We start from the raw sequence: 42,941 nt of genomic DNA, 5'->3' as shown, positions 1-42,941 counted from the left end.
CACCCCGCTATCTCTACCTCCCACATATCCTGAACCTCCCGACCCCACCCAAACCCCCCCCCCCCCCCCCCCCCCCCCCCCCCCCCCACGGCAGGTCCCTGCCGGGAGGGTGCGCAGGGACTGTCAGGTGGGCTGCCAAACGGCGGTGTGCTGGGGCAGCCGCCCGCGCGGGCGGTGGCAGGGTGGTCGGTCAGGTGGTGGAGCGTGTCGTGCGTAGCGTCGGCGAGTGGCGCATCAGGGCGGGGTACAGGAGTCCGGCGACGACGATTCCGGCCGGGAGGGCGAGGTCGATGCCGTCGAGGGCGGTGGCGATCGGGCCGGTGTAGGGGGTGTTGACGGACAGGGCGGCGGCGGTGACGCCCGCGGCGAGGGCGAGGCCGCCCGGCCGGTTGACGCCGGCGGTGTACGAGAAGGGGCTCGCGGGGCTCTCGTCGATGAGCGCGCGGCCGTCGTAGCGGTTGCGGCGCAGCAGGATGTCGGCGGCGTACACGGCCATGGCGGGACCGACCAGGACGACGGTCAGCTGAAGGACGTCGGAGACGGTGTCGAGGAAGTCGGAGACCAGCAGCGCGTAGAGCGTGGGGGACACGGCCACGGCTCCGTCGGCCAGGACGCTGACGGTGCGGCGGACGCGGAGGCCGACGGCCTGGAGGGCGGCGAAGCCGGCGCTGTAGGCGGGCGTGCCGACCGCCACCCACGCCATCGGCGACGCCGCCGTACGCCCATGTGCTCGACTCGGTGGAGCAGGCGCGGGCGGCCTGCGACCGGCCGGTGCGGTACCAGGTGGAGCACATCGCGACGGTGCCCGACGACACCGTGCGGCGGTTCGCCGCACGGTGTCGTCGCCTCCATGCAGCCCACCCACTGCTGCGAGTTCACCCGCGCCGACCACACCGACAACCGGTCGCGGCGGCTCGGCGAGGAGCACGCGGCCGGGCCGCCTGGCCGTCGGACGCCGCGCCGACCTCACCGTGCTCGCCGACTACCCGCTCGACGTCCCCGACACCGAGCTCGACGAACTTCCCGTCCTGCTCACGGTGGTGGACGGCCGGCGCACGCACCGCGCACCGGAACTGTGACACGGGCGGCCCCACTACCGCATCGCGGGCGTCCTCTCCATCCCCTCAGAGGATGATCAATCCCCTCGGTCCGCGCACTGTTGTCAGACCGAGGTAGGAACTCTCCGCCGCACAGTCAACGCACAGCGGCTCTTTTCCCTCTTGCACGGCGAAACCCCCACCATCAGAAGGGAAACACGCCGTGCGCTCACGTACGCGCATACGCCCCGCGGCAGTTCGGCATGCCATCCTCGCCGTCACGGCGGCGGGATCGGTGCTCGCGACACCGCTATCCCCCGCCTACGCCGCGCCGTCCCCGTCGCCCGACCTGCGCGCCGATGTGAACCGCGACGGGCGGGTCGACGTCACCGGCGGCAGCGACAAGGCCGGCGAGGACGGCTGGTCCGTCGGACGCGGAGCGGTCCATCTGCCCAACCTCGACGACGACACCAAGCGCTGCCCGACCACCGGCCCCGACGGCAGACCGCTGTCCGACGCCAAGCTGGCCGCCTGCAACGACGCCTCGGACACCAAGGTGAACGGCACGGCCGACGCCGCCGACCTCGCGCGGGTCCGTTCCGTCCCGATGCCCGGCCTCGCGGCGGACGCCAAGGGCAGTGTGAAGGTGACGACGGGCGCCAAGCACACCCACGTCTTCCTCAAGCGCTCCGGCAAGTGGGTGCGGGTCACGTCCGGCACCCGGCTGACCGCCGCCGAACTGCGCGCCGGGGTGGAGTTCGGCGTCGAGGCCACCGATGTGATCCGGGACAGCGCTAAGTGGGACGGCCGGGCGGTGATCCGGCTGTCGGTGACCTCCGACGGGCGGACCACCTCCGACTCCGTCACCCTGCGCGTCGCTCCCCTCCTCACCCACCACCACCTGCAGAAGACCCAGCAGGTGATGGTCACCAAGGTGAGCGGCGCGGGCGAATACGGCCGCCTCCAGCGGAAGTTCGTCAAGGACCTGGAGAAGGAGGTCAAGGCCGCCGGTATCACCAAGCCGCTGGTGACCTTCGAGAAGTACGGGGACCCCTGGGCGCAGGACTTCGTCGAGCCCGCCTACGTCGCCATGACGGGGCCCGGCGGCAAACGTCACGTGATGCGGGTGATGCTGCGCTCGGCCCAGCTGGACCGCGAGGCGGGCCGGGAGCTGTTCGAGAAGGTGCGCGGCCGGGACGTCGGTGTCGTCCAGGTCGCCGACCAGGGCGAACCGGACGACTGGTCGCTGAACTCCATGGGGAACCTGGAGACCATCCCGCCGTACACCCACAACGGCCGTTCCTTCCCGGCCGGACGGATCATCCAGGGCTGGCGCAAGGACAGCGGACAGCGGCCGTCGCCCGCGATGCGCAAGCTCCTCAAGTCGCAGGGCCTGCAGGACCCGTTGCTGCTGGACACCTCGTGGCTGGGGGTCGGGCACGTCGACGAGTTCGTGCAGTTCCTGCCCGCCCCCGGCACCGCGCGCGGCTGGCGGATCGGGGTCGCCGACCCCGAGGCGGGCCTGCGGCTGCTGCGGGACGCCCAGCGGGACGGCCACGGCACGACGAAGATGTTCTCCGTCCCGGGCCTCGGGAACGACATGCCGGCCCCGAAGGAGACCATCGACCAGGTCCTGGCCTCCCGGCACTTCGTCGCCGACAACACGATGGCGGCCGAGCGCATCGCGGCCAACCTGGAGATCCTGAAGCGGGAGACGGGTGTCACCGACGCGGAGATCGTCCGCGTACCGGCCCTGTACACCCGCGAGGCCGAGACGCGGGCGGCCGACGGTGACGAGGTCCCCATGCCGCGGCTGACGCGTCTGGGCGGCGGGTCCTCCCTCGCCGAGACCTTCAAGGACCACGGCCAGCAGAAGTGGCTCGCGCAGGACGGGAACCGGTCCACCGGGAAGGCTCGGGCGACGGTCATGACCAGCGCGTACGTCCCCGGCGCGGTCAACGGCGTCCTCCTCGGCCGCGACCGCTACCTGGCCCCGCGCCAGTGGGGGCCGGTCATCGGCGGCAAGGACATCTTCACGGAGGCGGTCAACACCGCCTACCGGCAGGTCGGGCTGAAGGTGTCGTACATCGACGACTGGTACACGTACCACCTCGGCATGGGCGAGGTGCACTGCGGCACCAACACCCTGCGCGACGCCTCGGCGTCCTGGTGGGCGGCCCCCAGGCAGTAGCCCGCACCAACTCGCGGCACGCACCCGGAGCGTCCATGATGCCACTCGGAGTGACTTCCGACCGGACCGGACGAGAGCGGGGCGTGAGCGATGGCGACGAGGCGGGGTCTGGTGGCTGCCGCGCTGGGCATCGCGGTGGCCGCCGGAGCCTGCGCGGAGCCCGCCGCACAGGGGCGGGCGGACACCGGGCCCGGGGGACGGACGGCGGTGGTGCGGACGGACAAGGGAGCGGTGCGCGGCACGGTGGCCGCCGGTCACCGTGTCTTCCAGGGCATCCCCTACGCCGCACCGCCGACCGGTGAGCACCGCTGGGCCGCGCCCCGTCCCGTACGCCCCTGGCAGGGCGTACGGGACGCCACGCGGCCCGGTCCGCTGTGTCCGCAGGTGCCCGCCCAGTACGGCGGCGTCACCAGCCTGGAGGAGGACTGTCTGGTCCTCAACGTCACCGCTCCGGGCGGGTCCGCCCGGGGCCGCAGGGCGCCGGTGTTCGTGTGGATCCACGGCGACGGCACCATCGGCGGCGGCGCCCTGTTCGACGCCCGCCGTCTCGCCGACCGGGGCCTGATGGTCGTCACCGTCAACTACCGGCTCGGTGTCTTCGGCGGGTTCGCCCATCCGGGGCTGCCGGGTTCGGGGACGTTCGGGCTCCAGGACCAGCAGGCGGCACTGCGGTGGGTGGCCCGCAACGCCGCGGCCTTCGGCGGCGACCCCGGCAACGTCACCGTGGCCGGCTCCTCCTTCGGCGCGACGGCGATCGTCGGACACCTCACCTCGCCGTCCGCCCGGGGTCTGTTCCATCGCGCGGTGCTCTCCAGCGGCGAGGGCATGATGGACATGCCCGCCGGGATGATGGGCCCGCAGGTACCGGCCTACCCCTGGTACACCTGGCGTACCCAGCGCGAGCTGCGGGACTCCGGACGGGAGATCGCGGCCGAGCTGGGCTGCGCGGACCCCGATCACGAGCGCGCCCTGCGCTGTCTGCGCGCGCTGCCGGTGCAGCGGATCCTGGAGGTGCCGCACATCATGAACATCTTCCAGGCGTTCGCCTTCGGCGAGGGCGTCCTGCCCGAGCTGCCGGAGAAGGCCCTGGAGGAGGGGCGCTTCCACCGGGTGCCGGTGCTGTCCGGCGCGACCCGCGACGAGCACCGGCTGTTCGTCGGGCTGACGTGGGACGCGGTGAACGGCAAACTGACCGAGCGGCAGTACGAGGAGCTGGTGGTGACCGCGTTCGGGAAGGACCGCGAGGCCGCCGTGCTCGCCGAGTACCCGGCGGACGCCTTCCCCTCCCCCGCGCTGGCCTGGGCCGCCGTGGTGACCGACCGCATGTGGGCGCGGGGCACGCACGCCCAGAACACGGCCCTCGGGCGGCATGTGCCGACGTACGCCTACGAGTTCGCCGACCCGGACGCGCCCATGTATCTGCCCGTGCCGGTCAAGGAGTTCGACTTCGGCGCGTACCACGCCTCCGACACACCGTACGTGTTCGAGGAGAAGGCGGTCCGCGACCTCTTCACCCCGGCGCAGGCGCAGCTCGCCGACGCCATCACCGACTACTGGGCCGCGTTCGCCGCGACCGGGCGGCCCGCTCGGCGCGGCCTCGCGCCCTGGCCGGCGTTCGTGCCCGGCTCGCCGGCGCCGCACACCCAGTCGCTGGCCCCCGACGCCCTCACGTCCGTCGACTACGCGGCCGCCCACCACCTCGGCTTCTGGCGCCGGCTGCCCTGAGCCTCGGGGCTGCCGACATGGCTCAGGCCAAGGACTTCCCGGACTCGACGACGACCCCGTAGAGGTCGCCGATCGTCGCGAGCGCCCCCTGATGGATCTGCGCGGCGGGCAGTTCGGTGCCCGCCGCCGGCAGGGGGCGCGTCGCGCAGGCGTCGGCGACCACCGTGGGCCGGTTGCCCCGCAGGAACGCGCCCTGCGCCGTGAACAGCACGCACATGTGCGTCATGAAGCCCATGACGATGACGTCCTTGTGGCCCGCGGCGTCGACGAGTTCCCCCAGCTCGGTGCCGACGAACGCGTCCGGCACCTTCTTGACGACGACGGACTCGCCCTCGGCCGGCGCCACGCTCGGGTGGATCCGACCGATCTCGGCGCGGATGTCGTACGGGGTGCCCTCACCGCCGTCGTTGATGACGTGGATGACCTTCGCACCCGCCTCCCGGGCTCTGCCCAGCAGCTCGGCGGCGGAGTCGAGCGCCGCCTGCCAGCCCTCCAGTTCCATCACGCCGCGGACGTAGGTGTTCTGGTAGTCGACCAGGATCAGCGTCGCGTCGGCGAGCGAGGCGGGCGTCTCGTCGAAGCCCATGAGTTCACGCAGAGTGGTCGTGGCCATGGAAATGCCTCCAGGAGGTTGGAATTGCCAAGTGTGCTGCTCGGCTTGGTGATCGAGGCCCTTCGGGGCCACGCACCGAAGCTACGGTCCCGCTCCGCGTGTCGGCAATGTCATCTAACATGCAGATCCGGACATCACCGTTGCCGACCGGGCGGAGACCCCTTGAGCACCGTCGAACGACTCGTCGTCATCCTCCTCTTCGAAGGGGTCGACCTTCTCGACGTGACCGGACCACCCGAGGTGTTCTCCCTGGTGCGACGCGAGTTGGCGGGGCCGACGGGCTACCGGGTCGTCCTCGCCGCCGAGACCCGGGACCCGGTCACCACCGCCGCCGGTGTGCGCGTCGTCCCCGACGCCACCTTCGAGGAGGTGGCCGGCGAGACCATCGACACCCTCCTGGTGCCCGGCTCGGTCGAGACCGACAGCCGGGGCCGCGTCCAGGCGCTCACCGACCCGACGGTGGTCGGCTGGGTGAAGACGCTCGCCGAGCGGACACGCAGGGTCACATCCGTCTGCGTCGGGGCCCATGTCCTCGCCGCCGCCGGTCTCCTCGACGGCAAGCGCGCCACCACCCACTGGTCGACCGCGCGGCAGCTCGCCGCCGATCACCCGGCGGTCCACGTCGACGCCGACCCGATTTTCATCCGCGACGGCGACGTGTGGACCGGCGCGGGTATCAGTGCCTGCCTCGACCTGTCCCTCGCCCTCGTCGCCGACGACTTCGGGGAGGCGATGGCGCTGCGCGTCGCCCGGCAGCTCGTGATGTACCTGAAGCGGCCGAGCGGCCAGAGCCAGTTCAGCGTGCCTCTCGAACCCGTCTCCCCGACGCGCCGCATCGAAGACCTCCGCCACCACATCCTGCGCCACATCGCCGAACCGCTCACCGTCGCGGACCTCGCCGAGTACGCCCGTCTCAGCGAGCGGCAACTCACCCGCGTCTTCAAGGCCGAACTCGGCATGACCCCGAGCGCCTACGTCGAATCCGCCCGCGTCGAACTGGCCCGCAACCAGCTCGAATCCACCGACGCCACGCTGGAACGGATCGTGTCCACCTGCGGTTTCGGCACGACGGACACCTTGATCCGGGCGTTCCGCCGACGCCTGAACACCACTCCGACGGAATACCGCCGCCGCTTCCGCGCGACGACCGGCTGAGACGGCGAGGCCGCGCCGGGACCACCGACCCTGAAGTTGACCTTCGAGTTGGTTGAGAGTCGATGATGGCCGGGTGCCGAATTCCGCATTGATGCCGATCGGGGTCTTCGCCCGACGCAGTGGCCTGACCTCGAGTGCGTTGCGGTTCTACGCCGACGCGGGGCTGTTGCCCCCTGCCGAGGTGGATCCCGCATCCGGGTACCGCTACTACGACACGGGCCAGGTGGCGCGAGCCGTCCTGCTGCGCCGGCTGCGGGAGATGGCCATGCCCCTCAGCGCCGTCGAGGCGGTCCTCGGCTCCGGGCCGGAGCAGGCGTCACGGCTGATCGACGAGCATGTCGAGAAGGTGCTGGCGGACGCCGCGGCGGCGCGGCGTACGGCCGTCGCCGTCAAGGGGTCACTCGCGGGCGGGCCGAGCGTGCCGATCGCCGCGCTGAAGGGACCTGTGCTGGCCGACGCCGTCGAGCAGGTCCTCACCTCCACGGCGCACGAGGCGGGCATGCCGGTCCTCGGTGGTCTGCGCATCGAGGTCACCCCCGAGGCGATCACGCTGACCGCGACGGACCGCTACCGCCTGTCGACGCGCACCCTGGTGCCCGCCGAACCGTCGGCGGCGGAGTGGTCCGGCACGGTCTGCGGGGACGATCTGCGGGCCGCGGTCGCCGAGGTGCGCCGCAGTGCGAGGGTGCATGTCGACGCGACCCCGCACGGACTGCGGCTGCGCGCCGCGGGCCGTGCGGACCGGCACTGCCGGCTGCTGACGGAGGAGTTTCCCGACGTTCGGCTGATGCTCGCCTCGCTCGACGACGTCACCACCCGGGTGGCGGTCGCGAAGGACCCGCTCCTGCGGGCTCTGGAAGAACATCCCGGTGAACGGATCGCGCTGCGCGTGACCGGCCACGGCCTGACGCTGCTCGCGGCGGGTGGCGCCGACTCCGGGATCCGGATCCCGGCGAGAGTGACAGGGCGGGACCTTCGGATCTCCTTCGACCTGACCACCCTCTACCCCGCCGTCAGCACCGCCATCGGCCCCGATCTGCTGATCGACATGAGGGCACCCGACCAGCCCGTCACGATCCGCTCCGCCGACCGCGGAGACCTCACCACCCTGGCCATGCCCGTCAGGACCGCATGACCACTTGAGCAGCTGTCTGCCACGACGACAAGGATCCGTCCCATGACCACCTCTCCCGCCGCCGCCCCGGACCCCACCATGGAGGCCATCGCCCGAGCCGTCACCGAGGGCCGTGCCGGCCGTACCGAGGCCGCCCGCCGCGAGCTCCTGGCGCTGTGGTCCTCCATCGGTGTCACCGGCGACCCGCTGCACCGCTGCACCTGCGCGCACTACCTGGCGGATCTCTACGAAGACCCGGCCCAGGCCCTGGCCTGGAACGTCCGCGCGCTGGACGCCGCCGACGCCGTGACCGAGCAGCGCGCCCAGGAACACCACGCCGACCTGCACATCGCCGGTTTCTATCCGTCCCTGCATCTCAACCTCGCCGACGACTACCGCCGCCTCGGGTCGTTCGAGGCCGCGGCCGACCACATCGACGCGGCCGGGGAGCACGCCCCGTCCCTCTCTCAGGACTCGTACGGGGACGTGCTCCGCGTCGCGATCCGCGAGGTGGCGGAGGCCATCAGCCGGCGGGACACGGCTCCGCGGGCCTCCGCACCCGGCGCCACCGGGTGACGCTGTGCCGGCGCGCGGCCGGGGGCGTCAGAACGTCAGCTTCCAGCTGTCGATGTAGCCCGTGTCCTGGGCGGCCACGTCCTGGACCCGCAGGCGCCAGCCGCCGTTGGCCGACTCGGCCGAGGCGTCGACGGTGTAGGTGGCGATGACGTTGTCGGCGGAGTCGGAACTGCTGGAGTTCTTCAGCCGGTAGGCGGTGCCGTCCGGGGCGAGCAGGTCGACGACCAGGTCGCCGCGCCAGGTGTGCTTGATGTCCACGCCGACCCGGAGGGTGGCGGGCGCGTTTCCGGTGCGGCCCGTGACGGAGACGGTGGAGGTCACCGCGGTGCCGTTGTCGGGGATGGCGACGTCGGCGGTGTTCTCGTACGTCGTGCCCGGCGGCAGCGGGTCCGCCGTGCCCAGGGTCCAGATGGCGTGGGCGAGGGCGTCGCTGTTGCGGTCCAGGGCGGTGTCGTTGATGTTCGACGTCGTGTCGCAGGAGGAGTGGTAGCAGCGGTCGAATGCCTGCCCCGCGGTGCCGCCCCACTTGGCGGCCTGCGCCGACGTCTTGGTGCGGCTCGCTCCGGTGAAGAGTCCGCCGACGGGTATGCCGGCGTTCTTGAAGGAGGCGTGGTCGGAGCGGCCGTCACCTTCGGTCTCTATCTCCGTGGGGACGCCGATGCCCGCGTACCAGTCCTTGAAGACCTTCTCGATCGCCGGGTCGTCGTCGTAGACGAAGTAGCCGGGGTTCGGCGAGCCGACCATGTCGAGGTTGATGTAGCCCGCGATGCGTGAACGATCGGCGGCGGGAAGGTTGTTGACGTAGTACTTGGAGCCGACCAGGCCCAGTTCCTCCGCGCCCCACCAGGCGAACCGCAGGTGTTTCGTGGGCTGGAGCCCGGCGCGGGAGACGGCGAGCGCGGTTTCGAGCACGGCGGCGGACCCGGAGCCGTTGTCGTTGATGCCGGCGCCGGAGGAGACGGAGTCGAGGTGCGCGCCGGCCATGACGACCTGGTTCGGGTCGCCGCCGGGCCAGTCGGCGATGAGGTTGTAGCCCGTGGCGCCGGAGTACGTGAACTGCTGCACGGTGGTGGTGAATCCGGCCGCGTCCAGCTTGGCGCGTACGTAGTCGAGTGAGGCCTTGTAACCGGTGCGGCCGTGCGCCCGGTTGCCGCCGTTGGCGCTCGCGATCGACTGGAACTGGGTGAGGTGCGCCTTGACGTTGGCGAGGGGGATGTCGGGTGCCGCCAGGGCCTGGGATCCGGCGGGAGCCGAGGTGGCGGGGGTGGCGGAGGCGGCTGGGACGGCGGCGAGCAGACCGGCGGCCAGGGCCAGGCTCGCCACGGTCGCGGTGCGTCTGGAGAAGCGTCTGGGCAGGGTGGACTGGGGAGTTGTCATGTGGGGGGTCCGCACTTTCTCGTCGAGGGTGGGGTACCGGACGGTGCCTGAAGCGGTGGTGCCAGAGCTGTGCGGGTGCTGTGTGTGCTGCCCGATGTTCAGCGAGATGTCGATGTCCCGTCAAGATGCTTGCCGGACATGGATGTTCGCTGAGCGGACATGCCGGGAGCGGGACACCGGGCCGGCCCATGAGAAACGAGTGCGGGCGCGGGCAGAGAAAACGCCCCTGGGCCCAGGGGCGTTCAGGTTACGGCGGCCGACGCCTGCTCCCCCCTCCCCCGGCGCCTTTTCCCCCCGACGCCTATTCCTCCCCGACGCGGACGACGGCCAGCGTGATGTTGTCCGGGCCGCCCGCCTCGATGGCCGCCTTCCACAGCTCGAACGCCGCCCGTCCGTCGTCGTGCTCCCGCAGCACGCCCTCGATGACGTCGTTCGTGAGCGGGTCGGTCACGCCGTCGGTGCAGATGAGGTAGCGGTCGCCGGGCGCCAGGGGCACGGGCGTGACATGGGCGTGGACGGCCCGGTAGACGGGGGTGCCGCCCAGGCACTGGGTGACGATGGAGGTGGTGCGCTGCCCCGGCTCCAGCGGCGGGCTGTCGTCGACGCTGAGCTGGCGCAGCCCGTCCCGGGAGGCCGCGAAGACCCGGCTGTCGCCCACGTTGAACGCGAGCAGCGAGTCGGCCCGTACGACGGCGCCCGCGACCGTCGTCCCCATGGTGGCCAGCTCGCCTCCCTCGTCGCCGCCGGCGGCCTCGTAGACGGCTCGGTTGCAGGCGTCGAGGGTGTCCCGGACGGCATCCTCGCTGGTCAGAGCCGGGCCGTTCGCGGCGATCCCGCGGACGACGAGGGAGCTGGCCACGTCGCCGCCGGGGTGCCCGCCGAGGCCGTCGGCGACGGCGACGACGAGCGGGCCGCCGAGCGGGAAGACCAGGGTCTGCGGGCTCTCGGTCACGGTGGCGCACAGGGTCCAGGGCCCGACGACGAGGCTGTCCTCGTTCCGGGTCCGGAGCAGCCCGGGGTGGCTGAGCGCACTCACAGCGACGTACTGCATGGGGCGCACCGCCTTCCGTACCGGCCGCGTCGGCGGGGCCGGGTCTGCCTACCAGTCTAGGAAGGCCGGCGATCGGCCGGTGGCGATCACGGCGCCGGGCCACGGCATGATCGCGGGGCGGCCGGCCGGACCCGGGGCGTCAGGACGCTCACCCGAAGGTACGGAAGACTGGAGTCGTGGGCGTGACGCACCGCCCGGCCGGCACGGTGCCGGCAGGCACGACTCGGGAGGGAACAGCAACATGATCATCTTTGGCACCAAGGGGTACCTGTACCAGCTCGCGATACTGACGCTGGTCTGCGGCCGCTGCGGCAATCCGGCCGCGCACACCCTCAGGAAGCGCGTCACCAAGTTCACCCTGTTCTTCGTGCCGCTGTTCCCGTTCTCGACCAAGTACATGACACAGTGCACCTTCTGCGGCGCGGAGCAGCAGATCACGAAGGAGCAGGCGGAACAGCTGGAGGCGCAGGCCGCCGGCGGCCAGACCTACGGGCAGCCCCAGCAGCAGCCGTACCGGCACTGAGACCGGTGCCGGGCGCCGTGCCGCCGGGCGGCATGATGAGGGGCGTGACGAACAGCGCGACGACGCATCCCGCCCGCATACCGGGCTACGACGGCGGCCCCTTCATCCACCGCCCCGGACTTCTGGACGAGTGCCTGTTCTGGCTGGGGCACCTGTACAGCTGCGCCGCCGAGGCGGAGGCCGAGGAGCTGCTGCTCGGCGCGGACGAGGAGGCGGCGGCGGACCTTCAGCGGCGGCTGATGAACGGGGAGGACGGGGAGGACTGGCCCGTCTTCACCGTGCCGCTGCACGGCGGCCACCGGCTGTACGTGGTGTACCGCGCCTTCCCGGACGACTCGGGCATCGACTACCTCCTGCACCACCCGGACTGGGACCGCGCCGAACTGCTCGCGCGGGACGAGGGCCACTTCATGGGCCCCGCGCTGTCCTGGCCGGAGCTGTGCGCGGCGACGGACAACGGGCTGCCGGGCGGCAGCACGTCCGACCCGCACGCCCGGCTGCTGCTGTTGCTGCCCGCGTTCGGGGACGCGGCGGTGCCCGACGACGCGGTGGACCGCCTGGCCGCCGCCCTCCGCGCGCGTACGACGGTGGACGCTCCCGAGCCGCTCGCCGCCGCACTGCTGGACGCCCAGGGTCCGGCCGGTGCCGTGCGGTGGTCCGTCGCCGAGGGCGTCGGGCGGGTCAGCGACGGCGACTACTCCTACCGCAACCCGGCCAACCACTTCGCGCTCCCACCCGCCCGCCTGGCCAGGATCAGCGGCGCGCTGGACGGGGGCGGCGCGTGATCCGCGGCACGCGAGGAGTGAGCGGTGAGCAGGGCCGGAGGGGGACCGGTCATGACGGATCGTCAGGTCTGTTGCGGATTGGCCGGATCGGGTCGCTCGGAGACTGATCCATCCGCCCTCGCCGGGGAGGGTGCGCCACTACGATGGCGGCATGTCCGTTCCTGTCGGTTCGTCCCCATGCCACGGATCCGTGGCCCTCAGCAACGCCGCGGACGCGCTGTCCGCGCTGTCCAACGGCCGTCGGCTGAGCATTCTGAACGCGGTCGTCGAACTGAACGCGGCATCCGGGCCCGCACGCCTGGCGGATCTCGGGCAGAAGGTGGGCCTCGACCTCAGGACCCTGTCCAAGGAGGTCGTCCGCCTCACCGGGGCCGGGCTGGTCCGGCGCGAGGAGGGGCTGCTGACGGCGGAGCTGGAGGCACTGGGCCGGCTCGCCGAATCCGTCGCCGAGCACACCGTCCTGAACCGCGTCATCCCGCCGGACTCTCCCCTGCGCCGCTATCTGACGCACGGCAGGATCGCCTCGCTGCCGAAGCGCCCCGAGGACCTGGAGGCGATCGCCCTCGCCCTGGCCGCTCTGCTGCCGGAGGACCGCTCGCTCACCGAGAGCGAGGTCAACGAGCTGCTGGGGCAGGCGGGTGACGACGTGGCGGCGCTGCGGCGGCTGCTCGCGGACTTCGCCCTGGTCGACCGTTCGGGGTCGGCGGAGTACCGCCGTCGGCCGTTGCCGAGCCCCGTGGCCGCGCGGTGACGGGCGGGGACCCCGACCTCCCGGTCGTCGACTTCGACGACGTCGCCGGCTTCGCCCGGGCCTGGCGGCGGCGCCCGTGTGTGGTGCGCGGGCTGGACGGACTCGGGTCGGTGGACGTGTACGGCATCTACGCCCGCATCGGCGCCGCCGTCCGCGCGGGCACGCACCGCCGTACGGACGACGTCAAACTGTTCACCGCTCCCCCGGTGCCGGACGGCATGGGCCCCTACCTGCCCGACGCGGAGGAGGACTTCGCCGGTCATGCCGCACGGGTCTCCCGCGCGCTCGGTACGGACTGGAGCTTCGTCGTCAACTCCGCGCAGTCCGTCTCCCCGGAGCTGTACCGGTACGCGCGCGAGGTGTTCGTACGGCTGCGGGACACGGACGACGGGCTTCCGGCGGGTGTGTCGGACTGCTTCGTCGTCGCCGGCTCCTACGCCACGGGGCCGACCCAGATCCACAAGGACACCGCGGACGTCTTCATGTTCGTGGCCGAGGGCGTCAAGACGATGCTGCTGTGGCCGTACGAGTCCCTGCTGGAACACGTTCCGGCGGACGCGGATCCGGCGCACGACTACGTGGCCCTCAAGGTCGGGCCGGACGCCGTCGGCGTACCGCCCCGCAGGCTCACCGGCGGGCCGGGGGACGTGCTCTACTGGCCGGCGTCGTACTGGCACTGCGCGGAGTCGGACGGGCGGCCGTCCCTGAGTCTGCACCTGGCCACCCACAACTTCCGCGACGTGACTCCCGTGTGGGCGGGCGCGTTCGCGCGGGCGGGAGTCGGGGCGGGTCCGCCGCGGTGGGAACGGTCGGAGCGGGCGCTGGGCGCGGACGGTCCGGTGTTCGGGCGCGAGGCCGCGGACGCGGCCACCTCGGCCGTGCAGGAGTGGGCACTGGCCCGCCACAGCACCGCCAACTTCGAGATCCTGCCGCCCCTCGCGCGCGACAAGCCGCCGGCGTGGGGCACGGGCGACGCGGTGGCCGTGCAGCGCGCCCCGGTGTCGTGGGCGCGGGACGCCGGTGACCCGAGCCGGGTGATCGTGGCGGCCAACGGCCGCTCGTTCCGCGTGCCGTACCGGGAGACGACGGTGGCGCTGCTGACGGCACTGGCCTCCCTTCAGGCCGGAGCGGTGCTTCCCCTGGCGCCGTGGCGGACCGCGGCCGGACTCGACCCGGAGGCGGCGGCGGTTCTGGACGCCGTCCATCTCGCCGGTGCCGTGGACGTCAGCTGACGCGGCTCGCGCGGGCGGGGAGCACGAGAGTCACGGCCAGGGGCTCGGCGGCGACCGCCCGCGCCACGGCGGCCACTTCGGCGTCGGACACCACCCGGAGAGCGGCGAGCAGCGACCCGACGAACCGCGCCGGCAGTCCGGCGCACTGCGCCTCCGCCTGGGTCGCCAGCACGCGCGGTGCCGGGCCGAGTCGGCGCAGCAGACGGGTGCGTACGATGCGCCGGGCCGCGTCGGCCGCCTCACCGGGCACGGCCGCCGGGTCGGCGTGAACGGCGCGGACGAGGGCCATCACCCGGTCGACGGCGCTGACATCGGGCGCCGCCAGCATGACGAACTCCCCGTGCTCCAGGTCGAGCAGGCAGTCCCAGAGGTAGGTCAAGCCGTGCCGGAAGCGCAGGGTGTCGTCGAGGAGCGAGCCGTACGGGCCGCACAGAGCCTGGTTGGCGAGGAGCACCGCGGCGAGCTCCCGGACGGTGCCCACCGGTGGCACGGCCCGGCGGATCTGGAGGTGGGCCGTCTCGGCGCGGTGCGAGGTGATCTCCAGCCGTGCGGGCGGGGGCGCGCCGCGCGGCAGTCGGACCGGCAGGTTCGGGTCCGGAGGCGGCAACGGGGCGGGAAGGTGCGCGGCGGGGTGGGCGGCGGTGAGGATCACGCGTGGGGCGGGGGCCTGGACGGTCAGTCTGCGGGCATCCTCGGTCAGCCGCGCGATGAGGGCGTCCGCGCCGAGCCGGGCCGGGGTGGAGGTGGCCTGCGCGGGGTCGCGGAGTGCGGCGGTGGCCAGGGCCGCGAGGTCGTACGAGGTGCGGGTGCGGATGGCGACAGCCCGTTCAAGGGCCCGGTCGGTGCCCTCGTCGCGAACGGTCGCGGCCGGGGGCCGGCGCAGGGCCTCCGCGGCGTCCCAGAGCCGTGACGGGTCCGGGTCCACAGGGGTGACCTCCACGCCGACGACCCGCCCGTGGTCCATGACCGGGCGGGGCTCTCCGAGAGGCGCACAGCGCTCCCAGACGCGGGGCAGCGCCAACGCGTCGTCGACGATCCGGGCAGCGGCCGGGCGGTCGGGTAGCGCGCCGAGGAGGCGTATCTGCAGGCGCGGGGGCGCGTCGGCGGTGACGTAGCAGCGCAGGCTGCGGATGGGATCGGCGCGGTCGGCGCCGCATACCGTGCCGTCGGTGGCGGGACGGCTCATCGGCCGGACCGCTCGGCGATCTCGGCGCGCGGGCCCGTGGTGAGCAGGTCGGCGAACCGGCGCAGCGTGGCGGCGTCGGCCGCGTCCACGGCGGCGAGTACGTCGTCGGGGCCGCACGGGTGGCCGGAGCTGCCGTGCAGAAGGTCCAGCGCGTCCAGAGCGGCGAGGTCGGCGGGGTCGGGGCGGTCCTGCCGTATCGCCGCCCGGACAGGGGCGAGATCGGCGGTCGCGACGCGCGGGAGGGGCGAGAGGACGTCGTGCAGCGGGATGTCCCGTCCGTCGGTGGCCGCCGCCATGGCGTACAGGTGGCCGCCGCGGACCGGTGCCACCGCCCGTGGCGCGAGGGCCCGCCCGGACAGCCAGCGTGTGCCGGGCGGCGGTGGCCGCCGTTCGAGCAGCCCGGCGGCCAGCCAGGACGCCGCGGCGACCTCGGCGGTGCGGGGCAGCACCCAGGCGAGGGCGCGGGCGTCGGCGGCGGTGTCGCTGTCGCCGTCGGTGGCGATCCGGCCCAGGGCGGGGCGGAGGGGCGCGGGGTCCGGTTCGCCCGTCTCGCCCACAGAGGGACGTACAGGCGCGGAGTCCGGCACGCCGATCCCGCCCACGGCCGCCCGGCGCACGGACGCGGAGTCCGGACCGGCGATCCCACCCGCAGCCGGGCTCACAGCCGCAGGGGCTCGTTCCGCGGCGCGGCCCGGCGCGCCGCACATGCGGGCCAGGTCGTCGGCCGTCGGTGTGGCCGTGGGACCGGCCAGGGTCACCGCGTAGGCGCGGCCCTGCGTGAAGTGGCCGAGTTCGGTGGCGAGGTCGGGCAGGTCGCGGGTGTCCGCCCGGACCGGGACGGGGTCGAAGCCGGGGTCGCCGCGGAGCAGGGCGGCCAGGTGGCGGCGCGGGAAGCCCGGCAGTGGGTGTTCGCGCAGGCCGCGGTGTTCCAGGCGGATCAGGTCGAGGGCGGCGCGGATCGGGGCGGGCGGGGGCGGTGCCGTGACGCGGGCCAGCCGGGCGGCGACGGCCCGGACGACGGTCGCCGTCTCCTGCGGGGGGCAGGCGTGGTGGAGGAGGACCGCGTGCTCGGTGGTCTCTCCCCACTCCAGGGTCAGCCCGCGGGGCTCGTGGGCGAACCAGACGTGCTCGAAGAGGTGGGCGAGGCCGGGGCGGTGCGGCGGGTCGTCGAGGTATCCGCGGTCGAAGGCCACGCAGACCACGCTGGACGGGCTGTCCGGGACGATCCGTACGGCGGTGCGCGGGGAGCCGTCCCGTACGGCGCTCAGCACGCCGTGTCCACCGGGTCCGGATCGGGGTCGGGGTCGGCGGGCGCCGGTGGCGCGGTGCGGTGCCGGGCCGCCATCAGGGCCAGCCCGGTGACCGCCGCGACCACCGTGACCAGTCCGGAGACGACGAAGGTGGCCTGGGCATGGGCGGCGGCGAACAGGCCGCCGAGGCCGTAGCCGACCAGGAAGAAGGTGTTCACGACCGATCCGGCCGCGGCGTGGGCCCGGCCTCGCAGGGCTTCCGGGGTGCGCGTCTGGACGGAGGTCCGCATGGCGATGTTCTGGTAGGCGTTGGCTGCTCCGGCGCACACGGCCATCACAACGGACACGCCGACCAGCGTGAACGCCCCGAACAGCACGATCGCGAGGCCCATGGCCGCCGCGCCGGCCAGCACCGCCCGCTCCGGGGCGGCCCATTCCCGGCGGGCGGCAAGAGCCGCGCCGAGCAGGGCGCCCGCGCCCCAGGCGGTGGTGAGCACGCCGAGGACGGTGCCGCCGGAGTCGAGGGGGCCGGTCACGAAGAACACCATGGCGACGTTGACCATGGAGCTGGCCGAGACGGTGAGGACGACCACCGGCAGGACGGCCCGCAGCTCGGCCTGCCGGGAGAGGAACCGCACGCCGTCCGTGGCGCCCCGCCACCAGGGTCCGCCGTCGCCGTCCACCGGCCGGTGCACCCGGGCCAGTGCGACCGCGACCGCCGCCACGGCGAAGGAGACGGCGTCGGCGAGCAGCGCGGTCCGGATGCCCCACACCGCGACGAGGACACCGCCGAGGACCGGCCCGACGAGGGTGGAGGCGGCGCGGCCCGCCTCCAGCAGACCGTTGGCACGGGCCGGGAACGCCTCCCCGGCGAGGACGGGCATCAGCACGATCGCGGCGGGGGTGGCGACCGCCGCGCACACCCCGACCACGGTGGTGCCGGTGAGCAGGACGGGAGTCGTCGGCCAGGCGCTCATCACGACCAGGACGGCGGCCTGGACGAGCGAGACCAGGACGAGGACCCGCCCCGCGTCCCGGCGGTCCAGCAACTGGCCCGCCAGCGGCGCCAGCAGCACCGCCGGCGCGAGTTGCAGTGTGAGCAGGGCGGCGACGAGCAGCGACCGGCCGTCGCCGGCGAGTTCGACCAGGACGGCGATGGCCGCGATCTCGTCGCCCATGGCGGAGACGAACACCGCGAGCAGGAAGACCGCGGCGGCCGCGGGGTGGTGGCGGCGGGTGCCGCCGAGGGTGGGTGTGTGGGTCATCTTCTCCGGCCCGTGAGGACGTAGTCGGCGTCGTCGCCGAACGCGTGCAGGTGGGTGAACCCGGCCTCCGCGAACATCTGCGCGAGGTCCGCCATCGGTCGCAGACGGCGCAGCTGGGTGCCTTCCTCCGCCATGCGGACCCGGCCGTCCCGGTCGACGACGTGGACCGTCCGCTCGACCCTGAGCAGACGTCCGTCGTCCTCGGTGCGGCGCCGCTCCTCGACGCGGGCGGTGCGGCCGTCGCCGACCGGGACGTCCGGGCGGCGCACCCAGCCGGTGCGGGTGCGCAGCACGTCCGGATCGCCAGCGGAGCCGCTGAGCGCGAGGGTGCCGCCGGGCACGAGCGCGGCCGCGTAGCTGCGCAGCGACGCGCGGGCCAGGTCGTCGTCGGTGACGAAGCTGAACGCGTTGAGCGGGCAGAACAGCGCCGCGTAGCCGCCGAGCGCGGGGTCCAGCGGGGCGAAGCTGCCCTGGTGGACGACCGGGTCGAGGCCGAGCCGGGCGGCCTCGGTCCGGCACACCGCGGTCATCTCCGCCGAGAGTTCCAGGCCGTGCACACGGTGACCGGCGGCCAGCAGGCGCAGCAGCAGACGTCCGGTGCCGCTGCCCAGTTCCAGGGCGGTGCCCCCGGCGCGGGCAACGATGCCGGTGAACACCTCGTCCTCGCCGAACCGTTGGTCGCTGATGGCGGCGGCGTACACGGTCCCTATGAGACCGCTGTAGAAGCCGCTGCCGGGGTCGAAGTCGATCTCGGTCGATGTCATACGGCCTTCCTGGTGCCGTCGTTCGGGTGTCGCCGGGGCCGGTCAGTAGCGCAGGGCGTTGTCGGGCAGCCGGGCGGGGCCGTCGGGGTCCGGGTGCCAGTGGGCGTAGCGGCGGTGTACGGCGTCGAGGTGACCGCGGTAGAGGTCGAGCATCTGCCGCAGCACGACGAAGAGATGGTCGACCCGGGCCGGGGTCAGCCCGCGTTCCTCGGAGAGCAGGAGGGCCGGGAGTCCGCCGTGGTCGCCCTCGACGTCCTCGGCGTCGTGGGCGCGGAAGGCGTCGAGCACCCGCCCGGGGACGCCGTGCCGGTCCTGGAGCAGGTCGAGGACGTCGACGCCGGGGCGGGCGCCGTCGCCGCCGTGCGCGGGGACCTCCGGCAGCACGAGCGCCGCCGCGAACTCGGCGACCCCCTGCCAGGCGAACGCGCCGTAGGAGTGGCTGTACGCCATCGTCTCGGCGGCCTCGCGGGCGTGGCGCAGCGCCTCGGTGTCGAGTCCGGCGGCCGGGAAGCCGCCGACGAGGAGCTCGCCGTGCCCGGACTCCGAGGCGCGGAAGTCCTCCAGGGCCTCCCGCTGGACGGCGGTCATCGGGTGCCGGAACACCGGTTCGGTGGACCAGGACGCGGCGCGGACGACGAAGTACGTCTCGGCCAGGAAGCCCAGGGCCAGCCCGCGATGGGGTTCGCCGGCCAGGTCCCGCAGCAGCGGCGCGCCGGACAGGACCCGGGGGAACTCCCGCCGGAAGGTGTCCACGAGCCGGCAGGCGACGTACGCCCCGGGGACCGGGTCGAGCCGGGCCGCGTCGGGATCCACCAGCAGGCCGGCGCTGAACAGCCGCTCGATGGCGCCGATCGCCTCCGTCTCGTCGCAGTCCAGCAGGTCGCGGAACCCGGCGACGAGTTCGTCCGGGGAGAGACCGGCCGTCAGCCGGCGCAGCGCGGGCAGGGACACGTCGTTGGCCGGGAGCGCGGCCCGGTAGGTGCCGTCCTGGATGCGGACCGTGTCCCCGGCCACCTCGAGGGTGACGTGACGGCTGAAGCGGGGGCGTACGGCGGAGTCGATGACAGCGACCATGCGGGCTACCTCTCGGCGGGCTTGACGAAGATGCGGCCTTGGGTGTCGATGCGGTGGAGCAGCACGGGATGCTTCAGTCCGGCGAGGTACTCGTCCGTGGCGCGGGTCGCCCCGGACAGCTTGCCGTAGTCGTCGACGAGGACGACACCCCCGGGTGATACCCGCGGGTACAGCTCCCGCAGTTCGTGCAGGGTCGACTCGTACTGGTCGGTGTCGAGCCGCAGCAGGGCGATCGTGTCGGGGGCGTGTTCCGGGAGGGTGTCCTGGACGAGGCCCGGGACGCAGTGGACGTGTTCGGCCGGGTAGCCGGCGGCGGTGATGCGGGCGTGGACCTCGGCGGCGGTCACGCCGGCCGTCATGTGGCCGGGCGCTCCGGCGGGGGCGGGCGGGGCGTCCAGTCCGACGAAGCCGTCCTGCGCGCCGGGCCGTTCCCAGTCCCAGCCGAAGGTGTCGTACAGGTACAGGTCCCGGTCGCGTACGCCCGCGCCGGTGAGGGCGAGCGCCGCCAGCAGCATGCTGCCGCCGCGCCACACCCCGCACTCGACGAGGGCGCCGGGCACACCGGCGGCGGCGATGTGGCGTACGGCCGTCCAGAGGGCGTAGCGGGCCGCGGCTGAGGTGAGGGTGAGGTCGTCGCAGGCTCGCGCCGCGCGCTGGAACTCGGGGTCGGCGTCGAGGTCGGGGGCGGCGGAGACGGCCTTGGGGATCTCCACGTTGACGTCGCGCAGGGCGGGCCGCGGCGCGTCCGTGACGATGCCGGCCTGGCGCAGTCGGTCGACGGTGGCGGTCAGGGCCGAGGGGTCGGAGGCCAGGACGGGTGACAGGGCCTGGGCCAGCTGCTCGGGGGGTGTGCCGCGGGCGATCTCCGCGAGCAGGACGAGGATGCCCGGGTCGGCCTGCCACAGGTCGAACGGGCGGTCGGCGTGGCCGAGGACGAGCCGTCCGTCGCGGGCGGCCACGAAGGCGCCGTCGTTGATGTTCATGCCGCCGCCCCGGGGTCGAGGGCGCCGCGTCGGGTGAGTTCCGTCAGCAGGGTCGCCGCGTCGGCGTCCGACCCGGCGCCGGCCGCGCGGGCGAGGCCCGCCCACTCCGCGAGGGTGCGGGTCGTGCCGGAGGTGAGCACGGGGAGGAAGACGTCGAGCCAGGCGGCGCCGCCGACGCGCAGGATGTGGCCGTTGGCGGCGAGGTAGGTGGTGCCGTCGGCGGTCCGGGTGGCCAGGGTCGATCCGGCGGGCACGGTCAGCGGGGTGTCGGGCGCCGGCCGGGGCAGGTCGCGGGGCGGGGGGACGACCTCGAAGTGGGAGGCGGTCTCCCGTTTGAGTCGGCGCAGCCGCAGGTCCAGGTCGAGGCCCCCGCTGTCGTCCAGGAGCCGCGCGACCGTCTTGCGGACGTGGGTGTCGGCGGCCGCGCCGTCCTGGCCGCCGCCGTGGAACCGGCCGGTGCCCAGCTCGGCGCCCGCGAGGCGCCCGAGGCGGCGCAGCAGCAGGGCGAGGCGGTCGTCCCACTGGTAGTGGGCGAGGTGCAGGGACACCGCGGGCCCGCCGTCGGAGGTGGCGCAGTGCCAGCGGTCCGACGGCCAGTACAGGACGGTTCCGGGGCCGCCCTCGACGACCGTAGCGGTGTCCAGGTGGTCCTCGACCCGCACCGACGACGGCAGGTTGACCTGCCGCTGGCGCGCCTCGGGCCCGGCCCTGTCGGCGAACACCTCGAACGGCCAGGTGTAGTACCGCTTGTGGCCGCTCAGCACGTAGGTGAAGACGCCTGCGGTGTCCTTGTGGATGTACGTCGGCGCGGTGCCGTAGACGGAGGCGATGACGTGGCAGTCGACACCGCCGGGCGGGCCGCCGCCGATCGCGGCGAGGACGGGGTCGACGTGCCGCCGCAGGATCCGGAAGAACTCCCAGTCGAATTGCTGGAGGGAGTTGACGGTGAGAGCGAACGAGGTGGCGCCGGTGGCCAGCATGCGCCGGGCGTAGCCGGTGAAGCCGCCGTCACCGTCGCGGGTGGGGAGGTAGGCGTCGACCCGGGACGGGTTGACGAAGTGGTCGTCGGCGAACAGCCGGACGTCCTGCGGGTCGGGCAGGGTGGCGCGCCGGGCGGCGGCGGTGCAGACAAGGGCGAACAGCTCTTCCTCGTCGAACGGGTCGGCGGTCGGCGGGAGTTCGAGCACGCGTGGGTGCGTCTCCCAGAACGCGGCCACGTCCCACGCGGGCCCCGCGTGCGGCTGTCCGGTCATCGCAGGGACCGCCTCGCCTGGTCGACGTACGGCTGGACGCGCGGGTCCCGGGCGCTCAGGCGTTCGCCGTGCTCGCGGACGAAGGCGTCGGGGTCGGCGATGTGCTCCGCCTTGAGCAGGGTGGCCAGTTCCTCGCCCTGGGCGCCGGACCACAGCAGCGCGGCGAGGAGCTGCGTGTCCCCGCCGCCCACGTGCAGACGGGACATGATCTTGCGGCGGCGGAACTCGGGGACCGCCGGCAGCAGCCGGGCGATCGCGTCGTCCTCGCGTGCCGCGTCCGCCCGTTCCAGCAGGGCGGTCACCTCGTCGGGCGGGTTGTCGCACATCTCGTCCACCACGTGGATCAGATGGATCGGGTCCACCAGCCGCAGGGCCGTGTCGAGGCTGCCGCGGTACAGGTCCCGGTTGGCGCGGCGCAGCATGGCGAGGCCGTCGATCCAGCGCTGGACGTTGGACGTCCGGTGGAACGCGGCGGGCAGGTAGGCGGCGCCGGGCGGGATGAACTCGTGCGGGCGGTGCGGCGGGGTGCCGTCCGGCTCCGCGGTGCGGGGCGTGCAGCGGATCGACACCGTGACGGACGGCTTCTCGATCCAGTACAGCTCGTGGACCATGGTGGGCAGGATCGGGGAGACGGCGGTGTCGCGCATCATGGTGCGGCTCAGCGTCGAGACGTCCCCGAACGTCACGCCGTCGCCGAGCGCGTCGGGGGACGCGAAGGCGTACTCGAGGTGGACGCGGCGTCCGCTGAGGGCCATGAACGCGCCGGGCGAGACGTGCTTGTGCAGAGTCGAGGCGTTCTGGAGCCAGTACAGGACGTCGACCCGCAGGGTGTCGGTGCGGATGACGGTGATGGACGCGTTGCCGAAGTAGTTCTCCCAGTCCTGCTCGGGCCAGCGGCGCGGGTCGGCCAGCAGGTCGGCCAGCAGCAGTCCGGGGTCGACCCGGGCGAGGGTGTCCGCGTCCGCGAGGACGGCGGCCAGGGTCCGCGCCCGGCGGGCGTCGTCGTCGGGTCCGGCCGCGGTGTCGTGCGCGGCCGGTTCGACGGCGGCGAGCGCGTCCTCCAGATCGCGGAAGGCCTCCAGCGTCTTCACAGCGGCTTCCTTTCGGCGTTCGAAGCGGGCGGCGGCGGGCGGGTGCGGGGTGGTGTCAGGTCGGTATGCCGTGCGTCCAGGGCGCGTCGAGCAGACGGCGTCCGCCGCGGCTGTGCGACGCGTGCGGGGAGGTGGTCGCGCCGGGCACCAGGACGCGGACCACGGTCCAGTCGGGGCCCCGCAGCGGCAGCCGTACGGCGACCGGGCTCGTCCCCCGGTCCGCGAGGCACCGCACGAGGTGGTCGAACTGCGCGGTCTCGCCCGTGTACGGCACGGGGGGCGGGTCCTTGTACGGCTGGGCGTCCAGGTACCGGCGGGCCTCCTCGACGACGGCGGACCGTGCCCACGCCGCGTGCGCCGGACCGGCGGGACGGCCCGCCCGGCCGGCCCGTACGGCCTCGAAGTGCACCTGGCACAGCTCGGCCACGGCGCTGTCCAGCGCCTCGTCGAAGGTGAGGCCGGAGCCGCTGGCCCGGACGAGCGCGCCGAGGCCGGGATCGTGGTGGAAGGCGTGGACGTCGGGCAGTGTGAGGCCGTCGCGCGGCCAGTGCAGCGCCCAGAGGTCGCCGGGAAACGCCCCGTCGAGGCCGAGCCGGGCCAGCGCCGGGGACGGATCGAGGCGTACGGCGGGCCGCAGGCGGGTGAACGAGCCGTACAGGCTGTGCCGTTCGAGGACTTCGCGCAGCCCGCGGAGCGCCGCCGACGCGAGGTCGGGTCCGGCGGCGAGGCCGGTGGTGGTGCCGTCGGTCGGCCGGTCGGCGCCGGTGTACGGGAAGGCGACGAGCGCCTTGGGCACGGCCACCGCGGATCCGTCGGCGAGGTCGCGGCCCTCGACGTGGGCCACGGGCGCGGCGTGGCCGGCCGCGCGGTGCCGCTCCCAGGAGGGCCCGTACGGGTGGAGGTCCGTGAGGTCGAGGCGCCGTGCGGTCCGGGAGGCCGGTGCCAGGCTTCCGTTGGCCTCGTAGGCCGCGTACCGCTCCAGCGCCTCGCCCACGGCACCCTGGATCGCGGCCCCGGCGGTGACGCCTTTGCCGCTGTTGCCCTCCAGGTGGTCCTGCTGTGCGGCGGGCGTACGGCAGGTGGCGACGTGGCTGCCCGGCACCGATCCCGGGCGCACCGTGAGGCCGCGGAGCATGCCGAACGTCCATGCCTGAGTGCGGAGAATCCGCCGGAACGGGGTCGCGCGGACCGCGTCGGGGGTGAAGAGGGCGACGGTGCGGGTGCCGGCGACAAGCACGGCCTCGTCCGGTCCGAGGCCGGTCGCGGTCAGCAGGGCGCGGGCGAGACCGTCCGGGTCCGTGCGCAGGCGGTGCAGGAACGGCAGCGGACGGCCGGTGAGTCCGAGGGTGTCGAGCCGCGCCTCGAACGCCCAGCGGGCATCGGGTCCGCGGCCGCCCGGGCCGGTGACGTAGGTGCCCTCGAAGGCTTCGCCGAGGTACAGGACGCGGTCGGCGGGGGCGTGCGGGACCGGCTGCGGCGGGCTGTGCGGGTACGTACGGTGCTCGGCCAGGACGACGTACGGCGGCGGATCGGCCGGGGGCAGCGCCTGCCCGGCGCGGAGGGTGATCCAGCGGCCCGCTCCCCCGGCGGTCAGCCGGCGGCACAGCGCCGCGCATGCACCGAGCGGCATGCCCTCGCCCGCCAGGACGACGCCCGCCGGACGCTCGTACGCCGCACCCGCCAGACGCTTGCCGGACGCGGCGGCGGGTGTCGCGCCGCGTTCGAGCCACCCCGTCGACAGCGCCCGTACGGGGCCCAGCGACCGGGCGACCGCGCGGGCCACCGCCGTCCCGTCCGGGGCGCCGCCGCCGACCGTGACCCTGAGGAGCGCCAGGTCCGGTCCCAGCAGATGGACATCCGCCCCCTGGACGGCCGTGACCAGCCAGGGGGCGAGACGGTACGGGAAGCCCGTGCTCCCCGGTGATCCGGCCGTCGGCGTGGTCGTCAACCGCGCGTCAGCCATGGGGTGTCGGGGACTCAGTAGGACTTCGGCTGGAGGACGATCGGGTTGTTGTCGAGTTCCATCATCTCGACGGTGAACGGCACCCGGCCGGCCGAGGTGGTCTCGGCGCTGTCGGCCTGCGACGCCTTGTCCGTCACGTCGTCGATCTCGGGGTTGCGGTCATCGTTCATCGTGCTGCCTCCCGGGTGATGGGGGGATCATCTGCGCAGACGAACCAACTGACGCGTCAACCTATCGACGGGGATTTGCGAGCGTCAATCACCCACTCGGTCGACCAACGGGCATGACCGTCACGACCGTTCAAATTCGGACGATCATGGATCAACGTGCCTGCCACGTCTCCTACTTGCGGTTTCGCGCATTCTTCTGGCGGCCGATGGGACGCAGCGTGCCGACGGGGCAGCTCGGCACGCGTGTTCGGATCCGCACGATGGCCGGATCGGCGCCGGGCTCCGGGGGCGGGCGCCGCGTCAGCGCACCAGGCACGGACGCTTGTTGTCGAACTGCCAGTCCTTCACCAGGTAGCGCATCCCGACGGCGTCGTCGCGGCCCGCCGACCCCTTCTCCAGGTACAGCTCGTGGGCCGCGAGCAGCCGCTCCCGGTCGAGCCGGACGCCGAGTCCCGGGGTGTCGTCGACCGCGACCTCGCCGCCGGTGATCCGCGGGGGCGTGACGGTGAGGCGTTCCATGCCCTCCTGCCAGATCCAGTGGGTGTCCAGGGCGTTGTAGTCGCCCGGGGCGGCGGCCCCGCAGTGCGCCATCATCGCCAGGGAGATGTCGAAGTGGTTGTTGGAGTGGCAGCCCCAGGTCAGGCCCATGGCGTTGCACAGCTGGGCCACCCGCACGGAGCCCCGCATGGTCCAGAAGTGCGGGTCGGCGAGGGGGATGTCGACCGATCCCAGGGCGAGGGCGTGGGTGAGCTGGCGCCAGTCGGTGGCGATCATGTTGGTGGCGGTGGGCAGTCCGGTGGCCCGGCGGAACTCGGCGAGTATCTCGCGGCCCGAGTAGCCGTCCTCGGCGCCGCAGGGGTCCTCGGCGTAGGCGAGGGTGCCGAGCAGGGGCCGGCACAGTCCGACGGCCTCCCGCAACGACCAGGCGCCGTTGGGGTCGAGGGTGATCCGGGCCTCGGGGAAGCGTTCCTTCAGCGCCCGCACCGCCGTGACCTCCTCGGCGCCCGGCAGCACGCCGCCCTTGAGCTTGAAGTCGCGGAAGCCGTAGTACGCGTAGGCGGTCTCGGCCTGGCGGACGATCGCCTCGGGCGTCAGGGCCTCCTCGCGGCGGACGCGGTACCACTCGACGGGGGCGTCGGGTTCACGGACGTAGTCGAGGTCGGTCCGGTCGGGGTCGCCGACGTAGAAGAGGTAGCCGAGGACGCGCACGGAGTCGCGCTGCTTGCCGTCGCCGAGCAGTTCGGCGACGGGGACCTCCAGGTGCTGTCCGAGCAGGTCGAGCAGCGCGGACTCGATGGCGGTGACGGCGTGCACCGTCGTGCGCAGGTCGAAGGTCTGCTCGCCGCGGCCGCCGTCGTCCCGGCTGCCGAACCTGTCCTGGACGGCGCGCAGGACGCGCCGGTGGTCGCCGAGGCGGGCGCCGACGACGAGGGGTGCGGCCTCGCGCAGGGTGCGGGTGATCTCCTCGCCGCCCGGCACCTCGCCGAGTCCGGTGCGGCCCTCGGAGTCCTCGACGACCAGGACGTTCCGGGTGAAGTACGGGGCGTGGGCGCCGGAGAGGTTGAGCAGCATGGAGTCGCGGCCGGCCACCGGGTAGACGGTGCAGCGGGTGACGACGGGCTGGGGCATGGAGGAATCCTTCACTGGTTTCACGGGGTGGACGGGGGTCACAGACTCAGGGCGTCGAGAACGCGTTCCAGGACCAGGACGCCGCCGAGGCCGAGGATCGCGAGCACCGTCGTATAGGTGGTGCGTGCCTTGATCGCGTCGAGGACCGACAGGTTGAAGTACTCCTTGAACATCCAGAAGCCGGGGTCGTTGACGTGCGAGAAGGCGACCGAGCCGCACGAGACGGCGAGCACCATGATCTCGGGGTGGATGCCGCTGCCCGCGACCAGCGGCAGGACGACACCGGAGGCGGTGACGACGGCGACCGTCGCGGAGCCCAGGGCGATCCGCAGGATCGCGGCGACGAGCCAGGCCAGGATGATCGGGGAGATGGACCAGCCGTGGGTGACGTCCTTGATGTAGTCCGAGATGCCGCCGTCGACGAGGACCTGCTTGAAGGCGCCGCCCGCGCCGATGACCAGCAGGATCATCGCCATGGCCTGGGCGGCGCCCTTGCAGGAGGCGCTGACCTCGGCGAGGCTGCGGCCGATGCGCGGCCCGAAGGCCCAGATGGCGACGAGCAGCGTGAGCAGCAGCGCGACCGGGGCCGAGCCGAGGAACTCGACGGCGTGCACGACCTCGTTCCGCGTCGAGGTCGCCATGTCGGTCACGGCGGCGCCCGCGATGAGCAGCACGGGCAGCAGGGCGACGGCCAGGGACCAGCCGATGCCGGGCATCTCGTCGTCCTCGAAGACGCGTTCGCTGACCAGCCCCTTGGGCAGCGAGGGGTTCATCGCCCGGACGAACGGCAGCCGCGGCCAGACCAGGGCGACGAGCGCTCCGGCGGGCACGGCGATGAACAGGCCGTAGAACAGGGTGAGTCCGACGGAGGCGTCGAAGGTCGAGGCGACCGCGGTGGGGCCGGGGTGCGGGGGCAGGAAGCTGTGCATGGTGGACAGGGCGATGGACATCGGCAGGCCCACCCACAGCAGGTTCGACCGGGTGACGCGGACCAGGGTGAAGGCGACAGGCACGATGATCACGAAGGCGACCTCGTAGAACATCGTCACGCCGATGAGCATGGCCGTGAGCACCATGGCGATCTGCACGCCGCGCGGTCCGCAGATGTCGAGCAGTTTCGCGGCGATGCGCTGGGCGGCGCCGGAGTCACCCATCACCCGGCCGACCATGGCGCCGAGCCCGATGGTGAGCATGGTGTCCCCGATCTGTCCCCCGATTCCCTCGGCCAGGACGTCCGGGATCTCCGCCGCCGGTATCCCGCGCACCAGGGCCACGCCGACGGCCACGAGGAGGAGGGCGGCGAAGCCGTTGAGCCGGAGCTTCGTCATGAGGAGCAGCAGGACCAGGACGCTGATCCCGACGACGACAAGTGGCATGGAGCAGTTCCCCTTTGAACTGTGCTGCCGGCCGGATGCCGGTGGTGCCTGTAGTGCCTGGGGTGCAGGCGCGTGTGGTGCCTGTGGTGCCTGTGGTGCCTGTGGGTGAAGTCGGTGCGCCGCGCGGTCAGTGCCCGGCGCCGGCCAGGTCCAGGCCGTGGTCGACGAGCTTGCGGAGGTCGGCGAGGTCGTCCGGGCCGGGGTCGGTGAGGGGTGCGCGGACCGGGCCGACGGGCAGGCCGCGCAGCCGAGCGGCCGCCTTGACGAGCGAGACGGCGTAGCCGGGCTGCCGGTCGCGGAGTTCGACGAAGGGGACGTAGAAGCCGCGCAGCAGGGCGTTCATACGGTCGGTGTCGTCGGCCCGGAAGGCGTCGAAGAAGGCGAGGGCGATCTCCGGGGCGAAGGCGTGCACGGCCGAGGAGTAGGTGGGGACGCCGACGGCGGCGTAGGCGCGGGCCTGGATCTCGGCGGTGGCGGCGCCGTTGAAGAACAGGAAGCCGTCGGGGGCGGCGAAGGTGAGCCGCTGGAGGCGGTCCAGGTCGCTGTGGCCGTCCTTCAGGCCGACGACGCCCGGGATCCCGGCGATGCGGCGCAACGTGTCGGCGGTGAAGGCGACTTGGTCGCGCTGGTAGGCGATGAGCGGGAGCCGGGTGCCGGCGGCGATCCTGCGCAGCTGCTCGACCAGGCCGTCCTGGGGTGCCCGCAGCAGATAGTGCGGGAGGACGAGCAGGGCGTCGGCGCCCGCGTCCTCGGCGATCCGGGCGAACCGCAGCGCCTGCGCCCAGCCGTAGCCGACGCCGGCGACGACCGGCACCCGCCCGCGGGTCACCTCGACGGCGGTGGTGACGACCGTGCGGTACTCGTCCTCGTCCAGAGCCGTGAACTCGCCGGTGCCGCAGGCGGGGAAGACGGCGCCGGGCGCCGTGGCGAGCTGGTGCTCGAGGTAGGCGCGGTAGGCGCCGGGGTCCAGGTCGCCGGTCTCGCGGAAGCTCGTCAAGGGGAAGGACAGTACGCCCCGGGCCATGCCCTCGCTCAGTCGCCGGACGACGGCGGCGGTTTCCTCCACGTCCACTCCTCTGGATAGCGTCTCCATATGAAGACGGCGTCTACGTATAGAGACGGAGGTTAGGTATGCGGACGGCACAGGTCAATGGGTCTGCGCGAAGAGGCAAGAAGAGGGAAGAGAGATGTCCGGGCACACGACAGCGCCGCCGGGGCGACATGTCGCCCCGGCGGTCAGAGGGTGTGCGCGTCAGGAGGTGCGCGCGTCAGGAGGATGTGCTCGTCGGCCTGCCCCGGCCGACCGGTGTCAGGTCGCCGCCGGGGGCACCGGCCCGCTCGTCCCCCGCACCACCAGCTTGGGATCCAGCACCGCCTCGCGCGGCGCCAACGCGCCGTTCTCCAGCCGCTCCACGGCGAACCGCACCGCATGCTCGGCCATGAGCAGCGCGTCCTGACGGACCGTCGTCAGGCCGATCGGCATGAGGTGGGAGAGGTGGCTGTCGTCGTAGCCGACGACGGACATGTCCCGCGGCACCTCGACGCCCGCCCGGGTCAGGGCCATCAACAGGCCCATCGCACACCGGTCGTTGCCGGCCAGCACCGCCGTGGGCAGCGGTGCCCCCCGGTCGCGTTCGGCCAGCAGCAGTCGGCCGGTGTCGATGCCCGACTGCTCGGTGTGGTCGCCGGGGAGCACCCGCGCCTCGTCGGCCAGGCCGTGCCGGCGCATCGCGGCCCGGTAGGCGCGCCGCCGCTCGGCCGAGCCGGGGCCCCGGCCGCCGTCGATGTGCACGATCCGGCGATGGCCCAGCTCGACGAGGTGGTCCATGGCCTGCCGTACGCCCTTGCCCTCGGCGCTGTGCACGAAGTCGACGCGGGCCGCCCGGGGCACGCGGCGGCTGACCGAGACGGTCACCGTACGGCCGCCGAGTTCGTCGAGGTACGCGGCCTCCGCGTCGGGGCCGAGCAGGATCACCGCCTCGCAGCGGTGGCTGAGCAGCGCCTCGACCGCCTTGGTCTCGCTGCGGCCCTGGGCCGCCGCCGAGAGCAGCACGTCGTAGCCGTACCGCTCGGCCTCGGGGTAGATGGCCTCGATGAGGTCGGTGTGGAAGGTCTGGTGCACGGTGAACATCACGCCGAGCGTGCGGCTGCGCCCGCGGGCCAGCAGCCGGGCCGCGCTGTCCGGGCGGTAGCCGATCTCGTCGGCCACCCGGAGCACCCGCTCCCGGGTCTCCTCGCTCGCCCCCGGCTGATTGCGGAACACGATCGACACGAGCGCCCGGGAGACCCCGGCCCGCTCGGCGACGTCCGCCATCGTGGGCCGCTGCTTGCCCGATGCATCCACCTGTGAACCACCCTCCGACGCGGCCCCACCTTACGGGCCGCCGTGAAACTCCCCGGCAACAAGCTATTGACATGACATTTGGACAGGGGTCATCGTACTCGCACTAGAGCGCGCTAGTAGAGCGCGACAGCCGATCATTTTCCGCCCCACCCGGGACCTTCTCCGCCACCGCGTCCCGGGATCTTCCGGAGCGAAGGGACACCAGCGTGATGCCGTTCGAAGTGCTGACCATGGGCCGCGTCGGAGTGGATGTGTATCCGCTCCAGACCGGGGTGGGGCTGGCGGAGGTCACCTCGTTCGGCAAGTACCTCGGCGGCAGCCCGACCAATGTCGCCGTCGCGGCGGCGCGGTACGGGCGCGCCGCCGCCGTGATCACCAAAACCGGCCGCGACCCGTTCGGCGACTTCGTGCACACGGCCCTGGCCGGCTACGGCGTCGACACCCGGTTCGTCGGTACGTCGGACATCGCGCCGACGCCGGTGACGTTCTGCGAGATCTTCCCGCCGGACGACTTCCCGCTGTACTTCTACCGGCAGCCCAAGGCACCCGACCTGGACATACGCCCTGGTGAGCTGGACTTGGGGGCGGTGCGGGACGCCGCGATCCTCTGGATCACCGGCACCGGACTGAGCGAGGAGCCGAGCCGCTCGGCCACCCTCGCCGCCCTCGCGCACCGGGCCAAGGCGGGCACCACCGTCTTCGACCTCGACTGGCGGCCGATGTTCTGGGCCGACCCGGCCGACGCGCGGACGTACTACGCCGAGGCGTTGCGGCACACCACCGTCGCCGTCGGCAACCTCGCCGAGTGCGAGGTGGCCACCGGTGAGCGGGAGCCGTACGCCGCCGCGAAGGCGCTGCTCGCCGCCGGGGTGGAACTCGCCGTCGTCAAGCAGGGCCCCAAGGGCGTCCTGGCGATGGGCCGGGACGGTGCGCCCGTCGAGGTCCCGCCGGTGCCGGTGGACGTCGTCAACGGCCTGGGCGCCGGCGACGCGTTCGGCGGCGCGCTCTGCCACGGCCTGCTCTCCGGCTGGGACACCCACCGCACGGTGTCCTTCGCCAACGTCGCCGGCGCGCTGGTCGCGGGCCGGCTGTCCTGTGCCGACGCCATGCCGACCGAGGACGAGGTCGAGGCCAGGCTGCGCGAGGTGAACCATGCCGTCTGAGAAGATCTCCCGCATCGTGGACGCCCGGGTGGGCGACCCCGGCGCCATCGCGGCGGCGGCCGCCCGTCGGGTCAGGGCCCCGTCGCCGCTCGGCGAGCACGGCAAGGCGATGATCATCGCCGCGGATCATCCGGCGCGCGGCGCCAACGGCGTTGGCGGTGACCCCACCGCCATGGCCGACCGCTGCGCACTCCTCGACCGCCTGTGCGTCGCGCTGGAGCGGCCCGGGGTGACCGGGGTGCTGGCCACCGCCGACATCCTGGAAGACCTGCTGCTCCTCGGCGTCCTCGACGGCAAGAGCGTCTTCGGCTCCATGAACCGCGCGGGGCTCGCCGGTTCGGTCTTCGAGATCGACGACCGGTTCACCGGCTACGACGCGGAGACGATCGCCGCGATGGGCTTCGACGGCGGCAAGATGCTGACCCGGATCGCCCTCGACGACCCTGCCACGCCCTCCGTGCTGGAGAACACCGCCCGCGCGGTCGACGAGCTGAACGACCGGCAGCTCATCGCCATGGTGGAGCCGTTCCTCTCCGTCTGGCAGGACGGCAGGATCCGCAACGACCTCTCCCCCGAGGCCGTCATCACGTCGATCACCATCGCCTCGGGCCTCGGCCGCCGCACCGCCTACACCTGGCTGAAGCTGCCCGTCGTGGCGGACATGGAACGCGTCCTGGCCTCCTCCACCCTCCCGGCCCTGCTGCTGGGCGGCGAGGTCACCGACCCGGACGCGGCCTTCGCCTCCTGGGGCAGGGCACTCAAGCTCCCCACCGCGCAGGGCCTGGTCGTCGGCCGGTCCCTGCTCTATCCCTCGGACGGCGATGTCGCCGGTGCCGTGGACCGGGCGGTGAGCCTGCTGTGACCTCCAAGTACCACCTCCCCAAGGGAAGTTCGGCCAAGGGGCCGTACGACCTCCTGGTCACGCCGGAATCGGCGGGCTGGGGTCACTCCGGACTCAGGATCCTCAGCCTGGAGCCGGGGACGGCGCACACCCTGTCCACCGGGGAGTCCGAGTTCCTGGTCCTGCCGCTGGCCGGCGGCTGCACGGTCGCCGTCGACGGCGAGACCTTCGAACTCGACGGCCGGGCGAACGTGTTCGCCTCGGTCACCGACTTCGCGTATCTGCCGCGCGGGGCGGAGGCCGTCATCCGCAGCGCCTCCGGCGGGAGGTTCGCGCTGCCCTCCGCCCGTACCGAGCAGGGCGGCCTCCCCGCTCGGTGCGGACGCAAGGAGGACGTCCCGGTCGAACTGCGTGGCGCCGGCGCCTGCTCGCGGCAGGTCAACAACTACTGCCTGCCCGGCACGTTCGAGGCCGAGCAGCTGCTGGTCTGCGAGGTGCTCACGCCGGGCGGCAACTGGTCGTCGTACCCGCCGCACAAGCACGACGAGGCCCGGCCGGGCGTGGAGTCGGAGCTGGAGGAGATCTACTACTTCGAGGTCGCCGGCGAGCACGGCTTCGGCTACCAGCGGGTCTACGGCACCGAGGACCGCCCCATCGATGTGCTCGCCGAGGTCCGCTCCGGTGACACGGTGCTGATCCCGCACGGCTGGCACGGCCCCTCGATCGCCGCGCCCGGCTACGACCTCTACTACCTCAACGTCATGGCCGGTCCCGGCCAGGACCGCGCCTGGCTGATCTGCGACGACCCCGCCCATGGCTGGGTGCGCACGACCTGGCGGTCCCAGGACGTCGACGACCGGCTTCCCTTCGGAGAGAACCGATTCGGAGAGAACCGATGAACACCGTACGACTGACCACCGCGCAGGCCCTGGTGCGCTTCCTGGCCCACCAGTACAGCGAGCGGGACGGACAGGAGCAGCGGCTGATCCCCGGCGTGTGGGGCATCTTCGGGCACGGCAACGTGGCCGGGATCGGGCAGGCGCTGCTCCAGGCCGCGGTCACCCAAGAGGCCGATCTGCCCTACTACTTGGCGCGCAACGAGCAGGGCATGGTGCACGCCTCGGTGGCGTACGCCAAGATGCGAGACCGGCTCGCGACCTTCGCGTGCACCGCCTCCACCGGCCCCGGTTCGACGAACATGATCACGGGCGCGGCGCTGGCGACGACCAACCGGCTGCCGGTGCTGTTGCTGCCGTCCGACATGTTCGCCACGCGGGCCGCCGATCCGGTGCTGCAGCAGTTGGAGGACACCCGGGGCGGGGACGTCACCGTCAACGACGCCTTCCGGGCCGTGTCGAAGTACTTCGACCGGATCTCGCGCCCCGAGCAGCTGATCCCGGCCGCGCTGGCGGCGATGCGGGTGCTGACCGACCCGGTGGAGACCGGCGCCGTCACGCTCGCGCTGCCGCAGGACGTGCAGGCCGAGGCGTACGACTGGCCGGTCTCCTTCTTCCGGCGCCGGGTCTGGCACGTGGGCCGCCCGGTGCCGGAGACCGCCGCCGTCGAGCGGGCCGCCGCGCTGCTCCGCACGGCGAAGAAGCCGCTGATCGTGGCCGGGGGCGGCGCCGTCTACTCCGGTGCCGAGACCCGGCTGCGCGCCTTCGCCGAGGCCACCGGCATCCCGGTCGCCGACACCCACGCCGGCAAGGGCGCGGTGCCCTGGGACCACCCGTACGCGGTCGGCGGCATCGGCTCGACCGGCTCGTACGCGGCGAACGAGCTGGCGCGCGAGGCGGACGTGGTCCTCGGCATCGGCACCCGCTACTCGGACTTCACCACCGCGAGCCACACCGTCTTCGGCAACCCGGACGTCACCTTCGTCAACCTCAACGTGGCCCGGCTGGACGCGGTCAAGCACGCGGCGGAGCCGCTGATCGCGGACGCCCGGCTCGGCATCGAGGCGCTGGCGACAGCCCTGGCCGACTGGCAGGTCCCGCCCGAGCACCGCGCCCGCACCCGCGAACTCATCGCCCGGACCCGGGAGATCGAGGACCGGTGCTTCACCGTCGGCCACGGGCCGCTCCCCGCCCAGACGGAGATCCTCGGCGCGCTGAACGACGTCCTCGGCGACCGCGACGTCGTCATCAACGCGGCCGGTTCCATGCCCGGCGACCTGCAGCAGCTGTGGCGGGCGCGGGATCCGAAGGCCTACCACGTCGAGTACGCGTACTCCTGCATGGGCTACGAGGTCGCCGCCGGTGTCGGCGCCAAGATGGCCGATCCATCGCGCGAGGTCGTCGTGCTCGTCGGCGACGGCTCGTATCTGATGATGGCTCAGGAGATCGTGACCATGGTCTCCGAGGGCCTGAAGGTCATCGTCGTCCTCGTCCAGAACCATGGCTTCGCATCGATCGGCGCGCTGTCGGAATCGCTCGGCTCACAGCGCTTCGGCACCAAGTACCGCTTCCGCGACGGCGATTCGGGCCTCCTCGACGGCGACGTCCTGCCCGTCGACCTCGCCGCCAACGCCGCCTCGCTCGGCGCGGACGTCCTGCACGCCACCACGGTCGACGAGTTCCGCATCGCGATGGAGAAGGCCAAGGCCGCCGACCGCACCACCGTCGTCCACGTCGAGACCGACCTGTACGGCCCCAATCCGCCCGGCCACGGCTGGTGGGACGTGCCCGTCAGCCAGACCTCGGCACTCAACTCCACCCGGGCCGCGTACGAGACGTACGCCGCCCACAAGCTCACCCAGCGGCACTACCTGTAAGGACACCTCTTCCGTGAAGACCATTCAGCACTGGATCGGCGGCGCGTCCGTCCCCGGCGCCAAGACCGCGCCCGTGTTCAACCCGGCCACCGGGCAGGAGCAGGCCCGGGTCGTGCTCGGCGGGTCCGACGCCGTGGACGCGGCCGTCACCGCCGCCGCGCGCGCCTTCGAGACCTGGTCGGAGTCGTCCCTCACCCAGCGCACCCAGGTGATGTTCGCCTTCCGGCAGCTCCTCGTCGAGCACGAAGAGGAACTGGCCCGGATCATCTCCGGCGAGCACGGCAAGACCGTCGACGACGCCCGCGGCGAGATCGTGCGCGGCCGGGAGGTCGTGGAGTTCGCCTGCGGCCTTGGCGACGTCCTCAAGGGGTCCTTCTCCGACCAGGTCTCGCGCGGCGTCGACGTGCACGACTTCCGCCAGCCGCTCGGCGTCGTCGCCGGCGTCACACCCTTCAACTTCCCCGCCATGGTGCCGCTGTGGATGCACCCGATCGCCATCGCGACCGGCAACACCTTCGTCCTCAAGCCCAGCGAGCGTGACCCGTCGGCCGCGAACTTCGTCGCCGAGCTGTACCGGAAGGCCGGCCTGCCCAACGGTGTCTTCAACGTCGTACACGGCGGCAAGGACGCGGTCGACGCGCTCCTCGCCCATCCCGGCATCGAGGCCGTCTCCTTCGTCGGCTCGACGCCCATCGCCAAGTACGTGCACGAGAAGGCCACCTCGGCGGGCAAGCGCGTGCAGGCCCTCGGCGGTGCCAAGAACCACGCCGTGGTCCTGCCGGACGCCGACCTGGAGTTCGCGGCGAACCACATCACGGCCGGCGCGTACGGTTCGGCCGGCGAGCGCTGTATGGCCGTGTCCGTCGCGGTGGCCGTGGGTGAGGCGGCCGACGGACTGGTGGCGGTGCTGGAGCGCAAGGCCCGCGAGGTGAAGGTCGGTCCGGGTGACGCGCCGGGCGTCGAGATGGGCCCGCTGGTCACGAAGGCGGCCCAGGAGCGTGTGGAGAGCGCCGTCGGGACGGCCGCCGCGCAGGGTGCCGCGGTCGTCGTCGACGGGCGCGGGCTGAAGGTCGACGGCCACGAGGACGGCTTCTTCACCGGTCCCTCCCTCCTCGACCACGTCACCACGGAGATGGACGCCTACAAGGAAGAACTCTTCGGCCCGGTCCTCGCGGTCGTCCGCGTCGACACCCTCGAGGACGCGATCGGGCTCGTCAACGCCAACCCCTACGGCAACGGCACCGCCCTGTTCACCGCCTCCGGTGAGGCCGCCCGCCGCTTCCAGCGCCAGGTGAAGGTCGGGATGATCGGCGTCAACGTGCCGGTGCCCGTGCCGATGTCGTACTACTCCTTCGGCGGCTGGAAGGACTCCCTCATCGGGGACTCCCCCATCCACGGCCCCGAGGGCATCCGCTTCTACACCCGGCCCAAGGTCGTCACCACCCGCTGGCCTCGGCCCGCCCAGCAGGTCGCCGCCGGGTTCACGTTCCCCACCTCCCACTGACCCCCGTCCCCTCCCCACTAAGGACACGCCATGGCAACGGCGCCATCCCCGCTCCGCACCACCACGGGCAATCTGTGCCTCGGTTCCGCCCCCGACTCGTGGGGCGTGTGGTTCCCCGAGGACCCGCACCAGGTGTCGTACACCCGCTTCCTCGACGAGCTGGCCGAGGCCGGCTACGAGTGGCTGGAACTCGGCCCGTACGGCTACCTCCCCACCGACCCGCGCCGGCTGAAGGACGAGCTGGACGCGCGCGGTCTGAAGGTCTCCGGCGGCACCGCCTTCGGCGCCCTGCACCGGCCCGAGGCCTGGGACGAGATGCTGGCCCACGTCCGGCAGGTGGCCGAGCTGACCGCCGCCGCGGACGCCCGCCACCTGGTGCTCATCCCGCCGATGTACCGGGACGAGAAGACCGGCGCGTACACCGAGTCGCCCGAGCTGACCGCCGAGCAGTGGGCGGGCTTCGGCCGGGCCGCCGACCGGCTGGGCCGGATCCTCCTCGACGAGTACGGCATCCACCTCGTCGTCCATCCGCACGCCGACAGCCACATCCAGACCCAGCCGGAGATCGAGCGGCTGCTGAACGAGTCCGACAGCCGGTACACCAACCTCTGTCTGGACACCGGCCACGTCGCCTACGGCGGCGGCGACAACCTCGACCTGATCCGCCGCTACGGCGAGCGCGTCGGCTACGTCCACATCAAGCAGATGGACCCGGCCGTGCTCGCCCAGGTCGCCGCCGAGAACCTGTCGTTCGGCGAGGCCGTCAAGCGCGGAGTGTGCGTCTCGCCTCCCGCCGGGGTGCCGGACCCGGCGGACGTGGTGGGCGAACTCGCCCGGCTCGACGCCGAGTTGTTCGTGATCGTCGAGCAGGACCTGTACCCGTGCGCTCCCGACGTGCCGCTGCCGATCGCCGTACGCACCCGTGAGCACCTGGCCGGCTGCGGCCTCACCGGAACCCGACGCCCCCGCGACCACCGGTAGGAGGCGGCCATGGACGTCAGGGACGACGCGACCACGGCACCCGTTCTCCACGACAGCGCACCGGCTTCGGTGCGGCGTCGGGTGCGGGTCATCACGCTCATCGCCACCTTCGGCGGACTGCTCTTCGGCTACGACACCGGCGTCATCAACGGCGCCCTGCCGTACATGACCGACGACCTGGGGCTGACCCCGGTCACCGAGGGCATGGTCACCAGTTCGCTGCTGCTCGGAGCCGCGCTGGGCGCGGTGGCCGGCGGCAGGCTGTCGGACGCGCGCGGCCGGCGCCGTACGATCCTCGCTCTCGCGGTGCTGTTCTTCGTCGGCGCGCTCGGCTGCACGCTCGCGCCGACGACCGCGGTGATGGTCGTGGCGCGGTTCGTGCTGGGCCTCGCGGTGGGCGGGGCGTCGGTGACCGTGCCGGTGTACCTCGCGGAGATCTCCCCCGCCGAGCGGCGCGGTGCGCTGGTCACCCGGAACGAACTGATGATCGTCAGCGGGCAGTTGCTGGCCTTCACCTCGAACGCCGTGATCGCCCGGGTGGGCGGGGAGTCCGGCGGGGTGTGGCGGTGGATGCTGGTGATCGCGACGCTGCCGGCCGTGGTGCTGTGGTTCGGGATGCTGGTGATGCCGGAGAGCCCCCGCTGGCTGGCCTCGCAGAGCCGCTTCTCCGACGCGCTCGCCGTGCTGCGGCAGGTCCGCTCACAGGCGCGGGCGGAGGCCGAGCTGAGCGAGGTGTCCGCGCTGGCGGTCAGGGACGAGCAGGAGAAGCTCGGCGGCTGGCGGGACATGAAGGCCGTGCCGTGGGTGCGCAGGCTGATGTTCGTCGGCTTCGGCATCGCGATCGTGCAGCAGATCACCGGCGTGAACACGATCATGTACTACGGCACGCAGATCCTCACCGACGCCGGTTTCGCCTCGGACAGCGCGCTCACGGCGAACATCGCCAACGGCGTGATCTCGGTGCTGGCCACCTTCGCCGGGATCTGGCTGCTGGGCCGGGTGAATCGCCGCCCGATGCTGATGGCCGGTCAGCTCGGCACGACCAGCGCCCTGTTGCTGATCGGGGTCTTCTCGCTGGTGCTGCCCGCCGGTGAGGGCCGGGCGTTCGCGGTGCTGGCGATGACGGTGACGTTCCTCGCCTTCCAGCAGGGGGCGATCTCGCCGGTGACCTGGCTGATGCTGTCGGAGATCTTCCCGATGCGGCTGCGCGGCTTCGGGATGGGCGTGGCGGCGGTGGTGCTGTGGCTGACGAACTTCGTCATCGGCCTGGTCTTCCCGTCGCTGGTCTCCGGCATCGGGATCTCCGGCACCTTCTTCCTCTTCGTGGTGGCCGGGATCTTCTCCCTCGCCTTCGTCAAGCTCTATGTCCCCGAGACCCGGGGCCGCACCCTCGAAACTCTCGAAGCCGAACTCCGGGCGCGCTTCTCCTAGTTAGGAATCGATCATGACTGTACGCGTAGGCGTCATCGGCGCCGGCTGGATCGGCAAGGAGCACATCCAGCGCCTCACCCACACCGTCACCGGCGCCCGGGTGACCGCGGTCGCCGACGTCGACGCCGCCCGCGCCGCGGAGGCGGCGGCCCCGGTCGGCGCCCGGGTGCTGCCCGACGGCGCGGCCGTGGTCGCGGCCGACGACGTGGACGCCGTCCTCGTGACGTCCTGGGGCCCGACCCACGCCGAGCATGTGCTGAACGCGATCGCCGCCGGAAAACCGGTGTTCTGCGAGAAGCCCCTCGCCACCACCGCCGAGGACTGCCTGAGGATCGTCGAGGCGGAGACGGCCCATGGCCGCCGTCTGGTCCAGGTCGGCTTCATGCGCCGCTACGACGCCGGCTACCGGCAGATGAAGCAGGTCCTCGACTCCGGCCTGATCGGTGAGCCGCTGATCGTGCACTGCGCCCACCGCAATCCGACCGTGCCGGAGTCGTACACCTCCTCCATGGCCGCCCTGGACACGGCGGTGCACGAGGTGGACGTGCTGCGCTGGCTGCTCGACGACGAGATCGTCTCCACCCAGGTGGTCACCCCCCGCGCCACGAGCAAGCGGTTCGAGCATCTCAAGGACCCGCAGATCATGCTCTTCGAGACGGCGAAGGGCGTCCGCATCGATCTGGAGGTCTTCGTCAACTGCCAGTACGGCTACGACATCCAGTGCGAGGCGGTCGGCGAGGAGGGCCTCGTCCGGCTGCCCGACCCGGCGGCGGTCGGCGTGCGCACCGCCGGCCGGCACAGCACGGAGGTGCTGACGGACTGGGTGGGCCGCTTCCGGGACGCCTTCGACACCGAGTTCCGCGAGTGGATCGCGGGTGTGGCCGCCGGCGAGGAGCCCACCGGGCCGTCCGCCTGGGACGGTTACGCCGCCACCGTCATCACCGCCGCGACGGTCGAGGCCCTGGAGTCGGGCCGCGTCGTCGCCACGGATCTCAAGCCCCGCCCGACCCTCTACGGAGGCACCGCGTGAAGATCGCCCTCGACCCGTACATGTTCCGCGCCTTGCCGATGGACGACATGGTGCGCACGGTCGCCGAACTCGGCTACGAGTACATCGAGTTGTCGCCGCGCGACGACTTCATGCCGTTCTTCCTGCACCCGCGGGCGGACGACGAGCGGATCGCGGAGCTGAAGACGTCGCTGCGGACGCACGGCGTGCGGCTCTCGTCCGTGCTGCCGCTGTACAAGTGGTCGTCGCCCGACGAGGCCGAACGGCAGGCCGCCGTCCGCTACTGGAAGCGGATGATCGAGATCACCGTCGAGCTGGAATGCCCGCTGATGAACTCGGAGTTCAACGGCCGGCCCGAGCGGGCCGCGGAGAGCGAGGCGGCGTTCTGGCGCTCGATGGAGGAGCTGCTGCCGGTGTTCGAGCGGGAGGGGATCGCGCTCAACCTGGAGGCGCATCCGGACGACTTCTGCGAGGAGAACACCGCCGCGGTCGATCTGGTCCGGGCCATCGACAAGCCCTGGGTGAACTATCTCTACTGCGCGCCGCACTCCTTCCATCTCTCCGGCGCGCAGGAGGTGGGTGCCGACATCGCGGCGATGATGCGCTACGCCGGTGACAGGCTCCGGCACGTGCACATCGCGGACTCCTTCAACCACAAGGGGTCCTCGGGCCTGCGCTACATCCTCAACCCGCCCGGCACGCCCGCCCGGATCCACCAGCATCTGGACATCGGCCAGGGCGAGGTCGACTGGGACGCCTTCTTCGGCACCCTCCGGGAGATGGGCTTCGACGGCGTGGCCACCGCCTGCGTCTTCGCCTGGGAGGAGCGGGCGCGGGAGTCGTCGGCGTTCATGCTGGAGCGGATCCGGAAGGAGCTGACGGTGTGAGGCAGCCGTCGGCGGCGCAGGCTCTGCGGAATTCGCTCGGGCTGACGCCGTGGACGCGTTTGAAGGCCGTGCTGAAGCCGAAGGCGTCCGCGTAGCCGACCTGACGGGCCACCGCGGCGACGGTCGCGGTGGTCCCGGTCAGCAGATCGGCGGCCAGGGTCATCCGCCAGTCGGTCAGATAGGTCAGCGGCGGCTTGCCGACCTGCCGCGCGAACCGTCCGGCCAGCGTCGTACGCGACACGCCCGCCTCGGCGGCCAGGGCGGCGAGCGTCCAGGGCCGGTCCGGCGCCTCGTGCATCGCCCGGAGCGCGGGTCCGGTCACCTCGTCGCCCAAGGCCCGGAACCAGGCCGGGGGCAGAGCCTCCGGGTGGTCGAACCAGCCGCGCAGCGTGCAGACCAGCAGCCAGTCCAGCAGGCGGTCGACGACGACCTGCCGCCCCGGACGGCAGTCGGCGGCCTCCGAGTCCAGGAAGTCGCACAGCGAGGCGCATTCGTCGGTGCCGGGGACCACCAGCAGGGGCGGCAGGACGCCGAGCAGTCGCGCGGAGACCTGGCCGCGTACCTGGTACGTCCCCGTCAGCAGCACGGTGCGGCCGGGCGGCGGGGTGTCGGCGGTGGGCGGCCGGTCGGCGGCGGTGAAAGGGGCCGGGCCGCGCACGATCGCGGTGTCACCGGGCCTCAGCAGCCGTGGCGGGCCGTCGTCTCCGGCGGAGAGCCACACCTCGCCGCGCAGCGGCGCGCACAGCGTCAGGGACGCCTCGCCGGTGAACCGCAGCGTCCACGGCGGCGACAGCTCCGTCCGGTCGAAGCCGGCACCGTCGGCACGCACACCCTGAAGGAGATCGTCCAAGGGATCCACGCGCTTCACGATAACCGGCCGGACGTTCGGACATGCCCGGCGGACGGCGAGCCATGTCCCGTGATCGGCCGCACCGGTTGACTGACGGACATGACGACACACACGGAAGAAATCCTGGTCCTCGGCTCGACGGGCAAGATCGGCCGCCGTCTCGTCCGCACCCTGCGGGCGGCGGGCAGACCGGTGCGGGCCGCGTCCCGTTCCGGCGCGGTGCGGTTCGACTGGACGGACCAGCGCACCTGGCCGGCCGCCCTCGAAGGGGTGTCTGCGGTCTACGTCCTGGCCCCTCATGATCCGGCCCTGGCCCCGCTCTTCGTGAAGCACGCGACCGAGGCGGGCGTCTCCCGCTTCGTGGCGCTGTCCGGGCGCGGCATCGAGCAGATGCCGCCCGAGGTCTTCCAGGGCATGGCCGCCGCCGAGCGGGCGGTGCGCGACTCGGGCGTGCGGTGGACCATCCTGCGCCCGAACAACTTCGACCAGAACTTCGACGAGGACATCTGGCAGGCCCCGCTGCGCTCCGGTCGCCTCGCCCTGCCGATGGGGGACGTGCCGGAGCCGTTCGTCGACGCCCAGGACGTCGCCGACGTCGCCGCGGCCGTCCTGATGTCGGACGGCCACGACGGGCGGGTGTACGACCTCTCGGGGCCCCGGGCGCTCACCTTCGAGGCGGCCGTCGCGACGATCGCGGCGGCGGCGGGACGGCCCATCGGCTACCAGGAGTTGACGCCGGAGGAGTACCGGGCGGAACTCCTCGCCGAGGGCGCCTCCGCGGAGACCGCACATGAGCTGGACGCGATGTTCGCGGGGATGCGCGCGGGGTACCTGGCCGAGCCCGCCACCGGCGTGCGGGAGGTACTGGGGCGCGAACCCGTCGACTTCGCCACCTACGCCGCCCGGGCCGCGGCCGCGGGCGCCTGGGACTAGGGGGTGTCTTTCCGATCATCTGACCGTTGGGCTGGTTGTGAGGGATGGGGAGATATCTGGTGCCGCGTGGGCGGTGATTGAGCCGTTGTTG

At 72.8% G+C, this 42,941-nt stretch carries 37 protein-coding genes and 2 pseudogenes; 20 read left to right on the top strand and 19 right to left on the bottom strand.

Annotated elements, in window-relative coordinates; translation table 11 throughout:
* Positions 1 to 190: 190 nt before the first annotated feature.
* Positions 191 to 676, bottom strand: a pseudogene (locus ACZ42A_RS22910) (nitrate reductase); the annotation flags it as partial.
* On the opposite strand from ACZ42A_RS22910, the pseudogene ACZ42A_RS22905 reads away from it, so the two are divergent.
* The 3 genes and pseudogenes from ACZ42A_RS22905 to ACZ42A_RS22895 all read left to right on the top strand — a co-directional run.
* Positions 675 to 1,079 (top strand): annotated as a pseudogene (locus tag ACZ42A_RS22905) (amidohydrolase family protein); the annotation flags it as partial. The pseudogenes ACZ42A_RS22910 and ACZ42A_RS22905 sit on opposite strands and share 2 nt — an antisense overlap.
* A 181-nt stretch (positions 1,080 to 1,260) precedes the next feature.
* Positions 1,261 to 3,228: a protein-arginine deiminase domain-containing protein gene (locus tag ACZ42A_RS22900; protein ID WP_468529107.1), complete on the top strand. Its 1,968-nt coding sequence runs from the start codon at positions 1,261 to 1,263 to the stop codon at positions 3,226 to 3,228.
* Between the two features lie 90 nt (positions 3,229 to 3,318).
* A complete protein-coding gene (locus tag ACZ42A_RS22895; protein WP_468529106.1) occupies positions 3,319 to 4,953 on the top strand; it encodes a carboxylesterase/lipase family protein in 1,635 nt (544 codons plus the stop codon).
* A gap of 22 nt (positions 4,954 to 4,975) precedes the next feature.
* Here the strand turns inward: ACZ42A_RS22895 and ACZ42A_RS22890 are convergent, their stop codons facing one another.
* Positions 4,976 to 5,566 (bottom strand): cysteine hydrolase family protein, encoded by a 591-nt coding sequence (locus tag ACZ42A_RS22890; protein ID WP_468529105.1) that lies wholly within the window; start codon positions 5,564 to 5,566, stop codon positions 4,976 to 4,978.
* A gap of 162 nt (positions 5,567 to 5,728) precedes the next feature.
* Here ACZ42A_RS22890 and ACZ42A_RS22885 point away from each other — a divergent pair, with 162 nt between their 5' ends.
* The 3 genes from ACZ42A_RS22885 (at position 5,729) to ACZ42A_RS22875 (ending at position 8,411) form a co-directional block, all read left to right on the top strand.
* A complete protein-coding gene (locus ACZ42A_RS22885; protein ID WP_468529104.1) occupies positions 5,729 to 6,721 on the top strand; it encodes a GlxA family transcriptional regulator in 993 nt (330 codons plus the stop codon).
* A gap of 73 nt (positions 6,722 to 6,794) precedes the next feature.
* Entirely contained in the window at positions 6,795 to 7,856 is a 1,062-nt protein-coding gene (locus ACZ42A_RS22880) for a DNA polymerase III subunit beta family protein (RefSeq protein WP_468529103.1), read from the top strand.
* A 42-nt stretch (positions 7,857 to 7,898) separates the two neighbouring features.
* The gene (locus ACZ42A_RS22875) at positions 7,899 to 8,411 is read left to right on the top strand and encodes a hypothetical protein (protein WP_468529102.1); all 513 of its coding nucleotides are present in this window, start codon (positions 7,899 to 7,901) and stop codon (positions 8,409 to 8,411) included.
* Between the two features lie 27 nt (positions 8,412 to 8,438).
* Here ACZ42A_RS22875 and ACZ42A_RS22870 read toward each other — a convergent pair whose 3' ends face one another.
* Positions 8,439 to 9,788, bottom strand: a complete 1,350-nt coding sequence (locus tag ACZ42A_RS22870) for a M28 family peptidase (RefSeq protein WP_468529101.1) — start codon at positions 9,786 to 9,788, stop codon at positions 8,439 to 8,441.
* Positions 9,789 to 10,089: 301 nt separating this feature from the next.
* Positions 10,090 to 10,839 carry a PP2C family protein-serine/threonine phosphatase gene (locus ACZ42A_RS22865; RefSeq protein ID WP_468529100.1) on the bottom strand — a complete coding sequence of 250 codons (750 nt, stop codon included), beginning with the start codon at positions 10,837 to 10,839 and terminating at the stop codon, positions 10,090 to 10,092.
* A gap of 241 nt (positions 10,840 to 11,080) precedes the next feature.
* Between ACZ42A_RS22865 and ACZ42A_RS22860 the strand changes: the two genes are divergently transcribed.
* From ACZ42A_RS22860 to ACZ42A_RS22845, 4 genes are all read left to right on the top strand, one after another.
* Positions 11,081 to 11,362: a zinc-ribbon domain-containing protein gene (locus ACZ42A_RS22860; RefSeq protein ID WP_468529099.1), complete on the top strand. Its 282-nt coding sequence runs from the start codon at positions 11,081 to 11,083 to the stop codon at positions 11,360 to 11,362.
* A 44-nt stretch (positions 11,363 to 11,406) separates the two neighbouring features.
* Positions 11,407 to 12,147 carry a hypothetical protein gene (locus ACZ42A_RS22855; RefSeq protein WP_468529098.1) on the top strand — a complete coding sequence of 247 codons (741 nt, stop codon included), beginning with the start codon at positions 11,407 to 11,409 and terminating at the stop codon, positions 12,145 to 12,147.
* Between the two features lie 190 nt (positions 12,148 to 12,337).
* Entirely contained in the window at positions 12,338 to 12,898 is a 561-nt protein-coding gene (locus ACZ42A_RS22850; RefSeq protein WP_468529097.1) for a DUF2087 domain-containing protein, read from the top strand.
* Entirely contained in the window at positions 12,895 to 14,130 is a 1,236-nt protein-coding gene (locus ACZ42A_RS22845) for a JmjC domain-containing protein (protein ID WP_468529096.1), read from the top strand. Before ACZ42A_RS22850 ends, ACZ42A_RS22845 begins: the two co-directional genes overlap by 4 nt.
* Here the strand turns inward: ACZ42A_RS22845 and ACZ42A_RS22840 are convergent.
* From ACZ42A_RS22840 to ACZ42A_RS22775, 14 genes are all read right to left on the bottom strand, one after another.
* Complete coding sequence (locus ACZ42A_RS22840; RefSeq protein ID WP_468529095.1) at positions 14,123 to 15,316, bottom strand: peptidase M16 family protein; 1,194 nt, start codon at positions 15,314 to 15,316, stop codon at positions 14,123 to 14,125. The genes ACZ42A_RS22845 and ACZ42A_RS22840 overlap by 8 nt on opposite strands.
* Positions 15,313 to 16,587: a hypothetical protein gene (locus tag ACZ42A_RS22835; RefSeq protein WP_468529094.1), complete on the bottom strand. Its 1,275-nt coding sequence runs from the start codon at positions 16,585 to 16,587 to the stop codon at positions 15,313 to 15,315. Before ACZ42A_RS22835 ends, ACZ42A_RS22840 begins: the two co-directional genes overlap by 4 nt.
* A complete protein-coding gene (locus tag ACZ42A_RS22830) occupies positions 16,581 to 17,831 on the bottom strand; it encodes an MFS transporter (protein WP_468529093.1) in 1,251 nt (416 codons plus the stop codon). Before ACZ42A_RS22830 ends, ACZ42A_RS22835 begins: the two co-directional genes overlap by 7 nt.
* Positions 17,828 to 18,595 carry a class I SAM-dependent methyltransferase gene (locus ACZ42A_RS22825; protein WP_468529092.1) on the bottom strand — a complete coding sequence of 256 codons (768 nt, stop codon included), beginning with the start codon at positions 18,593 to 18,595 and terminating at the stop codon, positions 17,828 to 17,830. The genes ACZ42A_RS22830 and ACZ42A_RS22825 overlap by 4 nt, the downstream gene beginning before the upstream one ends.
* Positions 18,596 to 18,637: 42 nt before the next feature.
* On the bottom strand, positions 18,638 to 19,669 hold the full coding sequence (locus tag ACZ42A_RS22820) for a hypothetical protein (RefSeq protein WP_468529091.1): 1,032 nt from the start codon (positions 19,667 to 19,669) through the stop codon (positions 18,638 to 18,640).
* A gap of 5 nt (positions 19,670 to 19,674) precedes the next feature.
* A complete protein-coding gene (locus ACZ42A_RS22815) occupies positions 19,675 to 20,652 on the bottom strand; it encodes a TylF/MycF/NovP-related O-methyltransferase (RefSeq protein WP_468529090.1) in 978 nt (325 codons plus the stop codon).
* Positions 20,649 to 21,905 (bottom strand): hypothetical protein, encoded by a 1,257-nt coding sequence (locus tag ACZ42A_RS22810; RefSeq protein WP_468529089.1) that lies wholly within the window; start codon positions 21,903 to 21,905, stop codon positions 20,649 to 20,651. Before ACZ42A_RS22810 ends, ACZ42A_RS22815 begins: the two co-directional genes overlap by 4 nt.
* The gene (locus tag ACZ42A_RS22805; RefSeq protein WP_468529088.1) at positions 21,902 to 22,996 is read right to left on the bottom strand and encodes a hypothetical protein; all 1,095 of its coding nucleotides are present in this window, start codon (positions 22,994 to 22,996) and stop codon (positions 21,902 to 21,904) included. The genes ACZ42A_RS22810 and ACZ42A_RS22805 overlap by 4 nt, the downstream gene beginning before the upstream one ends.
* 55 nt (positions 22,997 to 23,051) lie before the next feature.
* Positions 23,052 to 24,959 carry a YcaO-like family protein gene (locus tag ACZ42A_RS22800; protein ID WP_468529087.1) on the bottom strand — a complete coding sequence of 636 codons (1,908 nt, stop codon included), beginning with the start codon at positions 24,957 to 24,959 and terminating at the stop codon, positions 23,052 to 23,054.
* Between the two features lie 14 nt (positions 24,960 to 24,973).
* Positions 24,974 to 25,129: a hypothetical protein gene (locus ACZ42A_RS22795; RefSeq protein ID WP_468529086.1), complete on the bottom strand. Its 156-nt coding sequence runs from the start codon at positions 25,127 to 25,129 to the stop codon at positions 24,974 to 24,976.
* Positions 25,130 to 25,429: 300 nt separating this feature from the next.
* Positions 25,430 to 26,758 (bottom strand): enolase C-terminal domain-like protein, encoded by a 1,329-nt coding sequence (locus ACZ42A_RS22790; RefSeq protein WP_468529085.1) that lies wholly within the window; start codon positions 26,756 to 26,758, stop codon positions 25,430 to 25,432.
* Between the two features lie 38 nt (positions 26,759 to 26,796).
* A complete protein-coding gene (locus ACZ42A_RS22785) occupies positions 26,797 to 28,134 on the bottom strand; it encodes a gluconate:H+ symporter (protein WP_468529084.1) in 1,338 nt (445 codons plus the stop codon).
* Between the two features lie 127 nt (positions 28,135 to 28,261).
* Positions 28,262 to 29,200 (bottom strand): 5-dehydro-4-deoxyglucarate dehydratase, encoded by a 939-nt coding sequence (locus ACZ42A_RS22780; RefSeq protein WP_468529083.1) that lies wholly within the window; start codon positions 29,198 to 29,200, stop codon positions 28,262 to 28,264.
* A gap of 243 nt (positions 29,201 to 29,443) precedes the next feature.
* The gene (locus ACZ42A_RS22775; protein WP_468529334.1) at positions 29,444 to 30,448 is read right to left on the bottom strand and encodes a LacI family DNA-binding transcriptional regulator; all 1,005 of its coding nucleotides are present in this window, start codon (positions 30,446 to 30,448) and stop codon (positions 29,444 to 29,446) included.
* Positions 30,449 to 30,687: 239 nt separating this feature from the next.
* Here ACZ42A_RS22775 and iolC point away from each other — a divergent pair, with 239 nt between their 5' ends.
* Genes iolC through ACZ42A_RS22730 form a run of 9 tightly spaced genes read left to right on the top strand, consistent with a single transcriptional unit; the run spans position 30,688 to position 41,067 of the window.
* Positions 30,688 to 31,641, top strand: coding sequence for a 5-dehydro-2-deoxygluconokinase (iolC, locus tag ACZ42A_RS22770; RefSeq protein WP_468529333.1), 954 nt, complete (start codon positions 30,688 to 30,690; stop codon positions 31,639 to 31,641).
* Positions 31,631 to 32,503, top strand: a complete 873-nt coding sequence (locus tag ACZ42A_RS22765; protein ID WP_468529082.1) for a Cgl0159 family (beta/alpha)8-fold protein — start codon at positions 31,631 to 31,633, stop codon at positions 32,501 to 32,503. The genes iolC and ACZ42A_RS22765 overlap by 11 nt, the downstream gene beginning before the upstream one ends.
* Complete coding sequence (gene iolB / locus ACZ42A_RS22760) at positions 32,500 to 33,381, top strand: 5-deoxy-glucuronate isomerase (RefSeq protein WP_468529081.1); 882 nt, start codon at positions 32,500 to 32,502, stop codon at positions 33,379 to 33,381. The genes ACZ42A_RS22765 and iolB overlap by 4 nt, the downstream gene beginning before the upstream one ends.
* Positions 33,378 to 35,255 (top strand): 3D-(3,5/4)-trihydroxycyclohexane-1,2-dione acylhydrolase (decyclizing), encoded by a 1,878-nt coding sequence (gene iolD / locus ACZ42A_RS22755; protein ID WP_468529080.1) that lies wholly within the window; start codon positions 33,378 to 33,380, stop codon positions 35,253 to 35,255. The genes iolB and iolD overlap by 4 nt, the downstream gene beginning before the upstream one ends.
* A gap of 13 nt (positions 35,256 to 35,268) precedes the next feature.
* The gene (locus ACZ42A_RS22750; RefSeq protein ID WP_468529079.1) at positions 35,269 to 36,759 is read left to right on the top strand and encodes a CoA-acylating methylmalonate-semialdehyde dehydrogenase; all 1,491 of its coding nucleotides are present in this window, start codon (positions 35,269 to 35,271) and stop codon (positions 36,757 to 36,759) included.
* Positions 36,760 to 36,789: 30 nt separating this feature from the next.
* Positions 36,790 to 37,740, top strand: a complete 951-nt coding sequence (locus ACZ42A_RS22745; RefSeq protein WP_468529078.1) for a TIM barrel protein — start codon at positions 36,790 to 36,792, stop codon at positions 37,738 to 37,740.
* 9 nt (positions 37,741 to 37,749) lie between these two features.
* A complete protein-coding gene (locus ACZ42A_RS22740; protein ID WP_468529077.1) occupies positions 37,750 to 39,171 on the top strand; it encodes a sugar porter family MFS transporter in 1,422 nt (473 codons plus the stop codon).
* Positions 39,172 to 39,184: 13 nt separating this feature from the next.
* The gene (locus tag ACZ42A_RS22735; RefSeq protein ID WP_468529076.1) at positions 39,185 to 40,201 is read left to right on the top strand and encodes a Gfo/Idh/MocA family oxidoreductase; all 1,017 of its coding nucleotides are present in this window, start codon (positions 39,185 to 39,187) and stop codon (positions 40,199 to 40,201) included.
* On the top strand, positions 40,198 to 41,067 hold the full coding sequence (locus ACZ42A_RS22730; RefSeq protein ID WP_468529075.1) for a sugar phosphate isomerase/epimerase family protein: 870 nt from the start codon (positions 40,198 to 40,200) through the stop codon (positions 41,065 to 41,067). Before ACZ42A_RS22735 ends, ACZ42A_RS22730 begins: the two co-directional genes overlap by 4 nt.
* Here ACZ42A_RS22730 and ACZ42A_RS22725 read toward each other — a convergent pair.
* The gene (locus ACZ42A_RS22725) at positions 41,030 to 41,926 is read right to left on the bottom strand and encodes an AraC family transcriptional regulator (protein WP_468529074.1); all 897 of its coding nucleotides are present in this window, start codon (positions 41,924 to 41,926) and stop codon (positions 41,030 to 41,032) included. The two genes, ACZ42A_RS22730 and ACZ42A_RS22725, sit on opposite strands and share 38 nt — an antisense overlap.
* Positions 41,927 to 42,016: 90 nt before the next feature.
* Between ACZ42A_RS22725 and ACZ42A_RS22720 the strand changes: the two genes are divergently transcribed.
* The gene (locus ACZ42A_RS22720; protein WP_468529073.1) at positions 42,017 to 42,850 is read left to right on the top strand and encodes an NAD(P)H-binding protein; all 834 of its coding nucleotides are present in this window, start codon (positions 42,017 to 42,019) and stop codon (positions 42,848 to 42,850) included.
* Positions 42,851 to 42,941 lie beyond the last annotated feature (91 nt).

Source organism: Streptomyces sp. NPDC030838 (assembly GCF_055572035.1).
Note: the sequence above shows the minus strand (reverse complement) of the source record. Positions and strands in the feature narration are given on the sequence as shown.

Excerpts from the sequence above, each read along its gene's own strand:
- ACZ42A_RS22825 (WP_468529092.1), bottom strand. The coding sequence starts at position 18,595 with ATGACATCGACCGAGATCGACTTCGACCCCGGCAGCGGCTTCTACAGC.
- ACZ42A_RS22875 (WP_468529102.1), top strand. The coding sequence starts at position 7,899 with ATGACCACCTCTCCCGCCGCCGCCCCGGACCCCACCATGGAGGCCATC.
- ACZ42A_RS22765 (WP_468529082.1), top strand. The coding sequence starts at position 31,631 with ATGCCGTCTGAGAAGATCTCCCGCATCGTGGACGCCCGGGTGGGCGAC.
- ACZ42A_RS22810 (WP_468529089.1), bottom strand. The coding sequence starts at position 21,905 with ATGACCGGACAGCCGCACGCGGGGCCCGCGTGGGACGTGGCCGCGTTC.
- iolD (WP_468529080.1), top strand. The coding sequence starts at position 33,378 with ATGAACACCGTACGACTGACCACCGCGCAGGCCCTGGTGCGCTTCCTG.
- ACZ42A_RS22785 (WP_468529084.1), bottom strand. The coding sequence starts at position 28,134 with ATGCCACTTGTCGTCGTCGGGATCAGCGTCCTGGTCCTGCTGCTCCTC.
- ACZ42A_RS22790 (WP_468529085.1), bottom strand. The coding sequence starts at position 26,758 with ATGCCCCAGCCCGTCGTCACCCGCTGCACCGTCTACCCGGTGGCCGGC.
- ACZ42A_RS22870 (WP_468529101.1), bottom strand. The coding sequence starts at position 9,788 with ATGACAACTCCCCAGTCCACCCTGCCCAGACGCTTCTCCAGACGCACC.
- ACZ42A_RS22815 (WP_468529090.1), bottom strand. The coding sequence starts at position 20,652 with ATGAACATCAACGACGGCGCCTTCGTGGCCGCCCGCGACGGACGGCTC.
- ACZ42A_RS22740 (WP_468529077.1), top strand. The coding sequence starts at position 37,750 with ATGGACGTCAGGGACGACGCGACCACGGCACCCGTTCTCCACGACAGC.
- ACZ42A_RS22830 (WP_468529093.1), bottom strand. The coding sequence starts at position 17,831 with ATGACCCACACACCCACCCTCGGCGGCACCCGCCGCCACCACCCCGCG.
- ACZ42A_RS22795 (WP_468529086.1), bottom strand. The coding sequence starts at position 25,129 with ATGAACGATGACCGCAACCCCGAGATCGACGACGTGACGGACAAGGCG.
- ACZ42A_RS22890 (WP_468529105.1), bottom strand. The coding sequence starts at position 5,566 with ATGGCCACGACCACTCTGCGTGAACTCATGGGCTTCGACGAGACGCCC.
- ACZ42A_RS22820 (WP_468529091.1), bottom strand. The coding sequence starts at position 19,669 with ATGGTCGCTGTCATCGACTCCGCCGTACGCCCCCGCTTCAGCCGTCAC.
- iolC (WP_468529333.1), top strand. The coding sequence starts at position 30,688 with ATGCCGTTCGAAGTGCTGACCATGGGCCGCGTCGGAGTGGATGTGTAT.
- ACZ42A_RS22800 (WP_468529087.1), bottom strand. The coding sequence starts at position 24,959 with ATGGCTGACGCGCGGTTGACGACCACGCCGACGGCCGGATCACCGGGG.
- ACZ42A_RS22860 (WP_468529099.1), top strand. The coding sequence starts at position 11,081 with ATGATCATCTTTGGCACCAAGGGGTACCTGTACCAGCTCGCGATACTG.
- ACZ42A_RS22735 (WP_468529076.1), top strand. The coding sequence starts at position 39,185 with ATGACTGTACGCGTAGGCGTCATCGGCGCCGGCTGGATCGGCAAGGAG.
- ACZ42A_RS22895 (WP_468529106.1), top strand. The coding sequence starts at position 3,319 with ATGGCGACGAGGCGGGGTCTGGTGGCTGCCGCGCTGGGCATCGCGGTG.
- ACZ42A_RS22775 (WP_468529334.1), bottom strand. The coding sequence starts at position 30,448 with ATGGCGGACGTCGCCGAGCGGGCCGGGGTCTCCCGGGCGCTCGTGTCG.
- ACZ42A_RS22720 (WP_468529073.1), top strand. The coding sequence starts at position 42,017 with ATGACGACACACACGGAAGAAATCCTGGTCCTCGGCTCGACGGGCAAG.
- ACZ42A_RS22865 (WP_468529100.1), bottom strand. The coding sequence starts at position 10,839 with ATGCAGTACGTCGCTGTGAGTGCGCTCAGCCACCCCGGGCTGCTCCGG.
- ACZ42A_RS22840 (WP_468529095.1), bottom strand. The coding sequence starts at position 15,316 with ATGAGCCGTCCCGCCACCGACGGCACGGTATGCGGCGCCGACCGCGCC.
- ACZ42A_RS22745 (WP_468529078.1), top strand. The coding sequence starts at position 36,790 with ATGGCAACGGCGCCATCCCCGCTCCGCACCACCACGGGCAATCTGTGC.